The sequence below is a fragment of the Streptomyces sp. NPDC051555 genome, from assembly GCF_044454405.1.
GTDB lineage: Bacteria > Actinomycetota > Actinomycetes > Streptomycetales > Streptomycetaceae > Streptomyces.
The window spans coordinates 590616-648286 of the sequence record NZ_JBITDP010000002.1 but is presented as its reverse complement, the minus strand read 5'-3'; the positions used below and the strand labels follow the sequence as shown (position 1 = coordinate 648286).

Here is a 57671-nt window from a genome sequence, read left to right as displayed (position 1 = left end):
CGCACACTTCCGTCTCACTTTCGGGGGCACGCAAGCATGGACGACGCCAAAAAGCTCCGCTATTACCTGACCCGGGTCACAGCCGAGCTGAAGGAGACCCAATCGCGGCTGCAGGCTGCGGAGTCGGTGGACAGTGAGCCGATGGCGATCATCGGGATGAGCTGCCGGTTCCCCGGCGGGGTCGCCTCTCCCGAGGACCTGTGGCGGCTGCTCTCCGAGGGCGGCGACGCCATCACCGGACTCCCCACCGACCGCGGCTGGGACGCGGGTTCCCTGGTGGACGTGACCGGAGAGCGACCCGGCAGCTCGTACGTGGCCGAGGGCGGATTCCTGCACGACGCGGGGCAGTTCGACGCGGGCCTCTTCGGGATCTCGCCGCGCGAGGCGCTCGCCATGGACCCGCAGCAGCGGCTCCTGCTGGAAACCTCCTGGGAGCTGTTCGAGCGCTCCGGCATCGCCCCCGACGCCCTGGACGGCAGCAGGACCGGCGTCTTCATCGGCTCCAGCTTCCGCGACTACGGAAGCAGGCTGCCCGCGATCCCCGAAGAGGTCGAGGGCCACGCCATGACGGGCACCGCGGGCAGCGTGGCCTCGGGGCGCATCTCCTACACCTTCGGCCTGACCGGTCCCGCCGTCACGGTCGACACGGCCTGCTCCTCTTCGCTGGTGGCGCTGCACCTCGCGATTCAGGCGCTGCGCCACGGCGAGTGCTCGATGGCGCTCGCGGGCGGGGTCGCGGTCATGTCGACGCCCGACCTGTTCACGGAGTTCAGCCGGCAACAGGGCCTGGCACGCGACGGCCGCAGCAAGGCGTTCGCCGCGTCCGCGGACGGCATGAGCGCGGCTGAAGGAGTGGGCCTGCTGCTGGTCGAGCGCCTCTCCGACGCACGGCGAAACGGTCACCAGGTGCTGGCCGTGATCCGTGGTTCGGCGGTCAACCAGGACGGCGCCTCCAGCGGGCTGACGGCGCCCAACGGCCCCGCGCAGCAGCGTGTGATCCGGCAGGCGCTGACGAGCGCAGGGATGAAGGGCTCCGAGGTCGACGTCGTCGAGGCGCACGGCACCGGCACGGCACTGGGCGACCCGATAGAGGCGCAGGCGCTGCTGGCGACGTACGGCCAGGACCGGCCCGAGGACCGGCCGCTGCTGCTGGGCTCCCTCAAGTCCAACATCGGTCACACGCAGGCCGCGGCGGGCGTGGCCAGCGTGATCAAGATGGTGGAGGCGATGCGGCACGGTGTGGTGCCGGGGACCTTGCACGTGGATGAGCCGACGCCGAAGGTGGACTGGTCTTCGGGTGCGGTGGAGTTGGTGACCGAGGGCCGTGCGTGGCCGGAGACGGGTCGGGTACGGCGTGCGGGTGTGTCGTCGTTCGGTGTGAGCGGGACGAACGCGCACGTGATCGTGGAACAGGCTCCCGTGGAGGAGTCGGCCGCGGCGGAGCCGGCCGAGGTCGTGGACGGCGCGCCGGGTCGGGTCGGTGTGGTGGCCGGTGGTGGTGTGGTGCCGTGGGCGCTCTCGGGGAAGTCGGTGTCGGCGCTGCGTGGGCAGGCGGTGCGGCTGCGGGAGTTCGTGACGTCGTCTGATGTATCGCTTGATGTATCGCTCGTGGATGTCGGCCATTCGTTGGTGTCGTCGCGGGCGGGTCTTGAGCATCGGGCGGTGGTGTTGGGTTCGAGTCGTGAGGAGCTGCTGGCCGCTCTGGAGGCGGTGGTGGCGGGGGAGCCTGCTGAGGGTGTGGTGTCCGGGGTGCGGGCGGACAGGGAAGACGGCGTGGTGTTCGTGTTCCCGGGTCAGGGTGCGCAGTGGGCCGGGATGGCGGTCGGACTGCTGGATTCCTCGCCGGTGTTCGCGGAGCGGTTCGGTGAGTGTGCGGCTGCGTTGGCGGCGTACGTCGATTGGGTTCCGGTCGATGTCCTGCGGGAGCGTGCGGGTGCGCCGTCGTTGGATCGCGTGGATGTGGTCCAGCCGATGCTGTGGGCGGTCATGGTGTCGCTCGCGGCGGTGTGGCGTGCGTCGGGTGTCCAGCCGGCTGCTGTAGTGGGTCATTCGCAGGGTGAGTTGGCGGCTGCTGTGGTGGCTGGGGTGCTGTCGGTCGAGGACGGTGCGCGGATCGTCGCGTTGCGCAGTCAGTTGATCGGGCGGGAGTTGGCGGGTCAGGGCGGCATGGTGTCCGTGCCGCTCGGCGAGGTCGCGGCGTTGGAGTTGATCGAGCCCTGGGCGGGCCGGGTCAGCGTTGCCACGATCAACGGTCCGCGGTCCACGGTCGTCGCTGGTGAGGCCGAAGCGCTGGACGAGCTGATGGCCGTATGCGAGCGCGACGGCGTACGAGCGCGTCGCATTCCGGTGGACTACGGGTCGCACACCCCGCAAGTGGAGCTTTTGAAGGGAGCGCTGTTGGAGTTGGCTGCTCCGGTGGTGCCGCGTGCGGGTGATGTGCCGATGTATTCGACGGTGACGGGTGGGCTTCTTGGGGAGGGTGTGGCTGATGCGGAGTATTGGTTCCGTAATTTGCGGCAGCCGGTGCGTTTTGAGGAGACGGTGCGTGGGCTGATCGCTGATGGTCACGTCACGTTCGTTGAGGTGAGTGCGCATCCGGTGTTGACGTCTCCGGTCGAGGAGACCGGTGAGGCGATGGGCGTCGAGGTGTTCGCCGGTGGCACCCTGCGCCGTGATCAGGGTGGTAGCCGTCGGTTCCTGGCCTCGTTGGGCGAGTTGTGGGTGCGGGGCGGTACGCCGGACTGGTCGGCGGTCTTCGAGGGAAGTGATGCCCGTCGGGTCGCGTTGCCGACCTACGCCTTCCAGACCGAGCACTACTGGCTGGACGCCGGGACCGGCACCGCGGGGATGTCCGGGGCCGGGCTCTCCGCGCTCGGCCATCCTCTGCTGGCCGTCGGCATCGCTCTCGCGGACGGCAACGGCCACGTCTCCACCGGTCGTATCTCCCTGCACACCCACCCCTGGCTGGCCGACCACGTGGTGATGGGCCGGGCGCTCGTGCCGGGGGCCGCCGTACTGGAGCTGATGCTGCGGGCCGGTGAGAGCGTGGGCACCGAGCTACTGGACGAACTCGTCCTGCACTCACCGCTGGTCGTGCCGGCCGGTGACACGGCGGTCGACCTCCAGGTCGTCGTCGAGGCACCCGACGAGCAGGGCCGGCGCGCGGTGCGGCTGTACTCCCGGGCGTACCACCCCGGGCAGGACGACGGCTCCGAGTGGATCTGTCACGCCGAGGGCACGCTGGTCGCCGCACCCGTCGAAGAGCCGTCGGTGCAGGACACCGTATGGCCGCCGACCGGCGCGCAGGCCGTGGACATCGACGGGCTCTACGAGCGCCTGGCAGCCACGGGATACGGCTACGGCCCGGTCTTCCAGGGCATCCGTGCGGTGTGGCGGCGTGGCGAGGAGTTGTTCGCCGATGTCGTATTGCCGGAGGGCGCCGAGCGGGATGCCGGGCGGTTCGGGGTGCACCCCGCGCTCGTCGACGCGGCGCTCCAGACGCGTCTGGTGACCCTGCTGGAAGGGCAGGGCGACCGGCTGATGCCGTTCTCGTTCGCCGGGGCCCGTCTCCACGCGACCGGTGCCACCGCGGTCCGGGCCCGGCTGACTCCGAGGGGCGACGACGCCCTTTCGGTCCAGTTGACCGATCACACCGGGCTGCCGGTCCTCACCATCGAGACCCTCACCTCGCGGCCACTGACCGCGGACACGCTCGCGGGTCAGAGCGTCGACTCGCTCTACGAGGTCAACTGGGCGCCGCTGGGCGGCGGTTCCGAGCAGCTGGAAGCCGACGGATCGACCGCGGTCATCGGCGAAGGGCTGCCGGGCCTCGATCTGCCACGGTATGAGGACCTCGCCGCGCTCGCCGCGAGCGTCCGCAGCGGCGGCGCCGTACCGCACACCGTGCTCCTGCCCTGCCCGCGACCGGACGCCGTCGGCACCGCTGCCGCACCCGCCGTCACCCGGGAACTGCTCGCCTCCGTGCTGGGTGCCGTTCAGGAGTGGCTGGCCCTGCCGGAACTGGAGGAGGCCAGACTCGCCGTGGTGACCCGCGGCGGCTCGGCCGTCGCACCCGGTGAGCGGCCCGACCCCGGACACGCGGCGGTCCAGGGCCTGGTGCGTTCGGCCCACTCCGAACACCCCGACCGCTTCCTGCTGGTCGACCTGGACGACGCGCCGTCGTCCGCCGTCGCCCTGCCCGCCGCGGTCGCCGGTGCGGTGGCCACGGGCGAGAGCTCCCTCGCCGTACGTTCCGGAGCCGTGTCCGTACCCCGCCTGCGCCGAGTCACCCCGGCCAACGCCGACACGCTGGGCCTTCCCGGGGCCGAGGACTGGGGCGTGGACCTCGATACGGGCGGCACCTTGGACGGGCTGCGTCTGGTGACCGACCCGCGTGCCGCCGAGCCCCTCGGAGACGGGCAGGTGCGGGTCGCCGTACGTGCCACCGGCGTCAACTTCCGTGACGTCCTGGTGGCGTTGGGTGTCGTACCCCACACCGAGGCGTTGTTCGGTAGTGAGGGTGCGGGGGTGGTGACCGAGGTGGGCCCGGGGGTGACCGGGTTCGTGGTGGGTGACCGGGTGATGGGTCTGTTGTCCGGTTCGTATGCGGGTCCCTCGGCGGTGGCCGATAGTCGGATGATTGTTGCGATGCCTGCTGGGTGGTCGTTCGCTGGGGCGGCGTCGGTGCCCGTGACGTTTTTGACTGCCTATTACGCGTTGGTCGATTTGGCCGGGTTGCGTGAGGGTGAGTCGTTGTTGGTGCATGCGGCGGCGGGCGGGGTGGGTATGGCCGCGGTTCAGTTGGCCAGGCACCTTGGGGTCGAGGTGTATGCGACGGCGAGCGAGGGCAAGTGGTCCACGGTTCGTGAGTCCGGTGTCGGCGCGGAGCGGTTGGCTTCCTCGCGGGGTGTGGAGTTCGCGGACCGGTTCTTGGAGCAGAGCGGGGGCCGGGGTGTTGATGTTGTTCTCAACAGTCTGGCGCGGGAGTTCGTGGACGCTTCGCTGCGGTTGCTGCCGCGGGGTGGCCGGTTCCTGGAGATGGGCAAGACCGATATCCGTGATGCGGAGGAGGTGGCCGCCGCCCATGCAGGGGTGCGCTATCGGGCTTTCGATCTGGGTGAGGCGGGTGCTGATCGGCTCGGTGAGATGCTCACGCACTTGGCTGAGCTTTTCGCTCGTGGGGAGCTTGTGCCGCTGCCGGTGACCGCGTGGGATACGCGTCAGGCTCCGCAGGCTTTCCGGCATATGAGTCAGGCCCGGCACATCGGCAAGGTGGTCCTGACCAACCCGCGGTCCGTGCTGACCGGGACCGTGTTGGTGACTGGTGGTACGGGTGTCATCGGGTCGGCGGTGGCCCGCCATCTCGTTGTTGAGCATGGTGTGAGGGATCTGGTGCTCACCGGCCGCCGGGGCCCGGATGCCCCGGGTGCTGGTGAGTTGGTCGCGGAGCTGACTGCGCTGGGTGCGAGCGTGCGGGTGGAGGCTTGCGACGCTGCCGATCGTGCCGCCCTCGGTATTCTCCTGGACGGGCTCGACGGGTTGTGTGGTGTGGTGCACGCCGCCGGAGCCTTGGACGATGGTGTCGTTGCCGGGCTGACTCCGGAGCGCCTGGATACGGTGCTTCGTCCGAAGGTGGACGCGGCGTGGAATCTGCATGAGCTCACTCGTGGCCGGGACCTGGCGCTGTTCGTGCTGTTCTCCTCGGCGGCCGGAGTCTTCGGTTCTCCCGGGCAGGGCGGCTATGCGGCGGCGAACTCCTTCCTCGATGCTCTCGCGCAGGAGCGGCGCGTCCAGGGGCTGCCCGCGCATTCCCTGGCGTGGGGGTTGTGGGCGGATCGCAGTGCCATGACCGGTGCGTTGGGGACCGCTGACCTGGACCGGATGCGCAGGGCCGGTATCAGGGCGCTCGCCACGGAGGAGGGTCTTGCTCTCTTCGACGTGGCGGTGCGCCTGCCGGACGCGTATACCGTTCCGGTCCGTCTCGATCTGGCGACGCTGCGCGAACAGCGCCCTCTGGCGCCGCTGTTCCGTGCTCTGGTGCGCACCACGGCCAAGCGAGCGGCCGCGAACACCTCCGTGGGCAGTGGCGACGGGCTGCGTGAACGCCTGGCTGCGCTGGCCCCGGCTGAGCGCGACCGCGAGCTGACAGAACTCGTATGTGCACAGGCTGCGTTGGTTCTCGGCCATGGCACCGCTGGCGCGGTGGAGGTCGATCGTGCGTTCCGTGACATGGGTTTCGATTCGCTGACCGCTGTCGAGCTGCGTAACCGGATCGGGTCCGCCACCGGGCTGCGCCTGTCGGTGACCGCTGTCTTCGACCATCCCACTCCTGCCGCCCTCGCCGCCGAAGTCGCCATCCAGCTCGGAGTGGGTGAGGGCGTCGCACCGGTGCGCGCCACTCCCACCGCCGCACCGGCCAGTGTCGTCTCCGACGACGACCCGATCGTCATCATCGGTATGAGCTGCCGTTTCCCCGGCGGTGTCGGCTCGCCCGAAGAGTTGTGGCAACTGCTCACCGACGAACGCGACGCCATGGGCGACTACCCCACCGACCGCGGCTGGGACTCCGTCGACCTGCACAACGCCGAGGCCCCCGACCTGCACTTCGCCAAGGTCGGCGGATTCCTGCACGACATGGCGGACTTCGACCCCGGCTTCTTCGGAATGTCGCCCCGCGAGGCCCAAGCCACCGACCCGCAGCAGCGACTGCTCCTTGAGGCCACCTGGGAGGCACTGGAGCGGGCCGGCATCGACCCCGGCACCCTGCGCGCCACCCCGACCGGCATCTTCACCGGGCTGATCTACAACGACTACGCCGTGCGCTTCCCCCACCTGCTCAGCGGCTACGAGGGCTACCTGGGGAACGGCAGCGCCAACAGCGTCGCCTCCGGCCGCATCGCTTACACCCTCGGCCTGGAAGGCCCCGCGATCACCGTCGACACGGCGTGCTCGTCGTCGCTGGTGGCCCTGCACCAGGCCGCACACGCCCTGCGCAGCGGCGACTGCACGCTGGCGGTCGCCGGTGGTGTCACCGTCATGTCGACCCCGCGCCCGATGGTGGAGTTCAGCCGGATCAGCGGCCTCGCGCCCGATGGCCGCTCCAAGGCGTTCGCCGCCGATGCCGACGGCATGGGCTTCGCCGAGGGCGTCGGCATGCTCGTCGTCGAGCGATTGTCGGACGCGCGCCGCAACGGGCACCCCGTCCTCGCGGTGATCCGTGGCTCCGCGCTCAATCAGGACGGGGCGTCCAACGGCCTGACCGCGCCGAGCGGTCCCGCGCAGCAGCGCGTCATCCGCCAGGCGCTTGCCAACGCCGGGCTCACCACCGCCGACGTCGACGCCGTCGAGGCGCACGGCACCGGAACCCCGCTCGGCGACCCGATCGAGGCCCAGGCGCTGCTCGCCACGTACGGCAAGGACCGGCCCGAGGACAAGCCGCTGCTGCTCGGCTCGGTGAAGTCCAACATCGGCCACACCCAGGCCGCGGCCGGTGTCGCGGGCGTCATCAAGATGGTGCTCGCCCTGCGGCACGGTGTGGTGCCCAAAACGCTGCACGTGGACGAGCCCACCGCGCACATCGAGTGGGACTCGGCCGGTGTGCGGCTCGCCGACGCGAGCGTGCCGTGGCCCGAGACGGGCAGGCCGCGACGCGGGGGTGTCTCCTCGTTCGGCATCAGCGGCACCAACGCCCACGTCATCCTCGAACACGCCCCGGAGCCCGAGGCCGAGGCCGCCGAGGAGACCGGCGACCACCTGCCGTGGGTGATCTCCGCCAAGAGCCCGGAAAGCCTGCGCGTGCAGGCACTGCGTCTGCACGCACACGTCAGCGCCGCTCCCGAGGCCGGCCTCGTCGACATCGCGCGCTCGCTCCTGACCACCCGGGCGGAGTTCGAGCACCGCGCCGTCGTCATCGGCCGCGACCGCGAGGAACTGCTGGGGCGCCTGGCCGCGTTCGGCCACGGCGACGAGACCCCCGGCGTGGTCCAGGGCTCTGCGGCACGCGACATCAAGGCCGCCTTCGTCTTCCCCGGGCAGGGCTCGCAGTGGGCGGGAATGGCGACCGAACTCCTGGACTCCTCGCCGACGTTCGCGGAGCGGTTCGGTGAGTGCGCGGCGGCCCTCGCCCCGCACATCGACTGGGTGCCCGCGGACGTGCTGCGCGAGCGCGAGGACGCTCCGTCGCTTGATCGGGTGGACGTGATCCAGCCGATGCTGTGGGCGGTCATGGTCTCGCTCGCGGCGGTGTGGCGCGCGCACGGCGTCCAGCCCGCTGCCGTAGTGGGCCACTCCCAAGGTGAGTTGGCGGCCGCCGTTGTCGCCGGCGTGCTCTCCCTGCAGGATGCCGCGCGGATCGTCGCGCTGCGCAGCCAGCTGATCGGGCGTGAACTGGCGGGCCAGGGCGGCATGGTGTCCGTGCCGGTGGGCGAGGACACGGCGCAGGAGCTGATCGAGCCCTGGGTGGGCCGGATCAGCGTCGCCACGATCAACGGCCCGCAGTCCACGGTCGTCGCCGGTGAGGCCGAGGCGCTGGACGAGCTGATGACCGCGTGCGAGCGGGATGGGGTTCGGGCCCGTCGCATTCCGGTGGACTACGGCTCCCACACCCCGCAGGTCGAGCAGCTGCGCGAGGCTCTCCTTGAGCTCGCCGCTTCCGTGACCCCGCGCCCCTCCCAGGTGCCGATGTACTCGACCGTCACCGCCGGGCTCCTCGAAGACGGTGCGGCCGACGCCGAGTACTGGTACCGCAACCTCCGCGAACCCGTCCGCTTCCGGCAGACCGCGCTGGCTCTCGCCGACGCCGGCCACGGCGTCTTCGTCGAGGTCAGCCCGCATCCGGTGCTGACCACCGGCATCGAGGCCAGCCTCGCGGACCTCGCGGCCACCCCCGTGGTCGCGGGCACCCTGCGGCGCGAGGACGGCGGCCGCGGCAGACTCCTGACCTCCCTCGCCGAACTGTTCGTCGCCGGGGCCCCCGTGGACTGGTCGAGCACCTTCGACGGTGGCAGGACCGTGGACCTGCCCACCTACGCATTCCACCGGCAGCGCTACTGGTTGGACGCCCCCGCGCCCGCGCGGGACACCGCGGGCTCCGGCGTCGACAGCGCCTTCTGGACGGCGGTCGACGGCGGCGACACCGCATCGCTCGCCGCCGCGCTCGGCGTGGCGGACGACTCCGTGCGCTCCTCACTTGCCACCGTCCTGCCCGCGCTCGCCGCCTGGCACGGCAAGCAGCGCGAGGAGTCGGCCGTGGACGCCTGGCGCTACGGGATCGAGTGGGCGCCGGTCCAGGACACCCAGGCCCGCCTCACCGGCACCTGGCTGCTCGCCGTGCCCGAGGAGCGCGCCGACGACCCGACGGTGTGGGCCATCGGCGCGGGCATCGAGCGCCGCGGCGGCACCGTCCGCCAGGTCCTGCTCCCCGCGGAGCGCGCCGAGTACGCCGCCGGCACGGGCGAAGGTGCGTACGTCGACGAGATCTCCGCACGACTGCGCGCCGTCGAAGGACACGAGCACGCGGCCGGAGTACTCGCGCTGACCGGACGGGACGAGGACTCCCACCCGGCGCACCCCGGCGTGCCCCTCGGCTTCACCCGCACCCTCGGGCTGATCCAGGCGCTGGCCACCACCGCGGTCACCGCCCCCATGTGGTGCGTCACCAGCGGCGCGGTCACCACCGGCGGCGGCGCCGAACTCACCGGACCCCGCCAGGCGATGGTGTGGGGACTCGGCCGGGTAGCGGCCCAGGAGAACCCGGACCGCTGGGGCGGCCTGATCGACCTGCCCGCCGAACCCGGGGAGCGGGACATCGACCGGCTCTGCGCCCTGCTGACCGGCGCGAGCGGCGAGGACCAGCTCGCGGTGCGCCCCTCCGGCGTCCTCGCGAGGAGGCTGGTGCGCGTCGCCGCGTCCGCGGGACGGGACGGCGCCTGGCAGCCCCCCAAGGGCACCGTCCTGATCACCGGCGGTACCGGCGCGCTCGGCGGCCACATCGCACGCCGGCTCGCCGAGCAAGGCGCCGAGCACCTGATGCTCCTGAGCAGGAGCGGCCCCGATGCCGAGGGCGCCGACGCGCTGCGGGCCGAACTGAGCGCAGCGGGCGCGCGGGTGACGGTCGTGTCCTGCGACGCGGGTGACCGCGACGCATTGGCGGACGCCCTGGCCGGCATCCCGGAGGAGCTGCCGCTGACCGCGGTCTTCCATACCGCCGCCGCCCTGGACGACGGCCCGCTGGAGACGCTGACCCTTCCCCGCGTAGCCGCCTCGTTCCGCTCGAAGGCGGGTGCCGCGTGGAACCTCCACGAGTTGACCGCGGACGTGGACCTGTCGGCCTTCGTGCTCTTCTCCTCCACGGCGGGCACCTTCGGCGCCGCGGGCCAGGGCAACTACGCCCCGGGCAACGCCTACCTGGACGCCCTGGCCTGGTACCGCAGGGCCCATGGCCACGTGGCGACCTCCATCGGCTGGGGCGCCTGGGCCCAGGGCGGCATGGCGGAGAAGGAGGCCGTCGCTGATCTGCGCCGCAGGCACGGCGTGCCGCTCATGGACCCGCAGCGCGCCACCCTCGCCATGGAGCGGGCCCTGGCGGGCGACGACACCTTCGTGGTCCTCGCCGACATCGAGTGGGACAAGTTCCAGCGCGCTTACACCGCCGCGCGACCCAGTCCTCTGCTGTACGGCCTCGCGGAGGTCCAGCGCCCCCGGGACACGGCTGCGGACGGGGTGGGTACCGGCGGCACGGCGGGCCCCCGGCTTGCCGAGCGTCTGTCCGGCCTGGCTCGTAAGGAGCAGGACCGGGTGCTGCGCGAGGCGGTCCGTACCCACGCCGCGGCCGTCCTCGGCCACGACGGAGCCGAATCGGTGTCGCTCACCCGCTCGTTCGCGGAGCTCGGCCTGGACTCGGTCACCGCGGTGGAGCTGCGCAACCGCCTCGGCGGAGTGGTCGGCCACAAGCTGCCGGCCGGGCTCGTCTTCGACTATCCGACGGTCGCCGACCTCGTCGGCTATCTGCGCGACCTGTTGGTCGGCGACGAGACGTGCACCAGCCCGGTGCTGGCCGAACTGGACCGCCTGGACGTCGAGTTGGCAACCCTGCGTGACGACGACCCGGTCAGGGGCGAGGTGGCGGAGCGGCTGGAGAAACTGCTGCGCCGTGTCAGCCCCGACTCGGTGGTCACCTCGGGCGGCGGGGCCGCGCAGAGCTGGGACCTGCAGGGAGCCTCCCAGGACGAAGTGTTCGCAATGATCGATGACGAGCTGGGAGAGCCGTGATCCGCACCGGCCGGACGCGCTGCGCGCCGCCCTTGTGACTCCACCCGGAACACGACTGCCGACCCTGTTAGTGCTGCTAAGGAATGGACCCGCCGCGCATGCCGAATGAAGAGAAGCTCTTCGACTACCTCAAGCGCGTGACCGCCGAGCTGAAGGAGACGAAGTCACGGCTGAAGGCCGTGGAGTCGGCCGGCAGCGAGCCGGTGGCGATCGTCGGCATGAGCTGCCACCTTCCCGGCGGTGTCGACTCGCCCGAGGACCTGTGGCAGCTGCTCTCCGAGGGCGGCGACGCCATTACGGGCCTGCCCGACGACCGCGGCTGGGATCCTGCCTCGCTGATCGACGTGACCGGCGAGCGCCCCCGCTCCTCGTACGTGGCCGAGGGCGGATTCCTGCACGACGCGGGGAAGTTCGACGCCGGTTTCTTCGGGATATCCCCGCGCGAGGCCCTGGCCATGGATCCGCAGCAGCGGCTGCTCCTGGAGACCTCCTGGGAGCTGTTCGAGCGCTCCGGCATCGACCCCACCACGCTCCGTGGCAGCGACACCGGTGTCTTCGTGGGCTCCAGCTTCCACGGGTACGGCGATCCGACCACCGCCCCCGAAGAGGCGCTGGGCTATCTCCTCACCGGCCGCGCCGACAGCGTCATCTCCGGCCGGATTTCCTACACCCTGGGCCTCGAAGGCCCGGCACTCACCGTCGACACGGCGTGCTCGTCGTCGCTGGTGGCGCTGCACCTGGCGATCAACGCGCTGCAGCTCGGCGAGTGCTCGATGGCGCTCGCGGGCGGCGTGATGATCATGTCGACGCCCGAAGTGTTCGTGGGGCTCAGCCGGCAGCAGGGGCTGGCGCGGGACGGTCGCTGCAAGGCGTTCGCCGCCTCCGCCGATGGTATGAGCGCGGCGGAGGGTGTGGGCCTGCTGTTGGTGGAGCGGCTCTCGGACGCGCGCCGCAACGGCCACCAGGTGCTTGCCGTGATCCGTGGTTCGGCGGTCAACCAGGACGGCGCGTCCAACGGTCTGACCGCGCCCAACGGCCCCGCGCAGCAGCGGGTGATCCGGCAGGCGCTGGACAGCGCCGGACTCGTTCCCGCGCAGGTGGACGTGGTCGAGGCGCATGGCACGGGTACCAAGCTGGGCGACCCGATCGAGGCGGATGCGCTGCTCGCCACGTACGGCCAGGACCGGCCCGAGAAGCGGCCGCTGCTGCTCGGCTCGCTGAAGTCCAACATCGGTCACACGCAGGCTGCCGCGGGTGTGGCGAGTGTGATCAAGATGGTCGAGGCGATGCGGCACGGTGTGGTGCCCAAGACGCTGCACGTCGATGAGCCCACGCCGCATGTGGACTGGACCGCGGGCGCCGTGGAGCTGGTGACCGAGGAGCGTCCGTGGCCCGAGACGGGCCGCGCACGCCGTGCGGGTGTCTCGTCGTTCGGTGTGAGCGGGACGAACGCGCACATCATCCTTGAGCAGGCCCCGGCCGAGGAGACTCCCGAGGCCGCGGCCGAGGTCGAGTCCGGTCCGGCCGGCCTCGTCTCCCGCGGTGGTGTCGTGCCGTGGGTGCTCTCGGGCAGGTCGGCGGCCGGGCTGCGCGGGCAGGCGGAGCGGCTACGCCCGTTCGTGGCCTCCTCCGAGTCCTCGATCGCCGACCTGGGCTGGTCGCTGGCATCTTCGCGGGCGGCACTCGGGCACCGGGCCGTGCTGCTCGGCGCGGACCAGGAGGAACTGCTCGCCGCCCTGCAGGCCCTGGAAGAAGGCGGACCGGCGGCAGGTGTGGTCACGGGTGTGGCGTCGGAGGGCACTTCGGACGTGGTGTTCGTCTTCCCGGGTCAGGGTTCGCAGTGGGCCGGGATGGCGGTGGGGCTGTTGGATTCTTCGCCGGTGTTCGCGGAGCGGTTCGGTGAGTGTGCGGCTGCGTTGGCGGCGTATGTCGATTGGGTTCCGGTCGATGTCCTGCGGGAGCGTGAGGGTGCGCCGTCGTTGGATCGGGTGGATGTGGTCCAGCCGATGCTGTGGGCGGTCATGGTGTCGCTCGCGGCGGTGTGGCGTGCGTCGGGTGTCCAGCCGGCTGCTGTAGTGGGTCATTCGCAGGGTGAGTTGGCGGCTGCTGTGGTGGCTGGGGTCCTCTCGCTGGAGGATGCGGCGCGGATTGTGGCGTTGCGCAGTCAGTTGATCGGGCGGGAGTTGGCGGGCCAGGGTGGCATGGTGTCCGTGCCGCTCGGCGAGGTCGCGGCGTTGGAGTTGATCGAGCCCTGGGCGGGTCGGGTCAGCGTTGCCACGGTCAATGGTCCGCGTTCGACGGTGGTGGCTGGTGAGGCCGAAGCGCTGGACGAGCTGATGGCCGTGTGTGAGCGGGATGAGGTTCGGGCGCGTCGTATTCCGGTGGATTACGGGTCGCACACTCCGCAGGTGGAGCAGTTGCGTGAGGCTTTGCTGGAGCTGGCTGCTCCGGTGGTGTCGCGTGCGGGTGACGTACCGATGTACTCGACGGTTACGGGTGGGCTCCTTGAGGACGGTGCGGCTGATGCGGAGTACTGGTACCGCAATCTGCGGCAGCCGGTGCGGTTCCTCGACACGGTGGGGGAGCTGATTGCTGCGGGTCACACCACCTTCGTCGAAGTCAGTCCGCATCCGGTGCTGACGTCTTCGGTGGAGGAGACCGGTGAGGCCGTGGGCGTGGAGGTGCACGGGGTCGGCACGTTGCGGCGTGAGGAGGGCGGTGTCCGGCGCTTCCTCACTTCGCTGGCGGAGCTGTGGGTGCGGGGTGTGGAGCCGGAGTGGCAGGGTGTGTTCGCCGGCAGTGGTGCGTGCCGGGTCGGGTTGCCCACGTATGCCTTCCAACGCCGGCACTACTGGATGGACGGTGCGGCCGGTACCACTGAGGTGTCCGGGGCCGGGCTCTCCTCGCTCGGTCACCCGCTGCTGGCTGCCGGTATCACGCTCGCGAACGGCGAGGGCCACCTCTTCACGGGCCGGATCTCCCTGCACACGCATTCCTGGCTCGCCGGTCACGCGGTGCTGGGCCGGGTCCTGGTGCCCGGGGCCGCCATGCTCGAACTGATGCTGCGGGCGGGCGAGAGCGTTGGCTGTGAGATCCTTGACGAGCTCGTCCTGCAGGCCCCGCTGGTCGTACCGGCCGGCGACGCCGGGGTCGATATCCAGGTCGCCGTCGATTCTCCCGACGAGCAGGGCCGGCGCGCGGCGCGCCTGCACTCCCGGGCGGTGCGGCCGGGCCAGGAGGACGATGGTGCGGAGTGGGTCTGCCACGCCGAGGGGCTGCTGATCGCGGCGCCCGACGCACTCGCCGATGAGCAGGCCACGGCCGACACCGCCTGGCCGCCCGCGGGCGCGCAGGCCGTGGACATCGACGGGTTCTACGACCGCCTGGCGGCCACCGGGTACGGCTACGGTCCGATCTTCCAGGGCGTACGGGCGGTGTGGCGGCGCGGCGAGGAGTTGTTCGCCGATGTCGTACTGCCGGAGGGCGCCGAGCGGGATGCCGGGCGGTTCGGGGTGCACCCTGCGCTCGTCGACGCGGCGCTCCAGACGGGTCTGGTGACGTTGCTGGAGGACGGCGGCGAGCGGATGATGCCGTTCTCCGCCGCCGGGGTTCGCCTCCACGCGACCGGCGCCACCGCGGCACGGGTCCGGCTGACGCCGACGGGCGCTGACTCGATCGCGGTGCGGCTGACCGACGGCACCGGCCTTCCGGTGCTCACCATCGACACGCTCACCTCGCGCCCGCTCACCGCTGACACGCTCTCCGGGCAGAGCGTTGAATCGCTGTACGAGCTCAACTGGGCTTTGCTGCCCGGCAGGTCTGGTCACCTCACTGCTGTTCCCGGTTCCGCCGTGGTCCTGGGTGATGGTCTGGGAGAGCTCGGTCTGCCGAGTTACGAGGACCTCGCCGCGCTCGCCGAGAGCGTCCGCCGTGGCGGCGCCGTGCCCGAAACCGTGCTCCTGCCCTGCCTGCGAACCGCGACCGGGGACACCCCCGCCGCCATCCGCGCGATGCTGGCCTCCGTGCTCGCCACCGTGCAGGAGTGGCTCGGTCTCGCGGAGCTGGAAGAGGCGCGCCTCGCGGTGGTGACCCGCACAGGCGTTGTCGTGGCACCTGGCGAGCGGCCCGAACCCGGGCAGGCGGCGGTGCAGGGCCTGATCCGCACGGCGTCCTCCGAGAATCCGGGGCGTTTCCTGCTGGTCGACCTGGACGGGGCCGCGGAGTCCGCCGCGGCCCTGCCCGCCGCGGTCGCCGATGCGGTGGCCGCTGACGAGTCCGCCCTCGCGCTGCGTTCCGGCACGGTGTTCGTGCCCCGGCTCGGTCGGGTCTCCACCACCGGCGCCGGCACCCTGGCCCTGCCCGACGCGGACGTCTGGGGGGTGGAACTGGAAACGGGCGGCACCCTGGACGGGCTGCGCCTGGTGGCCGCCCCGCGCGCCGCCGAGCCCCTCGGAGAGGGGCAGGTGCGGGTCGCCGTACGTGCCACCGGCGTCAACTTCCGTGACGTACTCGTAGCGTTGGGCGTCGTCGCCAAAACTGCGGGGCTGTCGGGTGCTGATGGCGACGGCGCTGTCCCCGAAACCGAGGCGTTGTTCGGTAGTGAGGGTGCGGGGGTGGTGACGGAGGTGGGCCCGGGGGTGTCCGGGTTCGCGGTGGGTGATCGGGTGATGGGTCTGTTGTCCGGTTCGTATGCGGGTCCCTCGGCGGTGGCCGACAGTCGGATGATTGTTGCGATGCCTGCTGGGTGGTCGTTCGCTGGGGCGGCGTCGGTGCCTGTGACGTTTTTGACTGCCTATTACGCGTTGGTCGATTTGGCCGGGTTGCGTGAGGGTGAGTCGTTGTTGGTGCATGCGGCGGCGGGCGGGGTGGGTATGGCCGCGGTTCAGTTGGCCAGGCACCTTGGGGTCGAGGTGTATGCGACGGCGAGTGAGGGCAAGTGGTCCACGGTTCGTGAGTCCGGTGTCGGCGCGGGGCGTTTGGCTTCCTCGCGGGGTGTGGAGTTCGCGGACCGGTTCTTGGAGCAGAGCGGGGGCCGGGGTGTTGATGTTGTTCTCAACAGTCTGGCGCGGGAGTTCGTGGACTCTTCGCTGCGGTTGCTGCCGCGGGGTGGCCGGTTCTTGGAGATGGGCAAGACCGATATCCGTGATGCGGAGGAGGTGGCGGCGGCCCATGGTGGGGTGCGCTATCGGGCTTTCGATCTGGGTGAGGCGGGTGCTGATCGGCTTGGTGAGATGCTCACGCACTTGGCTGAGCTTTTCGCTCGTGGGGAGCTTGTGCCGCTGCCGGTGACCGCGTGGGATACGCGTCAGGCTCCGCAGGCTTTCCGGCATATGAGTCAGGCCCGGCACATCGGCAAGGTGGTCCTGACCAACCCGCGGTCCGCGTTGACCGGGACCGTGTTGGTGACTGGTGGTACGGGTGTCATTGGGTCGGCGGTGGCCCGCCACCTCGTTGTTGAGCATGGTGTGAGGGATCTGGTGCTCACCGGCCGCCGGGGCCCGGATGCCCCGGGCGCTGGGGAGTTGGTTGCCGAACTGAGCGCGCTGGGTGCGAGCGTGCGCGTGGAGGCTTGCGACGCCGCCGATCGTGCCGCCCTCGGTATTCTCCTGGACGGGCTCGACGGGCTGTGTGGTGTGGTGCACGCCGCTGGAGCCTTGGACGATGGTGTCGTTGCCGGGCTGACTCCTGAGCGTCTGGATACGGTGCTTCGTCCGAAGGTGGATGCGGCGTGGAATCTGCATGAGCTCACTCGTGGCCGGGACCTCGCGCTGTTCGTGCTGTTCTCCTCGGCTGCCGGAGTCTTCGGTTCTCCCGGGCAAGGCGGCTATGCGGCGGCGAACTCCTTCCTGGACGCTCTCGCGCAGGAGCGGCGCGTCCAGGGGCTGCCCGCGCATTCTCTGGCGTGGGGGTTGTGGGCGGATCGCAGTGCGATGACCGGTGCGTTGGGGACCGCTGACCTGGACCGGATGCGCAGGGCCGGTATCAGGGCGCTCGCCACGGAGGAGGGTCTTGCTCTCTTCGACGTGGCGGTGCGCCTGCCGCTCTCGCACACCGTTCCGGTTCGTCTCGATCTGGCGACGCTGCGCGAGCAGCGCCCTCTGGCGCCGCTGTTCCGTGCTCTGGTGCGCACCACGGCCAAGCGAGCGGCCGCGAACACCTCCGTGGGCAGTGGCGACGGGCTGCGCGAGCGCCTGGCTGCGCTGGCCCCGGCTGAGCGCGACCGCGAGCTGACGGAGCTGGTGCGTGCCCAGGCCGCCCTCGTCCTCGGCCACGGCACCGCCGAGATGGTGGAGGCCGACCGTGCTTTCCGCGACATCGGTTTCGATTCGCTGACCGCTGTCGAGCTGCGCAATCGGATCGGGTCCGCCACCGGGCTGCGCCTGTCGGTGACCGCTGTCTTCGACCATCCCACGCCCGCAGCCCTCGCCGCCGAAGTCGCCATCCGGCTCGGTATCGACAGTGAAAGCGGCCGGGACCGTGTAACCCCCACCGCCGTACCGGTCACTGTCGCCTCCGACGACGACCCGATCGTCATCATCGGTATGAGCTGCCGTTTCCCCGGCGGTGTCGGCTCGCCCGAAGAGCTGTGGCAACTGCTCACCGACGAACGCGACGCCATGGGCGACTACCCCACCGACCGCGGCTGGGATGTGGACGCCGTGTTCGACCCGGACCCGGCCCGCGTGGGCAGCTCCTACTCCCGTACCGCCGGATTCATCGACGGCGTCGCGGACTTCGACGCGGAGTTCTTCGGGATCTCGCCCCGCGAGGCCCTGGCCATGGACCCGCAGCAGCGGCTGCTCCTTGAGGCCACCTGGGAGGCGCTGGAGCGGGCCGGCATCGACCCCGGCACCCTGCGCTCCACCCCGACCGGCATCTTCATCGGCGGCGCCGTTTCCGGTTACAGCACCGACCTGTTCACCACGGAGGACGGTCTCGACGGTCACCTGCTCACCGGCAATGCGGCCAGCGTGGCTTCCGGCCGCGTCTCTTACACGTTCGGGTTCGAGGGTCCTGCGGTGACGGTGGACACGGCGTGTTCGTCGTCGCTGGTGGCGCTGCACCAGGCGGTGCAGGCGCTGCGGCAGGGCGAGTGCACCCTGGCCGTGGCCGGTGGCGTCGCCGTCATGCCGACTCCTCGACTCCTCGTCTCCTTCAGCAGGCAGCGTGGACTGTCCCAGGACGGCCGCTGCAAGGCGTTCTCCGCGGACGCGGACGGGACCGGCTTCTCGGAGGGCGTGGGCCTGCTCCTGGTGGAGCGGTTGTCGGACGCGCGGCGCAACGGGCACGACGTGCTCGCCGTGGTGCGTGGCTCCGCGCTCAATCAGGACGGCGCGTCCAACGGCCTGACCGCGCCGAGCGGTCCCGCGCAGCAGCGCGTCATCCGCCAGGCGCTCGCCAACGCCGGGCTCACCACCGCCGACGTCGACGCCGTCGAGGCGCACGGCACCGGAACCTCGCTCGGTGACCCGATCGAGGCCCAGGCGCTGCTCGCCACGTACGGCAAGGACCGGCCCGAGGGCGAGCCGCTGCTGCTCGGCTCGGTGAAGTCCAACATCGGCCACACCCAGGCCGCGGCCGGTGTCGCGGGCGTCATCAAGATGGTCGAGGCGATGCGGCACGGTGTGGTGCCGAGGACGTTGCATGTGGATGAGCCGACGCCGCATGTGGATTGGGCGTCGGGTGCGGTGGAGTTGGTGACGGAGAGTCGTGCGTGGCCGGAGACGGGGCGTCCGCGCCGGGCGGCCGTTTCCTCGTTCGGCATCAGCGGTACGAACGCGCACGTGGTGCTGGAGCAGGCGCCGGCCGATGGTCGGACTGCCCCCACGGATACCTCTCCCGTCGAGCCGTCGGTGGAGTCCTCGGGTGCTGTGGTGCCGTGGGTGCTGTCCGCGCGGTCCGCTGCCGGGTTGCGTGGGCAGGCCGCGCGGCTGCGGGAGTCCGCGGCGGTGGCGGAGGCGTCCGACGCGGACGTTGCCTGGTCCCTGCTCTCCGCACGATCCGCCATGGAACACCGCGCCGTCGTGCTCGGCGAGAACCGCGCCGCGTTCCTGGCGGGCCTGGAGGCCCTGGCCGCCGGAGAGCCGGCCGGGAACGTGGTGCGCGACGTCACCGCGGGCGTCCGTCGCTTGGCTCTGGTGTTTTCGGGTCAGGGGTCTCAGCGGGTGGGTATGGGGCGTGAGTTGGTGGCTTTGCCGGTGTTCGGTGAGGTGTTCGAGGAGGTGTGTGGTGCTTTTGATGGGTTGTTGGAGGTGCCTTTGCGTGAGGTGTTGTGGGCTGAGGAGGGTTCGGATGTTGCGGGTCTGATTGATGAGACGGTGTATACGCAGTCGGGTTTGTTTGCTTTTGAGGTGGCGTTGTTCCGGTTGTTGGAGCGGTGTGGGGTGCGGCCTGATTTTGTGATGGGTCATTCGGTGGGTGAGTTGGTTGCGGCGTATGTGGCGGGTGTGTGGTCGCTTGAGGATGCGGTGCGGGTGGTGGCTGCGCGTGGGCGTTTGATGCAGGCGTTGCCGGTGGGTGGGGTGATGGTGTCGTTGGAGGCGTCGGAGGAGCAGGCGTTGGGGTGGATCGCTGGGGTCGGGGTGGGTGGTTCGGTGTCGGTGGGTGCGGTGAACGGGCCGTCTTCGGTGGTTGTTTCGGGTGCTGAGGTGGCTGTGGGGAGGGTGGAGGAGTTGGCGCGGGCGGCTGGGTGTCGCGTGCGGAGGTTGCGGGTGAGTCAGGCGTTCCATTCGCCTTTGGTGGAGCCGGTGTTGGAGGAGTTCGCGGCGGTGTTGCGTTCGGTGTCGTTCGGTGAGCCGGGTGTGGCTGTGGTGTCGAATGTGACCGGTTCGCTGGCGGTGGCGGGTGAGTTGGCTTCGGTGGAGTATTGGGTGCGGCATGCCCGGGAGGCGGTGCGGTTCGGGGATGGTGTGGAGTGCTTGGTGGGTCGGGGTGTGACCGATTTTGTCGAGGTGGGTCCTGAGGCGGTGCTCTCGGGTCTGGTGCAGGGTCGTGGTGAGGGTGTGGTCGCGATTCCTTCGGTGCGGGTGGGGCAGGGTGAGTTGGCCTCGTTCGTCCAGGGTCTGGCGCGGTTGTATGCGCGGGGCACTGTGGTCTCGTGGCCGGTGCTGCGTCCCGGGCGCCGGGTCGCGTTGCCCACGTACGCCTTCGACCGACAGCGCTACTGGCCCCGGCGCTCCGCACCGGCCGGTGTGGACGCGGCCATCGGGTCCGTGGGCCTCGAAACCACAGGGCACCCGCTGCTCGGCGCCAGGGTCGGCCTGGCCGATGGCGACGGCGTGCTCCTCACCGGCAGGCTCTCGCTGGCGGAGCTGCCCTGGCTGGCCGACCACGCGGTGCTCGGCACCGTGCTCTTCCCCGGCGCGGGATTCGTCGAGATGGCGCTGCGGGCCGGCGACGAAGTCGGCTGCGCCGGCGTCGAGGAACTGACGCTGCACGCCCCGCTGGTGCTTCCCGAAGGTGTCACCGCGCGGGTCCAGCTGACGGCGGACGACGCGGACGAGGAAGGACGTCGCTCCTTCGCGGTGTACGCGAGGACCGGCGACGCCGGAGCCTGGGTCACCCACGCCACTGGTGTGATGTCCCCGGCCCAGGCGGCACCAGGGCCGCTCCCCGCATCCCAGGCGTGGCCGCCGGAGGGCGCCGAACCCGCCCAGGTGGACGGCCTCTACGACACGATGAGAGAGGGTGGCTTCGCCTACGGCCCCAGCTTCCAGGGGCTCACGGCGGCGTGGCGCCGCGGCTCCGAGGTGTTCGCCGAGGTGCGGCTGCCCGAGGGCGGCGACGCGGGCGACGCGGGCGACGCGGGCGACGCGGGCGACTTCTGCCTGCACCCCGCGCTGCTCGACGCGGCCTTGCACGGCGTGTCCCTACTGGAGGGCTCCGGCGACGACGAGTCGCCGCGCGGCCTGCCGTTCGCCTGGGAAGGCGTGCGCCTGTACGCCACGGGTGCGGCCGCCGTACGTGTCCGTCTCGCCCCGGCGGGTGCCGGCGCTGTCACGGTCACCATGACCGACGGGAGCGGGCAGCTGCTGGCCTCCGTCGACAAACTCGTCCTGCGCCCGGTCACCGGCGGCCAGCTGCGCGCAGCGCGCGGCCACAACGACTGGCTGTACCGCCCCGGTTGGGTCGAACTGCCCCCGGTGGCGGGCGACACCTCCCGGCCCCGTTGGGCCGTCATCGGTGACGACGCCGCCGTGCTCGTCCGCGCCGCGGACGTCGACAGCGAGGTGTACGGGAATCTCGCTGACCTCGCCGCGGTGATCGACGCGGGAACCGCGGTGCCGGAGACCGTCGTCGTCGCCTGCCCCGACTCCTCGGCCGACGTACCGGAGGCCACGAAGGCTGCCACCGTCTGGGCGCTGGAGACGGCGCAGGCCTGGCTCGACGACGACAGGTTCGCCCCGTCCCGGCTGGTGCTGCTCACCCGCAACGCGGCGATCCTCGCGGCCACCACCGCCGGACTGGGCCCCGACCCGGCGCAGGCCGCGGCCCGCGGTCTGCTGCGCTCGGCCCAGTCCGAACACCCGGACCGCATCGTGCAGTTCGACCTTCCGGCCGATCCCGCCGAGGGCACGGCGGCGCTCCTGGTGCCGGGCTTGCGGACCGCCCTCGCGGCGGGCGAGCCCGAACTGGCTCTCCGCGACGGCGCGTTGTGGGCGCCCCGACTGGCCCGCGTGGCCCCGGCCGCCCCCGCCGAGCAGACCGAGGACGAGGAGGCGCCGCTCTGGGACCCGAACGGGACCGTCCTCATCACCGGCGGCACCGGCGTCCTCGGCAGTGCCGTGGCCCGTCACCTGGCGGGCGAGCACGGCGTACGCCATCTGCTGCTGCTCGGCCGCCAGGGCCCGCAGGCCGCGGGTGCGCAGGAGTTGGTGGCCGAACTCGCCGCTCTCGGCGCCGAGACCACGGTCGCCGCCTGCGACGTGGCGGACCGGGACAGCCTGGCCGCCGTCCTCGGGGGCATCCCTGCCGATCGGCCGCTGCGCGGTGTGGTGCACTCCGCGGGCGTCGTGGACGACGGGGTCATCTCCTCGCTGACCCCCGAGCGGGTCGACACCGTGCTGCGGCCCAAGTCGCAGGCCGCCTGGAACCTGCACGAACTCACCTCGGACCTGGACTTCTTCGTCCTGTTCTCCTCCGCGGCCGGCATCCTCGGCGCGGCCGGCCAGGCCAACTACGCCGCGGCCAACACCTTCCTCGACGCCCTGGCCGAGCACCGCAGGGCCCAGGGGCTCAGCGCGCACGCGCTGGCCTGGGGCCTGTGGGAGCAGCGCAGCACCATGTCGGGCGTCATGAGCGAGCAGGACCGCGCCCGCGCCTCCCGCGGCGGCATGTCGGCCCTGTCCGTCGAGGACGGTCTCACGCTGTTCGACGCGGCGCTCGCCGCGGGTGAACCGGTGCTCGTCCCGATGGCGTTCGACCCGGCCGCCGCCCGTGGTGAAGCCGCCGGAATCCCCCCGGTGATGCGCGGCCTCGTCCGCGCCACCACCCGGCGGGCCGCGGGCGCCGAACCCACCGGCGGGCTCCGCGACCGGCTGCGCGCACTGTCCGCCGCCGCCCGCGAAGAGGCGCTGCTGCAGCTGGTGCTGCGGCACGTCACCGCCGCACTCGGCTACGCGCCCGACAGCGACCTGGACTCCGACCGGGCCTTCTCCGAGCTCGGATTCGACTCGCTCACCGCGGTGGACCTGCGCAACCAGCTGGCCACGGCCACCGGGGTGCGGTTGCCCGCCACCCTCGTCTTCGACTACCCGACGCCGGTGGCGCTCGCCCGCCACCTGCGCGCCGAACTCGTCGGCGACGAAGTCGACGCGGCGGCCCCGGCCCTCGCGGCGCCGGTGGTGTCCGGCGACGACGACCTGATCGCCATCATCGGCATGAGCTGCCGCTACCCCGGCGGCGTCCGCACGCCCGAGGAACTGTGGCAGCTGGTCGCCGAGGGCAGGGACGGTGTCACGCCGTTCCCGGAGGACCGCGGCTGGAACGTGCGCGAGCTCGTCGACCGGGACGGCCGGCGCGCGGGCACCAGCTATGTCGGCGAGGGCGGATTCCTGCACGACGCCGCTGATTTCGACCCCGAGTTCTTCGGGATCTCGCCGCGCGAGGCGCTCGCCATGGACCCGCAGCAGCGGCTCCTCCTGGAGACCACCTGGGAGGCGTTCGAGTACGCGCAGATCGACCCCGCGGCCGTGCGCGGCAGCAGGGTCGGCGTGTTCGCCGGGCTCATGTACCACGACTACGCCGCCCGGCTGCACTCCGTCCCCGAGGAGCTCGCGGGCTTCCTCGACAACGGCAACACCGGCAGCATCGCGACCGGCCGCATCTCCTACACGTTCGGGTTCGAGGGTCCTGCGGTGACGGTGGACACGGCGTGTTCGTCGTCGCTGGTGGCGCTGCACCAGGCGGTGCAGGCGCTGCGGCAGGGCGAGTGCACCCTGGCCGTGGCCGGTGGCGTCGCCGTCATGGCGACCCCGGACTCCTTCGTCTCGTTCAGCCGCCAGCAGGGCCTGGCGCCCGACGGCCGCTGCAAGTCCTTCGCGGCCGGCGCCGACGGCACCACGTGGTCGGAGGGCGTGGGCCTGCTCCTTGTGGAGCGCTTGTCGGACGCGCGGCGCAATGGGCACGAGGTGCTCGCCGTGGTGCGGGGTTCGGCGGTGAACCAGGACGGCGCGTCCAACGGCCTGACCGCGCCCAACGGCCCCTCGCAGCAGCGGGTGATCCGTCAGGCGCTGGCCAGTGCGGGTGTCACGGCTGCCGAGGTCGACGTCGTCGAGGCGCACGGCACCGGTACCACGCTCGGCGACCCGATCGAGGCCCAGGCGCTCCTCGCGACCTACGGCCAGGACCGCGCCGGCGAACAACCGCTCCTGATGGGCTCGTTGAAGTCCAACGTCGGTCACACGCAGGCAGCCGCCGGTGTCGGCGGGATCATCAAGATGGTGCTCGCCCTGCGGCACGGTGTGGTGCCGAAGACATTGCACGTGGATGAGCCGACGCCGCATGTGGATTGGGCTTCGGGTGCGGTGGAGCTGGTCACGGAGAGTCGTGCGTGGCCGGAGACGGGGCGTCCGCGCCGGGCGGCCGTTTCCTCGTTCGGCATCAGCGGTACGAACGCGCACGTGGTGTTGGAGCAGGCGCCGGCCGATCCGGCGACCGTGCCCGCGGATGCTCCTCTCGCCGAGCCGTCGGTGGAGTCGACGGGTGTTGTCGTGCCCTGGGTGCTGTCGGCGCGTTCGGCTGCGGGGTTGCGCGGGCAGGCCGCGCGGCTGCGGGAGTCCGCGGCGGTGGCGGAGGCGTCCGACGGGGACGTTGCCTGGTCGCTGCTCTCCGCACGCTCCGCCATGGAGCACCGCGCCGTGGTCACGGGCCACACCCGCCAGGAGCTCCTGCGCGGCCTCGACGCCGTCATCTCCGGCGAGCCCGATCCGCACACCGTCCTGGACCGCGCGAAGTCGGGTCGATCCCTGGCTCTGGTGTTTTCGGGTCAGGGGTCTCAGCGGGTGGGTATGGGGCGTGAGTTGGTGGCTTTGCCGGTGTTCGGTGAGGTGTTCGAGGAGGTGTGTGGTGCTTTTGACGGGTTGTTGGAGGTGCCTTTGCGTGAGGTGTTGTGGGCTGAGGAGGGTTCGGATGTAGCGGGTCTGATTGATGAGACGGTGTATACGCAGTCGGGTTTGTTTGCTTTTGAGGTGGCGTTGTTCCGGTTGTTGGAGCGGTGTGGGGTGCGGCCTGATTTTGTGATGGGTCATTCGGTGGGTGAGTTGGTTGCGGCGTATGTGGCGGGTGTGTGGTCGCTTGAGGATGCGGTGCGGGTGGTGGCTGCGCGTGGGCGTTTGATGCAGGCGTTGCCGGTGGGTGGGGTGATGGTGTCGTTGGAGGCGTCGGAGGAGCAGGTTCTGGGGTGGATCGCTGGGGTCGGGGTGGGTGGTTCGGTGTCGGTGGGTGCGGTGAACGGGCCGTCTTCGGTGGTTGTTTCGGGTGCTGAGGTGGCTGTGGGGAGGGTGGAGGAGCTGGCGCGGGCGGCTGGGTGTCGCGTGCGGAGGTTGCGGGTGAGTCAGGCGTTCCATTCGCCTTTGGTGGAGCCGGTGTTGGAGGAGTTCGCGGCGGTGTTGCGTTCGGTGTCGTTCGGTGAGCCGGGTGTGGCTGTGGTGTCGAATGTGACCGGTTCGCTGGCGGTGGCGGGTGAGTTGGCTTCGGTGGAGTATTGGGTGCGGCATGCCCGGGAGGCGGTGCGGTTCGGGGATGGTGTGGAGTGCTTGGTGGGTCGGGGTGTGACCGATTTTGTCGAGGTGGGTCCTGAGGCGGTGCTCTCGGGTCTGGTGCAGGGTCGTGGTGAGGGTGTGGTCGCGATTCCTTCGGTGCGGGTGGGGCAGGGTGAGTTGGCCTCGTTCGTCCAGGGTCTGGCGCGGTTGCATGTGCGGGGTACTGCGGTCTCGTGGCCGGTGCTGCGTCCCGGGCGCCGGGTCGCGTTGCCCACGTACGCCTTCAACCGACAGCGCTACTGGCTGGACGCCCCCGCCGCCACCGGTGAGGAGCACGCCTCTGAGCTCGACCAGGCCTTCTGGTCCGCGGTGGAGGGCGAGGACATCGAGGTCCTGTCCCGCACCCTGGGCGTCGACGAGGGGGAGCGGCAGGCGCCGCTGCGGGAGATCCTTCCGGTCCTCGCCGACTGGCGCCGCAGGTCCAAGGAGCGTTCCGACCTCGGCGCGCTCTGCTACGACGTGAACTGGCGTCCCCTCGCCGAACCGGCCGCACAACCGACCGGCACCTGGCTGAAGATCACCGCGGGTGGCACGGCAGCCGCGGAGTGTGTGGCCACGCTGGAGCGGCAGGGCCTCGATGTCGTGACCGTGGACGTCTCCGCCGACCTGGAGGGCGCCACGGACCCCGACACCCTCGCCGAGCGGCTCCGTGCGGCGGTCGCGGACACACCCGTGCGCGGAGTGCTGTCCCTCCTGGCGCTGGCGGAGGGACCGGGCGACGCCTGGCTGCTGGCCGCCACCCACGCGCTGGTGCGCGCCCTGGGCGAGGCGGACGTGTCGGCACCCCTGTGGTGCGTCACCCAGGGCGCCGTCGCCGTCGCCGCCGAGGAGACCAGGCCGGGGCAGGCGCAGGTGTGGGGCCTCGGCCGCGTGGCCGCGCTGGAGCACCCGGACCGCTGGGGCGGTCTCATCGACCTGCCCGAGGAGTTCGGGGCACGGGACACCGCACGCCTGGGCGCCGTCCTGACCGGGACCACCGGCGAGGACCAGGTGGCGCTGCGCGTCGGCGGAATCCTCGCCCGGCGGCTGCGGCGCGCCGCCCTCGCGGTCACGGTGGACAGCGTGGGCCGTTCCCCGCGCGGCACGGCCCTGGTCACCGGCGGCACCGGCGCCCTGGGCGCCCACGTGGCCCGTTGGCTGGCGCGCTCTGGCGTGGAACACCTGGTGCTGACCAGCCGCAGGGGCCGCCGGGCTCCCGGGGCCGCGGCCCTGGAAGCCGAACTGATCGGCCTGGGAGCCACGGTGACCATCGCCGCGTGCGACGTCGCCGACCGGGGCGCGCTGGACGCGCTGCTCGGCGAGCTCGCCGCCGACGGTGTGCGCGTCACGTCGGTGCTGCACACCGCGGGCGTCACCCAGACCAGTCGCATCGACGAGACACCGGCGCACGAGGTGACCGCCATCAGCGCGGGCAAGGTCGACGGCGCACGCCACCTCGACGAAGCCTTCGCCGAGACCGAACTGGACGCGTTCGTGCTGTTCTCCTCCACGGCCGGCATCTGGGGTGGTGCGGGACAGGGCGCCTACGGAGCCGCCAACGCCTACCTCGACGCGCTCGCCGAACGGCGCAGGGCGCGCGGCGCCGTCGCCACCTCCGTGGCGTGGGGGCCGTGGAGCGAGGGCGGCATGGCGGCCCAGGGCGACGCCGAGGCGCAACTGCGCCGACGCGGCGTGCGGGCGCTCGCACCCGACACCGCGCTGGACCTGCTCCGGCACGCTATCGACCAGCGGGTGACCTGCCTGACGGTGGCCGACGTCGAGTGGGAGAAGTTCGCCCTGTCGTACACCTCGACGAGGCCCAGCACCCTGCTGTCCGACCTTCCCGAGGCCCTGCGTGCGCAGGCACCTGCCGAGCCCGTCGAGGACGGCGCCGCCGAGCTCGTCCGACGCCTTTCCGGGCTCTCCGGCGCCGAGCGGCAGCAGGCGCTGACCGAGCTGGTGCGCACCCATGCGGCGGTCGTGCTCGGACACACGGGGATCGCGGGGATCGAGGCGGACAAGCCGTTCCGCGACGTGGGCTTCGACTCGCTCGCGGCGGTCGAGTTCCGCAACCGGCTGACCGGGGCCACCGGGCTCGCCGTGTCGGCCACCGCGATCTTCGACTACCCCACCCCGGCCGAACTCGCGGAGCACCTGCGCTCCCAACTGGGTGAGGGCGAACTCTCGGAGAAGTCCGTGCTCGCCGAGATCGACCGTCTCGAGGGAAGGCTCGCCGCGGTCGCGGCCCAGGCCGCCCCCTCGCCGGACGTCCTGGCCAGGCTGACGGCCCTGGCGGAGCGCTGGTCCTCGGCCGCGCCCCGCGAGGCGGCGGCCGAGCGCCTGCGGTCCGCGTCGCGCGACGAGGTCTTCGACTTCATCGAGAACGAGCTCGGCCTGTGAACCACAGCGGTCCGGGAAGCACGAACGGGTCGGCGCACGACGGCCGGCCCCTGAGCACGAACGAGCCGGCGCACCCCGGTAGAACCGCGCGCACGAACGGCGAGCGGCAAGGCCTCATGCGGCGAGACACACGAATGGGATCCACCATGGACGAGGACAAGACTCTCGACTACCTCAAGCGGGTCAGCGCCGACCTGCACAAGGTCCGGGGCCGACTGCGCGAGGTCGAGGACGCCGAGCGGGAGCCGATCGCCATCGTGGGGATGGGCTGCCGGTTCCCCGGCGGCGTCGGATCCCCCGAGGAGCTGTGGAACCTGGTGCTCCAAGGGGCCGACGGGGTCGGCGAGTTCCCCACGGACCGCGGCTGGGACCTGGCCGCGCTCTTCGAGGGCGGCCCCGGTCAGGAGGCGGGATCGGCCACCCGAGCCGCCGCGTTCCTGCACGACGCCCCCGACTTCGACGCGGACTTCTTCGGGATCTCGCCGCGCGAGGCCCTCGCCATGGATCCGCAGCAGCGCCTCCTCCTGGAGACCTCCTGGGAGGCCATCGAGCGGGCCGGGATCGACTCCAGGGCGCTGCGCGGCAGCAGGACCGGTGTCTTCGTCGGCACCAACGGCCAGGACTACGCCACCTTGATGCTCGGCAACAACCAGTCCGAGCTGGCCGGTTTCATGGGCATCGGCAACGCCGCGAGCGTCGCCTCCGGCCGCATCGCCTACACCTTCGGCTTCGAGGGCCCGGCGCTCACTGTCGACACGGCCTGCTCGTCCTCCCTGGTCGCGCTGCACCTGGCCGCGCACGCACTGCGCAAGGGCGAGTGCACGATGGCCCTCGCGGGCGGTGTGACGATCATGTCGACGCCCAGCATGTTCACCGAGTTCACCAAGCAGCAGGGCCTCGCCTCCGACGGTCGCGTCAAGGCGTTCGCGGCCGCGGCCGACGGCACCGCCTGGGGCGAGGGCGTCGGCGTGCTGCTCGTCGAGCGGCTCTCGGACGCGCGCCGCAACGGCCACCGCGTCCTCGCCGTGCTGCGCGGCTCCGCCGTCAACCAGGACGGCGCGTCCAACGGTCTGACCGCGCCCAACGGTCCCGCGCAGCAGCGCGTCATCCGCCAGGCGCTCGGCAACGCCCGGCTGGCGGCCGCCGAGGTCGACGTCGTCGAGGCGCACGGCACCGGTACCACGCTCGGCGACCCGATCGAGGCCCAGGCCCTGCTCGCCACGTACGGCCAGGACCGCCCCGAAGGCCGCCCGCTGTTGCTCGGTTCCGTGAAGTCCAACATCGGCCACACGGCGGCCGCCGCGGGCGTGGCCGGCGTCATCAAGACCGTGCTCGCCCTCCAGCACGGCATCGTGGCGCCCACCCTGAACGTCGACGAGCCCACCCCGCACGTCGACTGGACAACGGGCGACGTCCGCCTCGTCACCGAGGTCACCGACTGGCCGAGCACCGGGCAGCCGCGCCGCGCGGGCATCTCCGCGTTCGGCGTGAGCGGCACCAACGCCCACGTGATCCTGGAGCAGTTCGACAACGAGGCCGTCGAGGTCGTCGAGGCCGATTCCGCCGCACCGCCCTCCGAGGCCCCCGCGCCGCTCGCCGCGCACGGCGCCACCGTGCCGTGGGTCGTCTCGGGCCACACCCCCGGCGCCCTGCGCGAACAGGCGGCCCGGCTGCGCGAGTTCGCCGCCGACCCCGCCGCGGACATCCTCGGCACCGGCCGCTCGCTCGCTCTGCACCGCACCGCGCTGCGCCACCGTGCCGTCGTCCTGGCGGGGGAGCGGGACGGGCTGCTCGCCGGTCTCGATGCGGTCGCCGGGCAGGAGACCTCCGCGCACGTCAGGACGGGCGAGGCCGCCTCGTCCGACGCGAAGGTGGTGTTCGTCTTCCCCGGCCAGGGTTCCCAGTGGGCGGGCATGGCCATCGACCTCATGGCCGCGTCCCCGGTGTTCGCCGGGGCCATGCGCGAGTGCGCCGACGCGCTGGCCCGGCACCTCGACTGGGACCCGGTCGAACTGCTGCGCAGCGGCGAGAAGCTGGAGCGCGACGACGTCGTCCAGCCCGTGCTGTGGTCCGTCATGGTCTCCCTCGCGCGGCTGTGGCGCTCCCTGGGCGTCGTGCCCGCCGCCGTCGTCGGCCACTCGCAGGGCGAGATAGCCGCCGCCTGCGCGGCCGGTGCGCTGTCGCTGGCGGACGGCGCCCGCCTCGTGGCCCTGCGCAGCCGGGTGTTCAACGAGCACCTGTCGGGCAAGGGCGCCATGTACTCGCTCTCCGCGACGCCCGAGCGGGCCGCCGCGCTCATCGCGGGCCGGGCCGGAGTGTGGATCGCCTCGATCAACGGCCCCGAGTCCACCGTGGTGGCCGGCGACCTCGATGCGCTCGCCGAGGTGAACGCCGAGGCCGAGGCCGCCGGGCTGCGGCCGCGGAAGGTCGGCATCGAGTACGCGTCCCACACCCCGCACACCGAGCGGGTGCGCGAACAGCTCCTCGACCTCGCCGCGCCGGTCGCCCCGCGCGCCGGGGACACCCCGATGTACTCGACCGTCACCGCCGGGCCCGTGCCCGGCGAAACGCTCGACGCCGAGTACTGGTACCGCAACCTGCGCGAGCCCGTCCGCTTCCACGAGACCATCCAGCTGCTCCTGGACGAGGGCAACACCGCCTTCGTGGAGGTCAGCCCGCACCCGGTCCTGATGACCGCGGTCCAGGACGCGGTCGCGAACCAGCCGGCAGGCGCCCGCGCCGCCACCGTCACCGGCACCCTGCGCAGGAACGACGGCGGCACCCGCAGGCTCCTGACCTCCCTGGCCCAGCTGTGGACCGGCGGCGTCCACGTCGACTGGAACGCGGTGTACGCCGCCGAAGCCGCCGACGCCACCGGCGTCGTCGACCTGCCCACCTACGCCTTCCAGCGCCGCCGCTACTGGCTCTCCCCGGGTACCGGCGGCCCGGCCGACGTCTCCGGCGCCGGGCTCTCCCTCGTGGGGCACCCGCTGCTGTCCGCGGGCGTCGAGGCCGCCGACGGCGACCGCTACGTACTCACCGGCAGGATCTCCACCCGCACCCATCCCTGGCTCGCCGACCACCGGGTCCTCGGCCGTGTCCTCGTGCCCGGTACCGCCCTGGTCGAACTCGCCCTGCGTGCGGGCGAGTACGCGGGTTGTGACCAGGTCGCCGAACTCATCCTGGAGAGCCCGCTGGCCCTGACCGCCGAAGGACCCGGTGTCGACGTCCAGGTCACCGTCGGCGAGGCCGACCAGGCCGGTGCCCGCGAGGTGCGGATCTTCTCCCGCCCCGCCGGCGGCGACGGTGGCGCGCAGGAGTGGACGGGCCACGCCAGCGGCACCCTGACCGCGGAGCCCGCCGCCGCACCCGCGGCCGAGGAGTCCGCCTGGCCGCCGGCGGACGCCACGCCGGTTCCGGTCGAGGGCCTGTACGAGCGGCTGACCGAGTGGGGCTTCGCCTACGGCCCCGTCTTCCAGGGGCTGCGCGCCCTGTGGCGGCGCGGCGACGAACTCTTCGCCGAGGTCGCCCTGGACGAGCGGGGCGGCGCGGACGCCGCCCGCTTCGGCGTGCACCCGGCGCTCTTCGACGCGGCCCTGCACAGCCAGATCGCCACCGCCCTCGACCAGGACAGCGGCGTCGAGCCGAGGCTGCCGTTCTCCTTCGCCGGAGTACGTCTGCACGCCACCGGAGCCACCGCGGCCCGCATCCGGCTCACCCCGAACGCCGCCGGCTCCCTGTCGCTGACGATGACCGACTCCGCGGGCCTGCCCGTGCTCACCGTCGACGAGCTCACCTCGCGGCCCGTGGCCGGCGCCGACCTCCACGAACGGCCGCGCGTGGACGGCCTGTTCCGCCTCGACTGGGTCACGTTGCCCGAGGCCCCCGCACCGTCCGGGCAGAGCCCGGCCGTGCTCGGGAGCGCGGACGACCTCGCCGCGGGCGTCGAGGGAGCCGTCCGGTTCGCCGACCTCGCCGCGCTCCAGGAGTCCGTACGCACCGGCGAGGAACTGCCCGGTGTGGTGCTGCTGCCCGTGCCCGCGGGAGGCGACGACACCTTGGCCGCCACCCGTGAGGTGACCGGCGCCGTCCTCGACGCGCTGCAGGGCTGGCTCGCCGTCGAGGAGACCGTGGCCGCCACCCTCGCGGTCGTCACCCGTGGCGGAGCCGCCGCCGTGCCCGGCGACAGCATCGACCCGGTGCAGTCCGCGGTCCGCGGCCTGGTGCGCTCGGCCTGTTCCGAGAACCCCGGCAGGATCGTCCAGATCGACCTGGACGGCGACGCCCGCTCGGCCGTCGCCCTGCTCACCACCGTCGCTGCCGCCGTGGCCGCGGGGGAGACGGAGAGCGTGGTGCGCGCGGGCGCCCCGCTGGTGCCCCGGCTCGCCCGCGTGGCGCCGGCCGACACCCTCGTCCCGCCCGCCGACGGCGCGTGGAGCCTCGACGTGGACGGCAGCGGCACCCTCGAAGGACTGCGGCTCGTCTCGTGCCCCCAGGCCGAGGCGCCGCTGGCCGACGGGCAGGTGCGCATCGAGGTCCGGGCGACCGGCGTGAACTTCCGCGACGTCCTGCTCGCCCTCGGCGTGGTCGACGTCGCCAAGTCCTTCACCGAGATGGGCTTCGGCTCCGAGGGCGCCGGCTTCGTCGCCGAGGTCGGCCCCGGCGTCACCGGCGTGCGCGTCGGCGACCGCGTCATGGGCCTGTTGCACGGTGCCTACGCGGGACCGCTGGCCGTCACCGACGCCCGCACCGTCGCGCCGATCCCCACCGGCTGGTCGTTCGCCCAGGCCGCCGCCGTGCCCACCGTGTTCCTCACCGCCTACTACGCGCTGCAGGACCTCGCCCGCGTCAAGGAGGGCGAGTCGCTGCTCGTCCACGCCGCGGCCGGCGGCGTCGGCATGGCCGCCGTCCAGCTCGCACGCCACTGGGGCATCGAGGTGTACGCCACCGCCAGCGAGCCCAAGTGGCCCACCGTGCGCGCCTGCGGCATCCCCGCCGAACGCCTCGCCTCCTCGCGCACCCTGGACTTCGCCGAGACCTTCCGGGCCGCGAGCGGCGGCCGGGGCGTCGACGTCGTCCTCAACTGCCTGGCACGGGAGTTCACCGACGCCTCGCTCGACCTCCTGGTCCCCGAGGGCCGGTTCATCGAGATGGGCAAGACCGACATCCGTGAGCCGGAGGCCGTGGGCGCCTCCTGGCCCGGCACGTTCTACCGCTCCTTCGACCTCGGTGAGGCGGGCGCCGAGCGCATCGGCGAGATGCTCACCCACCTCGCGCGGCTCTTCGAGGACGGCGTGCTCTCCCCGCTGCCGGTGACCACCTGGGACACCCGCCGGGCACCCGAGGCCTTCCGCTACCTCAGCCAGGCCAAGCACGTCGGCAAGGTCGCCCTCACCGTCCCCACGGCGACCCTGGACGGCACCGTCCTGGTCACCGGCGGCACCGGCTCCATCGGCGCCTCCGTGGCCCGCCACCTGGCCGAGCGGTACGGCGTCACGGACCTGGTGCTCACCAGCCGCCGCGGCCCCGAGGCCCCCGGCGCCGCCGAACTCGTCGCGGAGCTCGCCGAACTCGGCGCCACCGCACGCGTCGTGGCCTGCGACGTCGCCGAACGCGTCCACCTCGCAGGTCTGTTGGACGGCATCGACGACCTGCGGGGCGTGGTGCACGCCGCGGGCGTCATCGACGACGGAGTGATCACGGCCCTGAACCGCGAGCGGTTCGACACGGTGCTGCGCCCCAAGGCCGACGCCGCCTGGCACCTGCACGAGCTCACCCGCGGCAAGGACCTCGCCCTGTTCGCGCTGTTCTCCTCCGCCTCCGGGGTGTTCGGCGCGCCCGGCCAGGGCAACTACGCCGCGGCCAACGCCTTCCTGGACGGCCTCGCGCACCACCGCCGCCGCCTCGGACTGCCCGCACAGTCCCTGTCCTGGGGGCTGTGGGCGCAGGCCAGCGGGATCACCGGCGAGCTCGACCAGGCCGATCTCGACCGGATGGCACGTACCGGTGTGCGCGCCCTGTCCACCGCCGACGGTCTCGCCCTCTTCGACGCCGCCACCGGCGACAACCACACCCACACCGTCCCCGTGCAGCTGGACCCCTCCAGGTTCACCGGCGACGTCGCGCCCCTGCTGCGCGGCTTGGTCAAGGCCCCCGCCAAGCGGACGGCGTCCGCCGCCGCGGACACGGGGGCAGGTGGCGGATTCGCCGAGCGACTGGCGCGGCTGTCCCCGAAGGAGTGCGAGGAACTGCTCACCGAGGAGGTGCGCCGGCAGGCCTCGGTGGTCCTCGGCCACGAGGACATCGAGACCGTGGGCGCCGAGCGGCCGTTCAAGAACCTCGGCTTCGACTCGCTCACCACCGTCGAGCTGCGCAACCGGCTCAACGCCGTCACCGGTCTGCGGCTCTCGGTCACCGTGCTGTTCGACCACCCCACGCCCGCGGCCGTCGCAGCACACCTCAAGCAGCAACTGCTCCCGGAGATCGACCCGGCCGCGCTCGCCGCGAGCCGGCTCACCGCCCTGGAGGCGCTGCTCGACGAGGTCACCGCGGACGACCCGAGGCGCGCGGACCTCACCGTGCGGCTGCGGTCGGTACTCACGAAGTGGACGGGGCGCGAGGCCGTGAGCGACCCGGTCAGCCTGACCGATGTGAGCGACGCGGAACTGTTCGAGCTCATGGACAACAAGCCCTGGTCCAGCTGACCGGCGGGCGGGCCACCCCGCCGCCATGTGAATCCACCTGCTGACTGAAACCTGCTGGACCGGAAGAGGACTGGATGTCGAACGAGCAGAAGCTCCGCGAGTACCTGAAGCAGGCGGTTGCCGACGCCCGCGACTCCTACGCACGGCTGCGCGCCGTCGAGGAGGCCGCCCGTGAGCCGCTCGCCGTCATCGGCATGAGCTGCCGGTTCCCCGGTGGGGTGCAGACCCCCGAGGAGCTGTGGGAGCTGGTCGCCGAAGGGCGCGCGGGCATCGCGGACTTCCCCGCGGACCGCGGGTGGGATCTGGGGGCCCTCTACGACCCGGAGGGACTGCGCCCGCGCAGCTCGTACATCCGCAAGGGCGGATTCATCGATGGCGCCGCGGACTTCGACGCCGAGTTCTTCGAGATATCCCCGCGCGAGGCCCTCGCCATGGACCCGCAGCAGCGGGTCCTCATGGAGGCCTCCTGGGAGGCGTTCGAGCGGGCCGGGATCGACCCGGTCACGCTGCGCGGCGAGAGCGCGGGGGTCTTCGTCGGCGGCGTCCTGTCCGGCTACGGCTCGAACGTGGGCACCACGCAGGACAGCGAGGGCTACCTGCTGACCGGCACCGCCTCCAGCATCCTCTCCGGCCGCCTCTCCTACACGTACGGGTTCGAGGGGCCCGCCGTCACCGTCGACACCGCCTGTTCCTCCTCGCTGACCGCGCTGCACCTCGCCGCGCAGTCGCTGCGCGGCAAGGAGAGCTCATTGGCCGTGGTGGGCGGCGTGATGGTGATGTCCACGCCGGACGCCTTCACCGAGTTCAGCAAGCAGCGCGGGCTTGCCCAGGACGGCCGCGTCAAGGCCTTCGCGGCCGCGGCCGACGGGACCGCCTGGGGCGAGGGCGTCGGCGTGCTGCTCGTCGAGCGGCTCTCGGACGCGCGCCGCAACGGCCACCGCGTCCTGTCCGTCATCCGCGGCTCCGCGGTCAACCAGGACGGTGCCTCGAACGGCCTGACCGCGCCCAACGGTCCGTCCCAGCAGCGGGTCATCCGCTCGGCGCTCGCCAGCGCGGGGCTCTCCGCGTCGGACATCGACGTTCTGGAGGCGCACGGCACCGGCACGACCCTGGGCGACCCGATCGAGGCGCAGGCGCTCCTCGCCACGTACGGCCAGGACCGCCCGGAAGGTCGCCCGCTGCTGCTCGGCTCGGTGAAGTCCAACATCGGCCACACGCAGTCGGCGGCCGGTATCGCGGGCGTCATGAAGATGGTGCTCGCCCTGCAGCACGGAGTGGTGCCGCCCACCCTGAATGTGGACGAGCCCACCCCGCACGTCGACTGGACGGCGGGCGCCGTCGAGCTGGTGACCGAGGCCGTCGCCTGGCCGGAGACGGGCAGGCCGCGGCGGGCAGCGGTGTCCTCCTTCGGCATCAGCGGAACCAACGCCCACGTCATCCTCGAACAGGCCCCCGAGCCCCCCGAGGCCGCGGAGCCGGAGGCCGAGGAGCCGTCCGCGGGCGACGCGGCGATCCCGGTGCTCACCGGCGTCCCCGCTCCCTGGCCGCTGTCCGCCAAGAACGCCGCCGCGCTGTACGACCAGGGCGGCAGGCTGCGCACCTTCCTCGCCGACGCGGGCGCCCCCGACACGGACGCCGTGGCCGCCGCCCTCGTCCGCACCCGCGCCTCCTTCAGCCACCGCGCCGTCGTCTTCGGCGACGAGCGCCCCGCGGCCCTCGCCTCGCTCGCCGACGGCACGGCGGACGCGTCCGGTCTGGTGCACGGCATCGCACGCCCCGGCGCCAAGGTCGCCTTCGTCTTCCCCGGCCAGGGCTCCCAGTGGACCGGTATGGCCACCGGACTCCTCACGTCCTCGCCGGTCTTCGCCGAGGCCATGCGCGAATGCGCCGAGGCACTGGCGCCGCACGCGGACTGGAACCTGCTCGACGTCCTCGGCGACGAACAGGCCCTGGAGCGCGTCGATGTGGTGCAGCCCGCCCTGTGGGCCGTCATGGTCTCCCTCGCGAAGCTCTGGCAGGCCGCGGGCGTCACGCCCGATGTCGTGGTGGGGCACTCCCAGGGCGAGATCGCCGCCGCCTGCGCCGCCGGCATCCTCTCCCTCGCGGACGGGGCGCGCCTGGTCGCGCTGCGCAGCCGCACCATCGCCGAGGACCTCGCGGGGCAGGGTGGCATGGTCTCCCTGGCCGCCTCCGCCGAGCGCGCCGCCGAACTCCTCGGCGGCCGCGACGACGTGTGGCTGGCCGCCGTCAACGGCCCCGGCGCGACCGTCGTGGCCGGCGCCCCCGAGGCGCTGGCCGAGGTCTCCGAGGCCGCCGGGGCCGCGGGTGTCCGTGCCCGCACCATCCCGGTCGACTACGCATCCCACACCCCGCACGTCGAGAGCATCCGCGACCGGCTCCTCCAGGTCGCCGGACCCGTCGCGCCGCGGGCCGGGTCCGTACCGATGTACTCGTCGGTGACCGTGCAGCCCCTCACCGGGAGCAGCGCCGACGCGCAGTACTGGTACCGGAACCTGCGCGAGCCCGTGCGGTTCGCCGAGACGGTCGTCGCCCTCCTCGACCGCGGCATCGACACGTTCGTCGAGATCAGCCCGCACCCGGTGATCGCCCCCGCCATCGAGGACCTCGCGGCCGCGGCGGGCCGCGACGACGTGGTGGTCTCGGGCACGCTCCGCCGGGACCAGGACGAGAGCACGGCCCTGACCCGCGCCGCCGCCACCCTGTGGACCCGCGGCGCCGCCCTCTCCTGGGACACCTTCCTGGCGGGCGCGGCCGCCACCGCGACCCCGGCCGGCCTGACCGACGTGGCCGAACTGCCGACGTATCCGTTCCAGCGGCGCCGTTTCTGGATGGAGGGTCCCGCCGGCACCGGGGACGCCGCGGGCATCGGGCTCGACCCCGTCGCCCACCCGCTGCTCGCCGCCGCCACGATCCCCGCCGAGTCCGGCACCGCCGTCTTCACCGGCAGGATCTCCCTGCCGACGCACCCCTGGCTGGCCGACCACGTCCTCCTGGGGACCGTGCTCCTTCCCGGTACCGCCTTCCTCGAACTCGCGCTCGCCGCGGGCCGGGAGAGCGGCTGCGGCCGAGTGCGGGAGCTCACCTTGGAGCGCCCCCTCACCCTCACCGCGGACACCGGCGTCACCCTCCAGGTCCAGGTCGCCGAGGCCGACGAGTCAGGCGCGCGGACCGCCACGATCCACTCCAGGACCGGCACCGCCGACCAGGAGGAGCCCGCCGAGTGGATCCGGCACGCCACCGCCACCCTCACGGCCGAAGAGCCCCGGGAATCACGGGAGTTCGCTGACCTCCAGGGCGCCTGGCCGCCCGTCGGCGCCACCGCCGTCGAGAAGGGCGACTTCTACGGCGCGCTGTTCGAGCGCGGCTACGAGTACGGTCCCGCCTTCCAGGGCCTGCAGTCCGTCTGGCGCCGCGGCGGCGAGGTGTTCGCCGAAGTGGCCCTGCCCGAGGAGGCGGCCGCCGCCGACTTCCTCGCCCACCCCGCTCTCCTCGACTCCGCCCTCCACGCCATGGGCCTGGGCGGCCTGTTCGGCGACGAGGGCGCCGTGCGCCTCCCGTTCGCCTGGTCCGGCGTACAGACCTGGACCGACGGCGCCACCTCGCTGCGCGTCCGGCTGACCGCGGCCGGTGGCGATGGCGTACGGCTGCTGGCCACGGATGCCGCGGGCACGCCCGTCGCCTCCGTGGACGAGCTCGTGCTGCGCCCGCTCTCCGCCGCCGACGTGCGCGCGGCGGACGCCGGTCGGTCGCTGTACGTCCCGCGCTGGGACGCCTGGCAGCCGGTGACCGCCGCCGCGCCTGTCGCCGTCGCCTGGCACCCGGGCACCCCGCTCGCCGAAGTCCTCTCCGAAGATCCCGAGTTGGTGCTCCTCGACTGCACCGTCCAGGACGTGCCCGGCGGCGACGACATACCGGCTGCGACCCACGCCATGACCGGCGTCGTGCTGGCCCGCGTCCAGGAGTGGCTCGCCCGGGAGACGCCCGCCCGGGCCAGGCTCGCCGTGCTGACCCGCGGCGCCGTCGGCATCGAGCCCGAGGAGCTGCCCGACCCGGTGCAGGCCGCTGTACGTGGTTTCGTGCGTTCGGTGCAGTCGGAGCATCCTGACCGGTTCGTGTTGGTGGATGTGGATGTAGCTGCGGATGCGGTTGGTGTTCCTGTTGCGGCGGCTGTGGCTGCGGCTGTCGCTGCGGGGGAGCCGGAGTTGGCTCTGCGTGGTGGGGATGTGTACGTGCCCAGGCTGGCTGTGGTGGGTGGTGATGCTGGTCCGGTCTCGGGTGGTGGTGTGTCGTCGTGGTCGGGTGGTGGTGCGGTGTTGGTGACGGGTGGTACGGGTGTGGTGGGTGCGGCGGTGGCGCGGCATTTGGTGGGTGTGCATGGTGTGCGTGAGTTGGTGTTGGTGAGTCGGCGTGGTGAGCGGGCGCCGGGTGTGGGTGGGTTGGTGGATGAGTTGGTGGGTCTGGGTGCGGTGGTGCGGGTGGTGGCTTGTGATGTGGCTGATCGTGTTGCGGTGGGTGAGTTGGTGGCGGGGATTTCGGGGTTGCGTGGTGTGGTGCATGCGGCGGGTGCGGTGGATGACGGTGTGGTGACGGGTTTGACGGTGGAGCGGTTGGTGTCGGTGTTGCGGCCGAAGGTGGATGCGGCGTGGTATTTGCATGAGGCGACGCGGGCTCTGGGGTTGGAGTTGTTCGTGTTGTTCTCGTCGGCTGCTGGTGTGTTCGGTTCGCCGGGTCAGGCCAACTATGCGGCGGCCAATGTGTTCCTGGACGCGTTGGCTGTGCGGCGTCGTGCCGAGGGTCTTGTGGCTCAGTCCCTGTCGTGGGGTCTGTGGGAGGAGACCAGCGAACTGACGGCCACCCTCGGCGAATCCGACAAGGCTCGGCTCGGCCGCGGTGGACTGCAGGCCCTCGGCACCGAGGAAGGCCTCGCCCTCTTCGACCGGTCGCTGGCCCTCGACGCCCCGCACCTGGTTCCCGTACGCCTCGACCTGTCCCGCGCCCGCGCCGAAGGCCAGCAGGTGCCGCCGCTGTTGCGCGCCCTGGTCCGCACCCCCGCGCGCCGCGCCACCGGAACCCCCGGAGGCCGCGGCTGGCGTGCGCAGTACGAGGCGATGCCCGAGGACGGGCGCGAGAGCATGCTCGTCGACCTGGTTCGGGCCCAAGTGGCCGCCGTCCTGGGCCACTCCGGCGCGGAAGAGGTACCCGCCCAGCGCGGCTTCAAGGACCTCGGCTTCGACTCCCTGACCGCTGTGGAGCTGCGCAACCGGCTGGGCGAACTCACCGGCAACCGCCTGCCCGCGACCCTGGTGTTCGACTACCCGACACCGGCCGCGCTCGGCGCCCATCTGCACGGTCTCCTGGCCGGCACGGCCGCGCGGCGGCACAGCGAGGTGGCGCGGGTCGTGGCGGACGACGAGCCCATCGCGATCGTCGGCATGAGCTGCCGTTTCCCCGGCCACGTCGACTCGCCCGACGAGCTGTGGCAGATGCTCGCGGACGGTCGTGAGGGCATCAGCGGCTTCCCGACGGACCGCGACTGGGCCCTCGACTCGTTCTTCGACCCCACCGGCGAGCGCCCCGGCACCTCCCTGGTGGACCAGGGCGGATTCCTGCACGACGCCGCCGACTTCGACGCCTCCTTCTTCGGGATCTCCCCGCGCGAGGCCGTGACCATGGATCCCCAGCACCGGATGCTCCTGGAGCTGTCCTGGGAGGCCATCGAGCGCGCGGGCGTCGACCCGACGGAGCTGCGCGGAAGCAGGACCGGCGTGTTCTCCGGCCTGATGTACCACGAGTACGCGGCGCGCCTGCGCTCCGTGCCCGAGGACGTCGCGGGCTTCCTCAGCAACGGCAACGCGGGCAGTGTGGCCACCGGCCGGGTCTCCTACACCCTCGGCTTCGAGGGCCCCGCCGTGACCGTGGACACGGCCTGCTCCTCGTCCCTGGTCGCGCTGGACATGGCCGTCAGCGCCCTGCAGCGCGCCGAGTGCGACCTGGCGCTCGCCGGCGGTGTCACCGTGATGTCGACCCCGACGATCTTCGCCGAGTTCACCCGTCAGCGCGGCCTCGCGCACGACGGCCGATGCAAGGCGTTCTCCGACGCGGCCGACGGTATGGGTGTCGCCGAAGGCGCGGGCGTGGTCCTCGTCGAGCGACTCTCGGACGCCCGCCGCAACGGCCACCGCGTCCTCGCCGTCATCAAGGGCTCGGCCGTCAACCAGGACGGTGCGTCGAACGGTCTGACCGCGCCGAACGGTCCCGCCCAGCAGCGGGTCATCCGGCAGGCGCTCGCCAACGCGGGCCTCGCCGCGTCCGACGTGGACGTGGTGGAGGCGCACGGCACGGGTACGTCCCTGGGCGACCCGATCGAGGCGCAGGCGCTGCTCGCCACGTACGGCCAGGACCGCCCGGAAGGCCGCCCGCTGCTGCTCGGCTCGGTGAAGTCCAACATCGGCCACACCCAGGCCGCCGCCGGGATCGCGGGCGTCATGAAGATGGTGCTCGCCCTGCGGCACGCCGCCGTGCCCCGGACCCTGCACGTCGAGCGGCCCAGCGAGCACGTCGACTGGACGGCGGGCGCCGTCGAGCTGGTGACCGAGGCCGTGGCCTGGCCGGAGACGGGCAGGCCCCGGCGGGCGGCGGTGTCCTCCTTCGGCATCAGCGGCACCAACGCCCACGTCATCCTCGAACAGGCCCCCGAGGCCGCGGAGCGGCCCGAGCCCGTGCTCGCCGCCGCCGAAGGCGCCGTACTGCCGTGGCTCGTCTCGGCCAAGTCCCCCGCGGCGCTGCGCGGCCAGGCCGAGCAGCTGCGCGCCTTCGCAGCCGCGGGGGCCGAGCCCGCGGCCACGGCCGCCGCGCTCATCGGCGGCCGTACCGCCTTCGACGAGCGCGCGGTCGTCCTCGCCGCCGACCCCGGGGGCTTCGCCGAAGGGCTCGCGGGCCTGGCCCGCCAGGACGCCGAGGTCCCCGGGCTCGTCTCCGGGACCGTGCGCCCCGGCGCCAAGGTCGCGTTCGTCTTCCCCGGCCAGGGCGCCCAGTGGACCGGCATGGCGCTCGGCCTGATGGAGTCCTCGCCGGTGTTCGCCGGGGCCCTGCGCGAATGCGCCGAGGCACTGGCGCCGCACGCGGACTGGAACCTGCTCGACGTCCTCGGCGACCAGCAGGCCCTGGAGCGCGTCGATGTGGTGCAGCCCGCCCTGTGGGCCGTCATGATCTCCCTCGCGAAGGTCTGGCAGCACTCGGGCATCACGCCCTCCGTGGTCGTCGGCCACTCCCAGGGCGAGATCGCCGCGGCCTGCGTGGCCGGCGCCCTGACCTTGGCCGAGGGCGCCCGTCTCGTGGCCCTGCGCAGCCGCGTCATAGCCGAGGAGCTCGCCGGGCGCGGCGGCATGGCCTCACTGACCGTGCCCGCCGACGAGGCCCAGGCCCTCATCGACCGGTACACGAACCCCGGCGGCGGCGCCGAACCCGCCACCGGCGTGGTCATCGCCGCCGTCAACGGCCCCGGCGCGGTCGTCGTCGCCGGTGACGAGGGACCGTTGCAACGGCTCCTGGACGGCTGCGAGGCCGACGGGATCCGCGCCCGCCGCATCCCCGTGGACTACCCCTCGCACGGCCCCCAGGTCGAGCTCATCAAGGACCGGCTCCTCAAGGAGCTCGGTGACATCAGCCCGGCGCGGCCCCGGGTGACCTGGCGCTCCACCGTCACCGGTGAGGACGTGCGGGACCGGGAGGCCGACGCCGAGTACTGGTACCGCAACCTCCGGCAGCCGGTGCGCTTCGCGCAGGTCGTCGCCGACCTCATGGAGAGCGGCATCGACACCTTCGTCGAGATCAGCCCGCACCCGGTCACCACCGCCGCCCTGGAGGACGCCGCGCTGCGGGCCGGGGGTCGAGAGGTCGTCGTCACCGGCACTCTGCGCCGCGACGAGAACGAGCGGACCGCCCTGCTCCGCAACGCCGCCGCCCTGTGGACCCGAGGCCTCGGCGTGGACTGGACCGCCCTCACCCCGGCCCCGGACGAGCGGGCCGACGCCGTCGACCTGCCGACCTACGCCTTCCAGCGGGAGCGTTACTGGCTCGACGCGCCGAACGACTTCGGGGACCCGGGCGGTGTCGGCCAGGAGGCCACCGGCCACCCCGTGCTCGCCGCGGCCGTCGTCCCCGCCGGGACCGACAGCATCCTGTTCACCGGCAGGCTCACCGCCCCGGCCGCGGCCTCGCCCGCGGAGCACACCCTGCTCGACACGCCCGTACTGCCCGGCAGCGCCCTGCTCGACTGGGCGCTGTACGCCGCGGACCGCCTCGGCCTGCCCGGCGTCGCGCACCTGGAGCAGCACGAACCGCTGCTCCAGGCTCCCGACGGCGCCGTCCGCGTCCAGGTGATGGCCGCGGAGCCCGACGACTTCGGACACCGCCGTCTCACCGTCCACGCGCAGCCCGACGGTGACGCGACCGCGGAGTGGACCCTGCACGCCACCGCCGAGCTGCACCCCGGAGCCGAGGAGCCCGACGAGGCGTACGCACGGCTCGCGGGCACCTGGCCGCCGGCCGCCGCCACCCCGGCGGACACGGCCGGGCTCTACGGCGAACTCTTCGCCGGGGGACAGCAGTTCGGACCGGCCCTCCAGGGGCTGCGTGCCGCCTGGCGCACCGGCGACGACATCTACGCCGAGGTCGAGCTGCCCGAGCGGGCCGTCGAAGGGCTTGCGCCGCGCGCCGCGCTCCTGGAGTCCGTCTGCCACGCCTGGCGTCTTGCCGACGCGGACGGCCCCGGTACCGCCGGAGCCCTGCAGCCCACCGTCTGGGAGGGTGTGCGGGTGCGGGCCGGCGGCCTCGACACCGCCACCGGCCCGCAGGCGGTCGACGGCGCCCGGATCGTACGGGTCCTGCTGACCCCGGCCGGCGACGGAGCCCTGCGGGTGCGCGTCACCGATACCGAGGGCATCCCGCTGCTCGGCGCGGACCGGGTCGAGCTGCGTCCGGTCACCGCGGCCCGGCTCCGCTCGGCAGGTGCCACCGCGGCGCATTCGCTCTACGAAGTGAGCTGGGAGCGCCGTGCGTTCGATGAGCCCGCACAGACGCCGCGTTCGATCCTGTGGGACGGCACGCGGTCGGCGGAGGAGATCGAGGCCGCCGTCGCCGATGGTGTGCGGCTCGTCCTTCTGGACGCGACCGCGCTCGACGCCCCCGGGCAGCGGGAGAGCGACGGCGAACACCTGCCGCGGCGGGTCCTCGAAGCGCTGACCGCCGCCCTCGCGCGCGCCCAGCAGTGGCTCGCCGACGAGGCGCTCGCCGACGCACGGCTCGCCGTGGTCACCCATGGCGCCGTCGCCGTGTCGGGCACCGACCCGGTGGACCTCACGCAGGCCGCTGTGCGTGGTTTCTTGCGTTCGGTGCAGTCGGAGCATCCTGACCGGTTCGTGTTGGTGGATGTGGATGTGGATGTGGATGCGGATGTGGTTGGTGGGGTGGTTGGTGTTCCCGCCTCTCTGGTGGCTGCGGCTGTTGCTGCGGGGGAGCCGGAGTTGGCTGTGCGGGGTGGGGATGTGTATGTGCCCAGGTTGGCTGTGGTGGCTTCCGCTGTGGGCGCCGATGTCGGTCCGATTTCGGGTGGTGGTGCGGTGTTGGTGACGGGTGGTACGGGTGTGGTGGGTGCGGCGGTGGCGCGGCATTTGGTGGGTGTGCATGGTGTGCGTGAGTTGGTGTTGGTGAGTCGGCGTGGTGAAGAGGCGCCGGGTGTGGGTGGGTTGGTGGATGAGTTGGTGGGTCTGGGTGCGGTGGTGCGGGTGGTGGCTTGTGATGTGGCTGATCGTGTTGCGGTGGGGGAGTTGGTGGCGGGGATTTCGGGGTTGCGTGGTGTGGTGCATGCGGCGGGTGCGGTGGATGACGGTGTGGTGACGGGTTTGACGGTGGAGCGGTTGGGGCCGGTGTTGCGGCCGAAGGTGGATGCGGCGTGGTATTTGCATGAGGCGACGCGGGCTCTGGGGTTGGAGTTGTTCGTGTTGTTCTCGTCGGCTGCTGGTGTGTTCGGTTCGCCGGGTCAGGCCAACTATGCGGCGGCCAATGTGTTCCTGGATGCATTGGCTGTGCGGCGTCGTGCCGAGGGTCTTGTGGCTCAGTCCCTGTCGTGGGGTCTGTGGGAGGAGACCAGCGAACTGACGGCCACCCTCGGCGAATCCGGGCTGCGGCGGATGAACGCCGGCGGTGTCCTGCCGCTCAGCACGGAGGAAGGACTCGCCCTCTTCGACCGCGCGCTCGCAAGCGGCCTGCCGCACTCCGCGCCGGTCCGGCTGGACCGCGCCCAGCTGCGCGGCGGCGAGGACACGCCCGCGCTGCTGCGTGGTCTGGTGCGCGCCGCGCCGCGCCGCGCCACGGCGCCGGACGACGCGCAGGCGCTGCGCAGCCGCCTTTCCGCGCTGCCCGCGGCCGAGCGGCAGGAAGCCCTCCTGGAGACGGTGCGCGGCCAGATCGCCGCGGTCCTCAAGTACGGCACGGGCGACCAGATCTCGGCCACCCGGCCGTTCACGGAGCTCGGCTTCGACTCGCTGACCGCCGTCGAACTCCGCAACCGCCTGGCCCGGACGGCCGGTACGAGGCTGCCCACCACGCTCGTCTTCGACTACCCCACGCCCGAGGCGCTCACCGGCCATCTGCTCACGATCCTGCTGCCCGGGACGGAGGCCGAGGACTGGGGCAGGGAGACCGTCGACCGTCTCGAAGCCATGCTCGACGACGAGCGCGACGAGGCCGAGGTCAACAAGCTGACCGCCCGTCTGGAGACCCTGCTGCTGCGCTGGCGGGAACGTTCCAGGACGCTGGCCGCCGCCGCGCCGGGCGGCGGCCGGGCCCAGGAGATGGGGGCCGACGAGCTGAGCGAGGTCAGCGAGGAAGAGCTGCTGCGCTACATCGACGACGAGATCGGGCTGAGCTGATGCACGCACAGCTGCACACGCAGCTGCATGCACGGCTGCACGCACGGCCCACCAGCACGTTCTGCACAATGAGGGGTTTCGGACATGGCTGAGAAAGAGCAGATCGTCGAGTACCTGAAGCGGGTGACGGCGGACCTGAAGCGCACCAGGGGCCGAGTCCGAGACCTGGAGGAGGCCGAGCGCGAGCCCATTGCGATCGTCGGCATGGGCTGCCGGTTCCCGGGCGGGGCCGGTACGCCCGAGGAGTTCTGGGACCTGCTGCACGACGGTGTCGACGCCATGAGCGATTTCCCCGACGACCGCGGCTGGCAGCAGTTCGAGGGCAGGACCCGCCCGCAGGGCGGCTTCCTCGAAACGGCCACCGAATTCGACGCCTCCTTCTTCGGCATATCCCCGCGCGAAGCCCTGGAGATGGACCCGCAGCAGCGGCTGCTCCTGGAGACGTCCTGGGAGACCTTCGAACGCGCGGGCATCGACGTCACCGGCCTGCACGGCAGCAGGGCCGGCGTGTTCATCGGCGTCAACGGCGCCGACTACCCCGGCATGCTCAACCAGGCGGGACACGAATCCCTCGGTCACCTCCTGACCGGCAACGCCCCCAGCGTCGTCTCCGGCCGCATCGCCTACACCCTCGGCTTCGAGGGCCCTGCCGTGACGATCGACACCGCCTGTTCGGCCTCCCTCGTGGCGCTGCACCTCGCGGCCCGCGCGCTGCGCGCCGGCGACTGCCCGCTGGCCCTGGTCGGCGGCGTCACCGTGATGTCGACACCGGGTGTGTTCGCGGAGTTCGGCAAGCAGGGCGGTCTTGCCGGCGATGCCCGGTGCAAGGCGTTCGCCGAGGGTGCGGACGGCACCGCGTGGGGTGAGGGCGCGGGGATGCTGCTGGTGGAGCGTCTTTCGGATGCCCGCCGCAACGGGCACCGCGTCCTCGCCGTGGTGCGGGGCACCGCGGTCAATCAGGACGGTGCGTCGAACGGCCTGACCGCGCCGAACGGTCCCGCCCAGCAGCGGGTCATCCGGCAGGCGCTCGCCAACGCGGGCCTCGCCGCGTCCGACGTGGACGTGGTGGAGGCGCACGGCACGGGTACGTCCCTGGGTGACCCGATCGAGGCGCAGGCGCTGCTCGCCACGTACGGGCAGGAGCGGGGCGGCAACCAGCCCCTGTTGCTCGGCTCGGTGAAGTCGAACATCGGTCACACCCAGGCCGCCGCAGGTGTTGCGGGTGTCATCAAGATGGTGCTGGCGATGCGGCACGGGGTGGTGCCGGCGACGCTGCATGTGGATGAGCCGAGCAGTCATGTGGACTGGGCTTCGGGTGCGGTGGAGTTGGCGACGCAGAGGGCTGTGTGGCCCGGGCAGGGTGTGCGGCGTGCGGGGGTGTCCTCCTTCGGGATCAGTGGGACGAACGCCCACGTCATCCTGGAGGAGGCCCCGCGGGAGGTCTCCGCGGAGGAGGTCGTGGCCCAGGGCGATGGAGGGCTCGGGCGGGCGGCTGTCGGTGTGCTGCCGTGGGTGCTTTCCGGGAAGTCGCCGTCCGCGTTGCGGTCCCAGGCGGCGCGGTTGCGGGAGCATGCCGTGGCGCGGGACGTGGACCTGGCGGGGACGGCGGTCGCGCTGGCGACCGCCCGTACCGCCTTCGAGTACCGCGCGGTGGTCCTCGCCGAGGACGCCACCGGTTTCACCACCACCCTCGACACCCTCGCGGACAAGGGCACCACGGGCCGCCACCTCGTCCGTGGCACGGCGCGGCCCGGTGCCAAGACCGCCTTCGTCTTCGCGGGACAGGGCGCGCAGTGGGCGGGCATGGGGGGACAGTGGTACGAGCAGCTCCCCGCGTTCGCGGCGGCGTTCGACGCCGTCTGTGAAGCCGCCGACCCGCAGCTCGACGTACCGCTCGCGGACGTGGTGCTCGCCGGCTCCGCAGGCCGCCCCGCGGACCACGCGGAGCTGATCCATCAGACCCGGTACACCCAGATCGCCCTCTTCGCCGTCGAGGTCGCGCTGTTCCGCACCCTGGAGGCGTGGGGCGTACGCCCGGACGTCGTCCTCGGTCACTCCATCGGTGAGATCGCCGCCGCCCATGTGGCCGGAGTGCTCTCCCTTCAGGACGCGGTCACGCTGGCCGTGGCCCGCGGCGACCTCATGCAGCAACTCCCCGCCGGCGGCGCCATGCTGGCCCTCGACGCCACCCGGGCACAGGCCGATGCATGGCTGCGCGCCCTGCCCGAGCAGCATCGGCAGCAGGTGGCGATCGCCGCGGTCAACAGCCCCTCCGCCGTGGTCGTGTCCGGTGCGTCGGACGCCGTCGACCAGGTGGCCGAGGCCGCCGAGCGGGCAGGGCACCGGCTTCGCAGGCTCCAGGTCAGCCACGCCTTCCATTCGCCGCTCATGGAGCCGATGCTCGACGCGTTCCGCTCCGTGCTGGCGGGCCTCACCTTCTCCCGCCCGGCCGTCCCGATGGTCTCAACCGTCACCGGTGAACTCGCCGCGGACGACATCACGTCAGCGGACTACTGGGTGCGGCACGCCCGCGAGGCCGTCCGCTTCCAGGACGCCGTGTGCGCCGCGGAGCCGCGCGTGGACGCCTTCCTGGAGATCGGCCCGCACACCGTGCTCTCCCGGCCGCTGGAGGACAGCCTCGCCGCGGGCCACTCCGCCACCGTCACCTCCGTAGCCCACCGCGAACGGCCCCTGGTCGCCACCCTGCTGAGGGCGGTCGGCGCCCTGTGGGCCGGTGGCGCCGACGTGGACTGGCGCGCGCTGCTGCCCACCGTAACCGCGGTCCAGGACCTGCCCACCTACCCCTTCGAACGGCAGCGCTTCTGGCCCCGCGTCCCGCCGCGCCGCGCGGGAGACGTGAGCGGCGCCGGACTCGCCGGACTCGACCACCCGCTGCTGGGAGCTGCCGTCAGCGTCGCCGACGGCAGCTCCGCCGGCGGCTCCGTGCTGACCGGCCGCCTCTCGCTCAGCACCCACCCCTGGCTCGCCGACCACGCCGTCATGGGCGCCGTGCTCCTGCCGGGCACCGCCTTCGTCGAACTCGCCCTGCGCGCGGGGCAGAACGTGGGCTGCGGCCGGATCCGGGACCTCACCCTGGAGACCCCGCTCGTCCTCACCCCCGAGGACGCCGTGCAGATCCAGGTCGGCGTGGGCCCCGCCGACGACGAGGGCCACCGCCACGTCGTCGTGCACTCGCGCCTCGAACCGTCCGACGACGGGACGAGCGGCGTGGAGACCGAATGGGTCCGGCACGCCCAGGGCGTGGTCGCCGCACTGGACCAGAGGCCGAACGCCGACGACTTCGGCGCGGTCACCGGCGCGGTGTGGCCGCCCCGCGGTGCGGCCGCGGTCGAGATCGAGGACTTCTACCCCGCCCTCGCAGGGCAGGGCTACGCCTACGGCCCCACCTTCCAGGGGCTGCGCAGGGCGTGGCGGCGCGGCACCGACGTCTTCGCCGACGTGGAACTGCCCGAGGCCGCGGCGGACGACGTCGCGGGATTCGGCGTCCACCCGGCCCTGCTGGACGCCGCCCTGCACGTCATCGGCCTCGGCGGCGTGACCGACGGCGCCGAGGACACCTCGCGGGTGCCGTTCGCCTGGGGCGGCGTGCGGCTGTGGGCGAGCGGCGCCCGCACCGTCCGCGTCAGTCTGACGACCGTGGGCACCGCCGCCGTCCGCGTACGGATCGCCGACGCCACCGGCACCCCCGTCGTCGGCATCGACGAACTCGTCCTGCGGCCCGTCTCGGCGACCCCCGTCGGACCGAGGCGCGCCCTGGTCGCAGAGTCCCTGTTCACCGAGGCCTGGGAACCCCGGAAGGCGGGGGCACTGGACGCCGCCGGGGAAGCGGCTCCGCAGATCTGGGGGCCGGACACCGGTCTCGAAGAGCTGACGGCCGCCGACACCGTGCTCCTGGACTGCGCGGGAGGCGGCGACACCGACGCCCTCGAAGTCCTCGGTGGGTTACGGGCCCACGTGGGCCACGCCCTGGCGCGCATCCGTGCCTTGCTCGCGCACGACGGCGTCGCCCCGGCCCGGCTGATCGTACTGACCCGGGGCGCCGTCGAAGTGCACCCCGGAGAGGGCGCGGACCCGGTCCAGGCCGCGGTGCACGGCCTGGTGCGCTCGGCGCGCTCCGAGCACCCCGAGCGGTTCGCGCTGCTCGACCTGGCCCCCGGCACCGGGCCCGCCGACGTCCCCTGGCCCGCTGTGCGCGCCGCGCTCGCCGACCAGGAGACCGAGATCGCCGTGCGCGGCGAAGGCGTCTTCGTGCGGCGGCTGGTGCGCACCGCAACCGACGTCGACGCTCCCGCCGCGTACGCCGGGCAGGGCACCGTCCTGGTCACCGGTGGCGCCGGCGTCATCGGGTCCGCCGTGGCCCGCCACCTGGTCGCCGCCCACGGCGTCCGCGACCTGGTGATCGCCGGGCGGCGCGGCGGCGACGCGCCGGGAGCCACCGAACTCGCCGAGGAGCTGCGCGCGGCGGGCGCCGAGGTGCGCCTCGTCGCCTGCGACGTCTCGCAGCGGTCCATGCTGGCCGAACTCGTCGCATCCCTGCCCGAGTTGCGCGGCGTGGTGCACGCCGCAGGGGTCCTCGACGACGGCATGGTCACCGCGCAGACCGCCGAGCGTCTGGACACCGTGCTGCGGCCCAAGGCGGATGCCGCGTGGCACCTGCACGAGCTCACCCGGGAGCGGGACCTCGACCTGTTCGTCCTGTTCTCCTCGGCCGCGGGCATCTTCGGATCCCCGGGCCAGGCCAACTACGCGGCCGCCAACGCCTTCCTGGACGCGCTCGCCCGGCACCGCCGCGCGGCGGGGCTGCCCGCGCACTCGCTCGCGTGGGGCCTGTGGGCCGATGCCAGCGCCATGACGGGGACGCTCACCGAAACCGACATGGGCAGGCTCAGCCGGGGCGGCCTCCGCGCCATCAGCGCCGACCAGGGCCTCGCCCTGTTCGACGCGTCGGTGCGGCTCGAAGAGCCGGTCGTCGTTCCCGTACGCCTGGACCTGCGCGGCCAGGCCGACCCGCCCGCACTGCTGCGCTCCCTGGTCAGGTCCGCCCCGCGCCGTGCCTCCGACACCCCCGCGGCCGCCTCCTCGGCATGGCACGACAGGCTGCTCGGCCTGTCGGCGGCCGAGCGCTCCGCCGCCCTCGTGGACCTGGTGCGCGAGCACGTCGCCACCGTCCTCGGCCACACCACGCCCGAGGGCATCGCGCCCGACCGGTCATTCAACGACCTCGGCTTCGACTCGCTGACCGCCGTCGAACTCCGCAACCTGCTGGCCGAGTTCACCAAGGTCCAGCTGCCCACCACCCTCGTCTTCGACTACCCGAGTCCCGAGGCGCTCGCCGGTTTCCTGGGCGAGACCCTCGCGGACCCCGCGGAGCGGGGCGCACGCGTCGTCGAGGTGCGGGCCACCGGCGACGACCCCATCGCGATCGTCGGCATGGCCTGCCGCTACCCCGGCGGCGTCGGCTCGCCCGAGGAGCTGTGGGACCTGGTCGCGGACGGCCGCGAGGGCATCGGCGGCTTTCCCACCGACCGCGGCTGGGACCTCCAGCGGCTCTACAGCCCCGAGCCCGGCCGTACCGGATCGACGTATGTCCGCGAGAGCGGATTCCTCTACGACGCGGCCGAGTTCGATGCGGGATTCTTCGGCGTCTCGCCGCGCGAGGCCACCACGATGGACCCGCAGCACCGGCTGCTCCTCGAAACCTCCTGGGAGGCCATCGAGCGCGCGGGCATCGACCCGACGAGCCTGCGGCGCAGCAGGACCGGCGTGTACGCGGGCCTGATGCACCACGACTACGTGGCACGGCTCCAGGAGATCCCCGAGGAGATCGCCGGGTATCTCAGCAACGGCACCGCGGGCAGTGTCGCCTCCGGCCGCATCGCCTACACCTTCGGCTTCGAGGGCCCCGCCGTGACGATCGACACCGCGTGCTCCTCGTCCCTCGTCGCCCTGGACATGGCCGTGTCCGCGCTGCGCAGCGGCGTGTGCGACCTGGCGCTCGCGGGCGGCGTCGCCGTGATGTCGACCCCCACCGTGTTCGCGGAGTTCGGCAAGCAGGGTGGTCTCGCTGTCGACGGCCGGTGCAAGGCGTTCGCCGAGGGTGCGGACGGCACCGCGTGGGGCGAGGGCGCGGGGATGCTGCTGGTGGAGCGTCTTTCGGATGCCCGCCGCAACGGGCACCGCGTCCTCGCCGTGGTGCGGGGCACCGCGGTCAATCAGGACGGTGCGTCGAACGGTATGACGGCGCCGAACGGTCCGTCGCAACAGCGGGTGATCCGCGAGGCGTTGGCGAGTGCGGGTGTGGGTGCCGCTGATGTCGATGTGGTGGAGGCGCACGGTACGGGTACGTCCTTGGGTGACCCGATCGAGGCGCAGGCGCTGCTCGCCACGTACGGGCAGGACCGCCCGGAAGGGCGCCCGCTGCTGCTCGGCTCGGTGAAGTCGAACATCGGTCACACCCAGGCCGCCGCAGGTGTTGCGGGTGTCATCAAGATGGTGCTGGCGATGCGGCACGGGGTGGTCCCACCGACGCTGCATGTGGATGAGCCGAGCAGTCATGTGGACTGGGCTTCGGGTGCGGTGGAGTTGGCGACGCAGAGGGCTGTGTGGCCCGGGCAGGGTGTGCGGCGTGCGGGGGTGTCCTCCTTCGGGATCAGTGGTACGAACGCCCACGTCATCCTGGAGGAGGCCCCGCGGGAGGTCTCCGCGGGCGAGGTCGTGGCCCGGGACGGGGGTCGGTCCGGGCGGGGGGCGGTCGGTGTGCTGCCGTGGGTGCTTTCCGGGAAGTCGCCGTCCGCGTTGCGTTCCCAGGCGGCGCGGTTGCGGGAGCATGCGGCGGCGCGGGATGTGGACCTGGCGGGGACGGCGGTCGCGCTGGCGACCGCCCGTACGGCCTTCGAGTACCGCGCGGTGGTCCTCGCCGAGGATGCCACCGGCTTCACCACCGCCCTCGACACCCTCGCGGCCGGGGCTGATCCCGGTGACGGCGCCGCGCGCGGCGTGGCCCGCGCATCGCTGAGGACCGCGTTCGTCTTCCCCGACCGGGTCGAAGGGCTGGCCGACGCGGCACGTGAACTCCTGCACACCTCACCGGTGTTCGCCGATGCCATGGCCGGGTGCGCCGCTGCCCTGACCCCGCACGCCGACTTCGCCCTCCTCGACGTCCTGCGCGACGAACCCGGCAGGCTCGCCGACCCGGCCGTCGGCCGCCCCGCCCTGTGGGCGGTCACGGTGTCGCTCGCCGAGATGTGGTCGGCCGTCGGCATCACCCCGGTCGCCGTCGTCGGCTTCGGCGGCGGCGAGATCGCCGCGGCCTGCGCCGCCGGCATCCTGTCCCTCACCGACGGTGCGCTGCTCGCCGCCGGACAGGGCCGCCTGCTCGCCGAGAACGAGCACGAGCACGAGCAGGTGAGGGCACTGGCGGCCCGGGTCACCGTGGGCGACGGACGCGTACGGATGTACTCGGCCGTCACCGGGGCACGCCTCGCCGCCGGCGACCTGGACGCCGAGCACTGGTACCGCACCCTGCGCGAGCCGGTCGGCCCCGACGCCGCGGTGAAGGCGCTCCTCGGCGACGGCGTCGAGGCCGTCGTCGAGCTGGGCACCGCCGTCTCCTCGGAGACGACCACCGCAGTCGAGGAGGCCACGGCGGCCGAAGGCCCCGACGTCCTGGTCACCGCCGCCCTGCGGCACGGCCAGGAGGCGCGCCCCGCACTGCTGTCGACCGCCGCGGCACTGTGGGCGCGCGGCGGCGCCATCGACTGGGCTGCCCTGCTCGACTCGTCGGCGCGCCCCGCCGACGTCCCCACGTACGCCTTCCAGCACCAGCGCTACTGGCTGGACGTCTCCACGCCCGCGGGCGACGCCGGCACGGTGGGGCTCACGGCCGCCGACCACCCGCTCCTCGCCGGCGTGGTCGAGCCCGCGGAGAGCGACACGGCCCTGCTCACCGGAAGGCTCGCGCAGGCCACCCACCCCTGGCTCGCCGACCACGCGATCGCGGACACCGTCGTGCTGCCCGGCAGCGTCCTGCTCGACTGGGCGCTGTACGCGGGAGACAGGCTCGGCTGTGCCAAGGTGGCCGAACTCGCCCTGGACGCACCGCTGGTCCTGGATCCGAACGCCGCCGTGCACATCCAGGTCCAGGTCGGTGCGGCGGACGAGGCGGGCCTGCGTGCCCTGACCGTGCACTCCAGGTCCGAACCCGCGGCCGGCGAGGAGGCGGGGGAGTGGACGTGCCACGCCCGCGCCGTCGTCGCGCCGGCCCTGCCGAGCCCCGTGGACACCTCGGAGTTCCGCGCACTGTCCGGTGCCTGGCCGCCGCCCGGCGCCCAGGCCCTCGAACCCGCCGCCCTCTACGCCGCGTTGCAGGAGCGGGGCCACGTCCACGGACCCGCCTTCCGCGGTCTGCGCTCCGCCTGGCGCAGCGGCACCGACATCCTCGCGGAGGTGGCGCTGCCCGACGAGGCCTTTGCCGCGGGTCACGGCTTCGGCGGCCTGCACCCGGCCCTGCTCGACGCCGCGCTGCACGCGCGCACCGCCGAGCGGCCGACGGACACGGACGCGGACGGCGCGCAGGTGTGGCTGTCCGCCGCCTGGAGCGGGGTACGGGTCCTCGGCGCCACCGGCACCACGAGTCTTCGCGTACGGCTGTCCGACGCGGGCGACGGCGCGCTCGGCCTGCACCTGGCCGACACCACGGGGCGGCCGGTCGCCGAGGTCCGCGAGCTGACTCTCCGGGCGGTGCCCACCGCCGGCTTCCGGCGCGCCCGGGACGCCGAGGCCCCCACCCCGCGGGCGTCCGCCCAGCGGCCCGCCGCCCGCCCCGCGCAGTCGGGGCAGGGCGCCGTCGCGCGGGTCCTCGCTGCCGGGCCCGACCAGCGGGCCCGGCTCGTCGAGGACCTCATCCGTACCGAGCTCGCCGCGGTCCTCGGGCACGGCGACGCCGAAGTCATCGACGTGGACAGCGAGTTCCTCGACCTGGGCGTGGACTCGATGGCGGGCATCGACATACGCACCAGGCTCGGCTCGCTCCTGCGCCTGGAGCTCGCCGCGGCCACGCTCTTCGAGCACCCGACCACGGCACTCCTCGCCGCGCACCTCGTCGACCTCATCGGCACCGCGCCGGAGCCGGGCGACGCGGGCACCGGCGTTACGGCCGCCCCCGCCTCGCCGTTCGACAGCCTGGAGGCTCTCTACCGCCAGTCCCACGCCCTCGGCAGGGCGGGCTCGGTCGGTATGGACCTCATCCGGGCCGCAGGCCGGCTGCGGGCCGTCTTCGGCCACGAGAGCGCGGCGGAGCACCTGCAGGAGCCCATCCGTCTCGCCAGGGGCGACGAGGGCCGTGCGGCTCTCGTCTGCGTCCCGGCCATCACGGCGACCGCGGGACCCCTCCAGTACGTCGGGCTCGCCCAGCAGATGCAGGGCGAACGTGATGTGATGGTGCTGGTCAACCCGGGTTTCAACGAAGGAGAGTTGGTGCCGGAGTCGTTCGAGGCGTTCCTCGATCTCCAGGTCGAGGCACTGCGCTCGGCCTTGGGCTCGCGGCCCTTCGTGCTCCTCGGGCACTCCGCGGGCGGACTGATCGGTCACGCCCTCGCCGCGCGGGCGGAGCGGGCGGGGCTCGCCCCCTCGGGTACCGTCGTCCTGGACACCTTCCAAGCCGGTACGCAGTTCTCCGCCGAGCTGAGCCGGGCCATGCTGGATGGCCTCTTCGCCCGCGAACACCTCTTCGGCAGCGGCGCGTTGAGCGGCGTACGCCTCAGCGCGATGGGGCATTACCACACGCTGATGGACGAGTGCGCGCTCAGCGGGACCAAGGCGCCGACCCTCTTCGTGGGCGCCGAGAAGCCCCTGCCGTACCAGGCCGACGGTTTCGACGACGACGGCTGGCGGGCCGCCTGGTCCCTCCCGCACACGCTGGTGACCACACCGGGCGACCACTTCACGCTCATGGAGGAGAACATCGCCATGACCACCACCGCGATCCGCGGATGGCTCGCGGAACGCGACATCTGAACCGCCGCGGGGCAGAGCACAGTTCTGCCCCGCCGCTCCTACCGGCCACTTCCACCGGCCACCACATCACCACCGCGGCTCACAGAGATCCGTGCTCCAAAGGAGACAGCGCAGTGATAGTTCTTGGTTACAACGGTTTCTCCCGCGCCGCCGACATCTTCGGCAAGCTCTACGGCTACACGCAGGACAGCGTCGATCGGCACAGCTTCCTCGGTCACGACGCGGCCGCGTCCCTCTTCATCGACGGCAAGCTGGTCGCCGCCGTCGAGGAGGAGCGCATGAACCGCCAGAAGAAGACCACCGCCTTCCCGATCAATGCCATGCGCTGGGTCCTCGACCAGGCGGGGCTCGACTTCGCCGACGTCGACTACTACGCCTTCGGCTGGCGGTTCAGCCCGGAGTTCGCCGACACCGCGATCTCCACGATCGCCGGTGCGCCGATTCCGCCCGAGTACAAGTTCAAGGCCCTCTCCGACTTCGGCGAGCTCTACACCGGCATGCTCGGCAAGACCGCGATCCTCCAGGACTTCGCCCGCAACACCGGCTTCGAGCTCGCCGAGGACAAGCTCGTCACGGTCCCGCACCACCGGGCACACCTCGCCTGCGGCCGCGCCTTCGCCGGCTTCGACGACGCCGCCTTCATCATCAGCGACGGCCAGGGCGAGTCGGACAGCGCCATCATGGGTGAGATCCGCGACGGCGAGGTGAAGGTCTTCGATCAGTTCACGATCGACTCCCAGAACTCGATCGCCCAGCTCTTCGCCGAGATCACGCGATACCTCGGTTTCACCCCGAACAACGACGAGTACAAGGTCATGGGCCTCGGCGGGTTCGGCGAGCCGCCGGCGCAGGAGGACAACCCGATCCTGAACCACGTCGTCACCCTCGACGCCCCCGGGCGCTACTCACTGGCCCTGGCCAACGACCCGCGCGGCCCCCGCGCCTACATCGCCCTGTTCGACGAGATCTTCGGCGGCAACGACGACAACCGCGGTGAGTTCGAGTTCCAGGTCCGGGTGGCGAGCGCCGCCCAGCAGGCCCTCGAAGTGGTCACCGCACACCAGCTGCGCGCCCTCGCCGACGTCACCGACCTGCGCGACCTCATATACGAGGGCGGTGTGGCGCTCAACTGCGTCAACAACACCAAGCTCCTGGAGGACCTGCCGTTCGAGCGGGCCGAGGTCAGCTTCGGCGCCAGCGACCCGGGCATCTCCATCGGCGCGGCAGCCCACGTCGTCCGCGAGCAGAACGTCCCGCTCGTGCCCGTGAAGACGCCCTACCTCGGCCCCGAGTACACCGCCGAGGAGTTCCTCGCCACTCTGGACGCCTACACCGACCGCGTCACCTGGGAGGAGCACGCCGACGGCGCGATCGTCGCGAAGACCGCCGAGCTGCTCAGCGGCAAGACCGTCATCGGCTGGTTCCAGGGCCGCACCGAGTACGGCCCGCGCGCGCTGGGCAACCGGTCCATCCTGGCCAACCCGTCCCACGCGGACATGAAGGACATCATCAACACCCGGGTCAAGCACCGTGAGCCGTTCCGCCCGTTCGCCCCGATCGTCCTGGAGGAGAACGCGCCGAAGGTCTTCGAGATGGGCAAGAAGGAGCGCTCGCCGTACATGACCTTCGTGTTCCCGGTGAAGCCCGAGTACACGCAGACCATCGCGGCCGCCACGCACATCGACGCCACCTCGCGCGTCCAGACCGTGACGGACGACAGCAACCCCCGGCTGGCCGAGCTGCTGCGCGAGTTCACCGCGCGCACCGATGTGCCGTGCCTGGTCAACACCTCCTTCAACGTCGCGGGCGAGCCGGTCGTCAACTCCCCCAAGGACGCGGTCGAGTGCTTCCTCGGCACCGACATCGACTTCCTGGTCCTCGGCGATTACCTGGTCACGAAGCGATGAGCGCACCCACCGGAACCGTCTGGCGCGCCCGGACGGCGCTCGTCCTGGAGGCGGCCGGGGCGGTGGCCACGGTCGGCCCCGTCCTCGCCGTCATCGAGGTGTGCAGGGAACTCCTCGACGGTGACCCCGACGGCGGCAGGATCGGCCGGTTCGTCCTCGTGGTCG

6 protein-coding genes and 2 pseudogenes (1 of these 8 only partly in view) are annotated in these 57671 nt (G+C 72.5%); all 8 read left to right on the top strand.

What is annotated here, in order from left to right; all coding sequences use genetic code 11:
- Positions 1-129: 129 nt before the first annotated feature.
- Positions 130-11268, top strand: a pseudogene (locus tag ACIBEA_RS07140) (type I polyketide synthase); the annotation flags it as partial.
- Positions 11269-11405: 137 nt separating this feature from the next.
- Positions 11406-15017: pseudogene (locus tag ACIBEA_RS07135) on the top strand (type I polyketide synthase); the annotation flags it as partial.
- A 102-nt stretch (positions 15018-15119) separates the two neighbouring features.
- Entirely contained in the window at positions 15120-27908 is a 12789-nt protein-coding gene (locus tag ACIBEA_RS07130) for a type I polyketide synthase (RefSeq protein WP_399259057.1), read from the top strand.
- A gap of 50 nt (positions 27909-27958) precedes the next feature.
- Entirely contained in the window at positions 27959-34612 is a 6654-nt protein-coding gene (locus ACIBEA_RS07125) for an SDR family NAD(P)-dependent oxidoreductase (RefSeq protein ID WP_399259056.1), read from the top strand.
- Between the two features lie 74 nt (positions 34613-34686).
- Entirely contained in the window at positions 34687-45564 is a 10878-nt protein-coding gene (locus ACIBEA_RS07120; RefSeq protein WP_399258796.1) for a beta-ketoacyl synthase N-terminal-like domain-containing protein, read from the top strand.
- A gap of 84 nt (positions 45565-45648) precedes the next feature.
- Positions 45649-55599 carry an SDR family NAD(P)-dependent oxidoreductase gene (locus ACIBEA_RS07115; protein ID WP_399258795.1) on the top strand — a complete coding sequence of 3317 codons (9951 nt, stop codon included), beginning with the start codon at positions 45649-45651 and terminating at the stop codon, positions 55597-55599.
- Positions 55600-55712: 113 nt separating this feature from the next.
- Complete coding sequence (locus ACIBEA_RS07110; RefSeq protein WP_399258794.1) at positions 55713-57506, top strand: carbamoyltransferase; 1794 nt, start codon at positions 55713-55715, stop codon at positions 57504-57506.
- A protein-coding gene (locus ACIBEA_RS07105; protein WP_399258793.1) for a hypothetical protein crosses the window boundary here: on the top strand, positions 57503-57671 show its start. It continues 1568 nt past the right edge of the window; 169 of the gene's 1737 nt are visible here — the first part of the coding sequence; the start codon lies at positions 57503-57505; its stop codon lies beyond the right edge, outside the window. The genes ACIBEA_RS07110 and ACIBEA_RS07105 overlap by 4 nt, the downstream gene beginning before the upstream one ends.

Coding starts and splice junctions, on each gene's coding strand:
- ACIBEA_RS07120 (WP_399258796.1), top strand. CDS start 34,687: ATGTCGAACGAGCAGAAGCTCCGCGAGTACCTGAAGCAGGCGGTTGCC.
- ACIBEA_RS07115 (WP_399258795.1), top strand. CDS start 45,649: ATGGCTGAGAAAGAGCAGATCGTCGAGTACCTGAAGCGGGTGACGGCG.